The organism is Burkholderia sp. BCC0398, assembly GCF_902833245.1.
In the GTDB taxonomy this organism is placed as follows: Bacteria; Pseudomonadota; Gammaproteobacteria; order Burkholderiales; family Burkholderiaceae; genus Burkholderia; species Burkholderia sola.
On the sequence record NZ_CADFEM010000005.1, the window covers coordinates 512,640 to 561,870 of the forward strand.

The 49,231-nt window shown below is 66.4% G+C and carries 54 protein-coding genes and 1 pseudogene (1 of these 55 running past the window's edge); 30 read left to right on the top strand and 25 right to left on the bottom strand.

All coding sequences use genetic code 11. The features are described 5' to 3' along the window. The 7 genes from HWX76_RS14130 to HWX76_RS14160 all read left to right on the top strand — a co-directional run. Nucleotides 1-63, top strand: the end of a protein-coding gene (locus HWX76_RS14130; protein WP_176015957.1) for an AraC family transcriptional regulator. 369 nt of this gene lie to the left of the window's left edge; 63 of the gene's 432 nt are visible here — the last part of the coding sequence; its start codon lies beyond the left edge, outside the window; its stop codon occupies nt 61-63. A 121-nt stretch (nt 64-184) separates the two neighbouring features. Continuing rightward, nucleotides 185-919 (top strand): cupin domain-containing protein, encoded by a 735-nt coding sequence (locus HWX76_RS14135; protein WP_089490408.1) that lies wholly within the window; start codon nt 185-187, stop codon nt 917-919. 2 nt (nt 920-921) lie between these two features. Further along, the gene (locus tag HWX76_RS14140; protein WP_050016878.1) at nt 922-2,247 is read left to right on the top strand and encodes an FAD-binding oxidoreductase; all 1,326 of its coding nucleotides are present in this window, start codon (nt 922-924) and stop codon (nt 2,245-2,247) included. Nucleotides 2,248-2,380: 133 nt separating this feature from the next. Further along, complete coding sequence (locus HWX76_RS14145; RefSeq protein ID WP_124630184.1) at nt 2,381-3,658, top strand: FAD-binding oxidoreductase; 1,278 nt, start codon at nt 2,381-2,383, stop codon at nt 3,656-3,658. Next, complete coding sequence (locus HWX76_RS14150) at nt 3,655-5,112, top strand: aldehyde dehydrogenase family protein (RefSeq protein ID WP_176015958.1); 1,458 nt, start codon at nt 3,655-3,657, stop codon at nt 5,110-5,112. The genes HWX76_RS14145 and HWX76_RS14150 overlap by 4 nt, the downstream gene beginning before the upstream one ends. 69 nt (nt 5,113-5,181) lie before the next feature. Beyond that, nucleotides 5,182-6,369, top strand: coding sequence for a M20 aminoacylase family protein (locus tag HWX76_RS14155; RefSeq protein ID WP_050016884.1), 1,188 nt, complete (start codon nt 5,182-5,184; stop codon nt 6,367-6,369). 81 nt (nt 6,370-6,450) lie between these two features. Then, a complete protein-coding gene (locus HWX76_RS14160; protein ID WP_235356281.1) occupies nt 6,451-7,335 on the top strand; it encodes a GNAT family N-acetyltransferase in 885 nt (294 codons plus the stop codon). Nucleotides 7,336-7,377: 42 nt separating this feature from the next. Here the strand turns inward: HWX76_RS14160 and HWX76_RS14165 are convergent. Next, nucleotides 7,378-7,530: pseudogene (locus tag HWX76_RS14165) on the bottom strand (cupin domain-containing protein); the annotation flags it as partial. 43 nt (nt 7,531-7,573) lie between these two features. After that, complete coding sequence (locus tag HWX76_RS14170; protein ID WP_176015959.1) at nt 7,574-8,437, bottom strand: NmrA/HSCARG family protein; 864 nt, start codon at nt 8,435-8,437, stop codon at nt 7,574-7,576. Nucleotides 8,438-8,547: 110 nt separating this feature from the next. On the opposite strand from HWX76_RS14170, the gene HWX76_RS14175 reads away from it, so the two are divergent. Continuing rightward, nucleotides 8,548-9,447: a LysR family transcriptional regulator gene (locus HWX76_RS14175; RefSeq protein ID WP_176015960.1), complete on the top strand. Its 900-nt coding sequence runs from the start codon at nt 8,548-8,550 to the stop codon at nt 9,445-9,447. A gap of 110 nt (nt 9,448-9,557) precedes the next feature. On the opposite strand, the gene HWX76_RS14180 is transcribed toward HWX76_RS14175, so the two are convergent. Then, on the bottom strand, nt 9,558-11,066 hold the full coding sequence (locus HWX76_RS14180; RefSeq protein ID WP_176015961.1) for a GGDEF domain-containing protein: 1,509 nt from the start codon (nt 11,064-11,066) through the stop codon (nt 9,558-9,560). A gap of 345 nt (nt 11,067-11,411) precedes the next feature. Here HWX76_RS14180 and HWX76_RS14185 point away from each other — a divergent pair, with 345 nt between their 5' ends. Together HWX76_RS14185 and HWX76_RS14190 are read left to right on the top strand one after the other, a co-directional pair. Then, nucleotides 11,412-12,707: an MFS transporter gene (locus tag HWX76_RS14185; RefSeq protein WP_089490404.1), complete on the top strand. Its 1,296-nt coding sequence runs from the start codon at nt 11,412-11,414 to the stop codon at nt 12,705-12,707. Between the two features lie 55 nt (nt 12,708-12,762). Continuing rightward, nucleotides 12,763-13,545, top strand: coding sequence for a substrate-binding domain-containing protein (locus HWX76_RS14190; protein WP_050016896.1), 783 nt, complete (start codon nt 12,763-12,765; stop codon nt 13,543-13,545). Nucleotides 13,546-13,569: 24 nt separating this feature from the next. Here the strand turns inward: HWX76_RS14190 and dctA are convergent, their stop codons facing one another. The 3 genes from dctA to HWX76_RS14205 are packed head-to-tail and all read right to left on the bottom strand — an operon-like array spanning nt 13,570 to nt 16,101. Next, complete coding sequence (gene dctA, locus HWX76_RS14195; RefSeq protein ID WP_176015962.1) at nt 13,570-14,901, bottom strand: C4-dicarboxylate transporter DctA; 1,332 nt, start codon at nt 14,899-14,901, stop codon at nt 13,570-13,572. Between the two features lie 34 nt (nt 14,902-14,935). Then, nucleotides 14,936-15,856 carry a LysR family transcriptional regulator gene (locus HWX76_RS14200; RefSeq protein WP_050016900.1) on the bottom strand — a complete coding sequence of 307 codons (921 nt, stop codon included), beginning with the start codon at nt 15,854-15,856 and terminating at the stop codon, nt 14,936-14,938. Beyond that, nucleotides 15,835-16,101 (bottom strand): hypothetical protein, encoded by a 267-nt coding sequence (locus HWX76_RS14205; protein WP_176015963.1) that lies wholly within the window; start codon nt 16,099-16,101, stop codon nt 15,835-15,837. Before HWX76_RS14205 ends, HWX76_RS14200 begins: the two co-directional genes overlap by 22 nt. Between HWX76_RS14205 and HWX76_RS14210 the strand changes: the two genes are divergently transcribed. The 5 genes from HWX76_RS14210 to HWX76_RS14230 all read left to right on the top strand — a co-directional run bounded on the left by HWX76_RS14210 (nt 16,100) and on the right by HWX76_RS14230 (nt 21,187). Further along, the gene (locus HWX76_RS14210; RefSeq protein ID WP_089490401.1) at nt 16,100-16,999 is read left to right on the top strand and encodes a LysR substrate-binding domain-containing protein; all 900 of its coding nucleotides are present in this window, start codon (nt 16,100-16,102) and stop codon (nt 16,997-16,999) included. The two genes, HWX76_RS14205 and HWX76_RS14210, sit on opposite strands and share 2 nt — an antisense overlap. Nucleotides 17,000-17,147: 148 nt before the next feature. Then, the gene (locus HWX76_RS14215; RefSeq protein ID WP_050016904.1) at nt 17,148-17,897 is read left to right on the top strand and encodes a glucose 1-dehydrogenase; all 750 of its coding nucleotides are present in this window, start codon (nt 17,148-17,150) and stop codon (nt 17,895-17,897) included. A 74-nt stretch (nt 17,898-17,971) separates the two neighbouring features. Then, nucleotides 17,972-19,297, top strand: a complete 1,326-nt coding sequence (locus HWX76_RS14220) for an MFS transporter (RefSeq protein ID WP_050016906.1) — start codon at nt 17,972-17,974, stop codon at nt 19,295-19,297. A gap of 49 nt (nt 19,298-19,346) precedes the next feature. Continuing rightward, nucleotides 19,347-20,192, top strand: coding sequence for a transketolase (locus tag HWX76_RS14225; RefSeq protein ID WP_176015964.1), 846 nt, complete (start codon nt 19,347-19,349; stop codon nt 20,190-20,192). After that, entirely contained in the window at nt 20,189-21,187 is a 999-nt protein-coding gene (locus tag HWX76_RS14230) for a transketolase family protein (protein WP_089490399.1), read from the top strand. Before HWX76_RS14225 ends, HWX76_RS14230 begins: the two co-directional genes overlap by 4 nt. A 144-nt stretch (nt 21,188-21,331) precedes the next feature. On the opposite strand, the gene HWX76_RS14235 is transcribed toward HWX76_RS14230, so the two are convergent. Together HWX76_RS14235 and HWX76_RS14240 are read right to left on the bottom strand one after the other, a co-directional pair. Beyond that, entirely contained in the window at nt 21,332-21,757 is a 426-nt protein-coding gene (locus HWX76_RS14235; protein ID WP_176015965.1) for an Hsp20/alpha crystallin family protein, read from the bottom strand. 415 nt (nt 21,758-22,172) lie between these two features. Then, nucleotides 22,173-22,472 (bottom strand): H-NS histone family protein, encoded by a 300-nt coding sequence (locus tag HWX76_RS14240; RefSeq protein WP_080334363.1) that lies wholly within the window; start codon nt 22,470-22,472, stop codon nt 22,173-22,175. An 871-nt stretch (nt 22,473-23,343) separates the two neighbouring features. Between HWX76_RS14240 and HWX76_RS14245 the strand changes: the two genes are divergently transcribed. The 4 genes from HWX76_RS14245 to HWX76_RS14260 all read left to right on the top strand — a co-directional run bounded on the left by HWX76_RS14245 (nt 23,344) and on the right by HWX76_RS14260 (nt 26,180). Further along, on the top strand, nt 23,344-23,802 hold the full coding sequence (locus tag HWX76_RS14245) for a hypothetical protein (protein WP_176015966.1): 459 nt from the start codon (nt 23,344-23,346) through the stop codon (nt 23,800-23,802). Between the two features lie 51 nt (nt 23,803-23,853). Then, nucleotides 23,854-24,402 carry a hypothetical protein gene (locus HWX76_RS14250; protein WP_089490398.1) on the top strand — a complete coding sequence of 183 codons (549 nt, stop codon included), beginning with the start codon at nt 23,854-23,856 and terminating at the stop codon, nt 24,400-24,402. Nucleotides 24,403-24,489: 87 nt separating this feature from the next. Beyond that, complete coding sequence (locus HWX76_RS14255; protein ID WP_244137971.1) at nt 24,490-25,773, top strand: DUF6402 family protein; 1,284 nt, start codon at nt 24,490-24,492, stop codon at nt 25,771-25,773. Beyond that, entirely contained in the window at nt 25,749-26,180 is a 432-nt protein-coding gene (locus HWX76_RS14260; protein WP_176015967.1) for a hypothetical protein, read from the top strand. The genes HWX76_RS14255 and HWX76_RS14260 overlap by 25 nt, the downstream gene beginning before the upstream one ends. Nucleotides 26,181-26,195: 15 nt before the next feature. Here the strand turns inward: HWX76_RS14260 and HWX76_RS14265 are convergent, their stop codons facing one another. The 14 genes from HWX76_RS14265 to HWX76_RS14330 all read right to left on the bottom strand — a co-directional run bounded on the left by HWX76_RS14265 (nt 26,196) and on the right by HWX76_RS14330 (nt 37,288). After that, complete coding sequence (locus HWX76_RS14265) at nt 26,196-26,387, bottom strand: hypothetical protein (RefSeq protein ID WP_124592782.1); 192 nt, start codon at nt 26,385-26,387, stop codon at nt 26,196-26,198. 67 nt (nt 26,388-26,454) lie between these two features. Continuing rightward, the gene (locus tag HWX76_RS14270; RefSeq protein ID WP_176015968.1) at nt 26,455-26,880 is read right to left on the bottom strand and encodes an Hsp20/alpha crystallin family protein; all 426 of its coding nucleotides are present in this window, start codon (nt 26,878-26,880) and stop codon (nt 26,455-26,457) included. Nucleotides 26,881-26,916: 36 nt separating this feature from the next. Further along, complete coding sequence (locus HWX76_RS14275; protein WP_176015969.1) at nt 26,917-27,360, bottom strand: Hsp20/alpha crystallin family protein; 444 nt, start codon at nt 27,358-27,360, stop codon at nt 26,917-26,919. Between the two features lie 303 nt (nt 27,361-27,663). Continuing rightward, on the bottom strand, nt 27,664-27,855 hold the full coding sequence (locus HWX76_RS14280) for a hypothetical protein (protein ID WP_124555814.1): 192 nt from the start codon (nt 27,853-27,855) through the stop codon (nt 27,664-27,666). A gap of 169 nt (nt 27,856-28,024) precedes the next feature. Continuing rightward, complete coding sequence (gene rfbB, locus HWX76_RS14285) at nt 28,025-29,041, bottom strand: dTDP-glucose 4,6-dehydratase (RefSeq protein ID WP_124679676.1); 1,017 nt, start codon at nt 29,039-29,041, stop codon at nt 28,025-28,027. Then, nucleotides 29,038-29,922, bottom strand: coding sequence for a dTDP-4-dehydrorhamnose reductase (gene rfbD / locus HWX76_RS14290; protein ID WP_176015970.1), 885 nt, complete (start codon nt 29,920-29,922; stop codon nt 29,038-29,040). The genes rfbB and rfbD overlap by 4 nt, the downstream gene beginning before the upstream one ends. Beyond that, nucleotides 29,919-30,500, bottom strand: coding sequence for a dTDP-4-dehydrorhamnose 3,5-epimerase (rfbC, locus tag HWX76_RS14295; RefSeq protein WP_050016929.1), 582 nt, complete (start codon nt 30,498-30,500; stop codon nt 29,919-29,921). Before rfbC ends, rfbD begins: the two co-directional genes overlap by 4 nt. Further along, nucleotides 30,497-31,393, bottom strand: a complete 897-nt coding sequence (gene rfbA, locus HWX76_RS14300; RefSeq protein ID WP_176015971.1) for a glucose-1-phosphate thymidylyltransferase RfbA — start codon at nt 31,391-31,393, stop codon at nt 30,497-30,499. Before rfbA ends, rfbC begins: the two co-directional genes overlap by 4 nt. A gap of 90 nt (nt 31,394-31,483) precedes the next feature. After that, nucleotides 31,484-32,887, bottom strand: coding sequence for an MFS transporter (locus HWX76_RS14305; RefSeq protein ID WP_176015972.1), 1,404 nt, complete (start codon nt 32,885-32,887; stop codon nt 31,484-31,486). Beyond that, a complete protein-coding gene (locus HWX76_RS14310) occupies nt 32,884-33,603 on the bottom strand; it encodes an ABC transporter ATP-binding protein (protein ID WP_089490394.1) in 720 nt (239 codons plus the stop codon). Before HWX76_RS14310 ends, HWX76_RS14305 begins: the two co-directional genes overlap by 4 nt. Further along, entirely contained in the window at nt 33,600-34,385 is a 786-nt protein-coding gene (locus tag HWX76_RS14315; RefSeq protein ID WP_050016937.1) for an ATP-binding cassette domain-containing protein, read from the bottom strand. Before HWX76_RS14315 ends, HWX76_RS14310 begins: the two co-directional genes overlap by 4 nt. Next, the gene (locus HWX76_RS14320) at nt 34,382-35,269 is read right to left on the bottom strand and encodes a branched-chain amino acid ABC transporter permease (protein WP_080334364.1); all 888 of its coding nucleotides are present in this window, start codon (nt 35,267-35,269) and stop codon (nt 34,382-34,384) included. Before HWX76_RS14320 ends, HWX76_RS14315 begins: the two co-directional genes overlap by 4 nt. Beyond that, on the bottom strand, nt 35,262-36,155 hold the full coding sequence (locus HWX76_RS14325; protein ID WP_050016938.1) for a branched-chain amino acid ABC transporter permease: 894 nt from the start codon (nt 36,153-36,155) through the stop codon (nt 35,262-35,264). The genes HWX76_RS14320 and HWX76_RS14325 overlap by 8 nt, the downstream gene beginning before the upstream one ends. Nucleotides 36,156-36,187: 32 nt before the next feature. Then, on the bottom strand, nt 36,188-37,288 hold the full coding sequence (locus HWX76_RS14330) for an ABC transporter substrate-binding protein (protein WP_089490393.1): 1,101 nt from the start codon (nt 37,286-37,288) through the stop codon (nt 36,188-36,190). A gap of 318 nt (nt 37,289-37,606) precedes the next feature. Here HWX76_RS14330 and HWX76_RS14335 point away from each other — a divergent pair, with 318 nt between their 5' ends. From HWX76_RS14335 to HWX76_RS14380, 10 genes are all read left to right on the top strand, one after another. Further along, nucleotides 37,607-37,957, top strand: a complete 351-nt coding sequence (locus HWX76_RS14335) for a RidA family protein (protein ID WP_176015987.1) — start codon at nt 37,607-37,609, stop codon at nt 37,955-37,957. 18 nt (nt 37,958-37,975) lie between these two features. Further along, nucleotides 37,976-39,220, top strand: coding sequence for a D-amino acid dehydrogenase (locus tag HWX76_RS14340; RefSeq protein ID WP_176015973.1), 1,245 nt, complete (start codon nt 37,976-37,978; stop codon nt 39,218-39,220). Continuing rightward, nucleotides 39,217-40,032 (top strand): aspartate/glutamate racemase family protein, encoded by an 816-nt coding sequence (locus HWX76_RS14345; RefSeq protein ID WP_176015974.1) that lies wholly within the window; start codon nt 39,217-39,219, stop codon nt 40,030-40,032. Before HWX76_RS14340 ends, HWX76_RS14345 begins: the two co-directional genes overlap by 4 nt. Before the next feature lie 91 nt (nt 40,033-40,123). Beyond that, nucleotides 40,124-40,825, top strand: a complete 702-nt coding sequence (locus tag HWX76_RS14350; RefSeq protein WP_050016945.1) for a GntR family transcriptional regulator — start codon at nt 40,124-40,126, stop codon at nt 40,823-40,825. Between the two features lie 154 nt (nt 40,826-40,979). Continuing rightward, complete coding sequence (locus tag HWX76_RS14355; RefSeq protein WP_124714637.1) at nt 40,980-41,864, top strand: glycosyltransferase family 2 protein; 885 nt, start codon at nt 40,980-40,982, stop codon at nt 41,862-41,864. 78 nt (nt 41,865-41,942) lie between these two features. Then, nucleotides 41,943-42,878, top strand: coding sequence for a dihydrodipicolinate synthase family protein (locus HWX76_RS14360; RefSeq protein ID WP_124653404.1), 936 nt, complete (start codon nt 41,943-41,945; stop codon nt 42,876-42,878). 104 nt (nt 42,879-42,982) lie between these two features. Further along, on the top strand, nt 42,983-44,161 hold the full coding sequence (gene rhmD, locus HWX76_RS14365) for an L-rhamnonate dehydratase (protein WP_176015975.1): 1,179 nt from the start codon (nt 42,983-42,985) through the stop codon (nt 44,159-44,161). A 17-nt stretch (nt 44,162-44,178) separates the two neighbouring features. Next, the gene (locus tag HWX76_RS14370; RefSeq protein ID WP_050016952.1) at nt 44,179-44,967 is read left to right on the top strand and encodes an SDR family NAD(P)-dependent oxidoreductase; all 789 of its coding nucleotides are present in this window, start codon (nt 44,179-44,181) and stop codon (nt 44,965-44,967) included. A gap of 17 nt (nt 44,968-44,984) precedes the next feature. Beyond that, nucleotides 44,985-45,299: an L-rhamnose mutarotase gene (gene rhaM / locus HWX76_RS14375; protein ID WP_069620467.1), complete on the top strand. Its 315-nt coding sequence runs from the start codon at nt 44,985-44,987 to the stop codon at nt 45,297-45,299. A gap of 88 nt (nt 45,300-45,387) precedes the next feature. Further along, complete coding sequence (locus tag HWX76_RS14380) at nt 45,388-46,284, top strand: amidohydrolase family protein (protein ID WP_175978721.1); 897 nt, start codon at nt 45,388-45,390, stop codon at nt 46,282-46,284. A gap of 128 nt (nt 46,285-46,412) precedes the next feature. On the opposite strand, the gene HWX76_RS14385 is transcribed toward HWX76_RS14380, so the two are convergent. Beyond that, nucleotides 46,413-47,267: an SDR family oxidoreductase gene (locus tag HWX76_RS14385; RefSeq protein WP_176015988.1), complete on the bottom strand. Its 855-nt coding sequence runs from the start codon at nt 47,265-47,267 to the stop codon at nt 46,413-46,415. 104 nt (nt 47,268-47,371) lie between these two features. Between HWX76_RS14385 and HWX76_RS14390 the strand changes: the two genes are divergently transcribed. Further along, nucleotides 47,372-47,743, top strand: coding sequence for a helix-turn-helix domain-containing protein (locus HWX76_RS14390; RefSeq protein ID WP_244137972.1), 372 nt, complete (start codon nt 47,372-47,374; stop codon nt 47,741-47,743). Nucleotides 47,744-47,934: 191 nt separating this feature from the next. Here HWX76_RS14390 and HWX76_RS14395 read toward each other — a convergent pair whose 3' ends face one another. Together HWX76_RS14395 and HWX76_RS14400 are read right to left on the bottom strand one after the other, a co-directional pair. After that, entirely contained in the window at nt 47,935-48,249 is a 315-nt protein-coding gene (locus tag HWX76_RS14395; protein WP_124555827.1) for a helicase, read from the bottom strand. A gap of 132 nt (nt 48,250-48,381) precedes the next feature. After that, complete coding sequence (locus HWX76_RS14400; protein WP_244137973.1) at nt 48,382-49,029, bottom strand: transketolase C-terminal domain-containing protein; 648 nt, start codon at nt 49,027-49,029, stop codon at nt 48,382-48,384. Nucleotides 49,030-49,231: the final 202 nt, after the last annotated feature.

A 49,231-nucleotide genomic window follows, 5' to 3' on the forward strand; every position in this document is an offset into this window, starting at 1 on the left:
GTGCGAGCGCCATCGGCGCGCATGCGCGCCGAACGCCGCGATGCATCGTGTCACGCGGCGTAAGCACACGTATGGACGACATGCCCCGCTGAGAATTTTCCGGCAGGCGAGCCGGCGAACGACGATTTCCGATATCGCGTGACCGCTTTCGAACGAATCCGTCACGCACTGCACAGGAGCAGAAATGACCGCAGTTTTCGTGTTGCACCGGGCCGACGGCGCACCGTCTTCCACCGCATTCAGCAAGCAGGCGCTCGGCGCGAGCGATCCGTTCGCGTCGCATCGCGAGATCGCGTGGGAAGGCCCCGACGCGATGGCCGCGGGGCGCATCGGCTTCGTGGGCGAACTGGATGTGCCGAGCTTTCCGCACATCGAAACCCTCGTCGTCGTCCAGGGCGAGTTGACGCTCGAAGCGCCCGGGGCCGCACCGCTGGTGGTCGGCCCTGGGCAAGGCGCCGTGATCGGCTGCGGCACCGCGCTGCGTATCGCCGCGGCATCGCCGGTACTGCTGATGTTCTGCGCGGCAACGTGCGAGACACCGACGAAACGCGGCATCTTCGCGCTGCACGCCGACGCGAACTTCAAACCGTCCGCCACGCTGCCGGCCGAGGTGCTGCTCGGCCCCGCGCCGCAATGCCGCAGCGACAACGTGTTCACCGACGACGGCGCCGGGTACTGCGCGGGCACGTGGGATTCGACGCCGTATCACCGGATCGTCCGGCCGCATCGCGCGAACGAGTTCATGTTCCTGCTGGACGGCGGCGTCCGGTTCGCGGCGCCCGACGGCAGCGTGCAGTCGCTGGGCACCGGCGACGCGCTGTTCGTGCCGCGCGGCGCGTCGATCGGGTGGGAAAGCAGCGAACGCGTCGCGAAGTTCTACGTGATGCAGAACGTCAAACCCTCCACCGAACGAGACTGAGCATGTCCCCTCCGCTGCGCCATATCGAAACCTTGTCCACGCCGCCGGCCGCGGCCGACGTCGTCGTGATCGGCGGCGGCATCATCGGCGTCTTCACCGCCTACTATCTGGCCCGCCGCGGCATATCGGTCGCGCTCGTCGAGAAAGGGCGCATCGGCGCCGAACAGTCGAGCCGCAACTGGGGCTGGTGCCGCCAGCAGAACCGCGATGCGCGCGAGTTGCCGATGGCGAGCAAGAGCATCGATCTGTGGGAACGCTTCGCCGCCGAATCCGGAGAAGACACCGGCTTTCATCGCTGCGGGCTGCTGTATCTCAGCAACGACGAGGCCGAGCTGTCGCGCTGGGCCAGCTGGGGCGAATTCGCGAAGACCGCCGGTGTGACCACATACATGCTCGACAGCAAGCAGGCCGCCGAGCGCGGACGGGCGACCGGGCAGCAGTGGAAGGGCGGCGTGTTCTCGCCGACCGACGGCACGGCCGATCCGGGCAAGGCCGCGCCGGCCGTGGCCGCCGCGCTGATCAAGCTGGGCGGCAGTGTCCACCAGCACTGCGCGGCGCGCGGCATCGAGCTCGAAGGCGGCCGTGTCGCGGGCGTCGTCACCGAGGCGGGCGTCATCAAGACGCGAACGGCCGTGATGGCCGGCGGCGCATGGGCGTCGTCGTTCTGCCGCCAGCTCGGCATTCGCTTTCCGCAAGCGTCGATCCGTCAGTCGATCCTGAGCGTGTCGCCCGTCGACACGCCGTTGCCGGATGCGATGTACACGTCCGGCGTGTCCATCACGCGCCGCAGCGACGGACGCTACGCATTGGCGATCAGCGGCCGCGCGCGCGTGGACCTGACGCCGCAGTTCCTGCGCTTCGCGCCGCAATTCGTGCCGATGTTCGCGAAACGCTGGCGCAATCTGCTGCCGGGCGGCCTCGAAGGCGTGCGTGGCGGCCATGAAACGTTGAAGCGCTGGCGCCTCGACGCGCCGACGCCGATGGAAGCCGTACGCATTCTCGATCCGAAGCCCGACATGCCGACGATCACCGAAACGTACCGACGCGCGTCCGAACTGCTGCCCGAACTGCGCGAAGCGAAGATCACGCACGCGTGGGCCGGGTTCGTCGACAGCACGCCGGACGGCGTGCCGGGCATCGGCGAAGTGCCGGGCGTGCCGGGGCTCATCCTCGCGGCGGGGTTTTCGGGTCACGGCTTCGGGATCGGCCCGGGCGCCGGGCACCTGATCGCCGATCTCGCATCCGGTGCGCAACCTTTCGTGGACCCGGCGCCGTACCGGCCCGGCCGGTTCAGCGAGTCCGCATGGGGCAAGGTCGCCGATTTTTGATGCAACGCCGTTACATGGATGAGCGGTCGCCTGAGTACGACGCGCATCGAGCCGGACCGCCCACGAGCGGCCGGATCGGTGCGGCGAACGTTCGCCGGTCCGTCAGTGCGATGCGACAGCTTGGGAGTGCGTGATGCGTTTCAGTTCGTACTGGCTCGATACGTCGGAGCCATTCGTGAGCCACTCGCCGGAATTGCCCGACGGCAGCTGCGACGTGCTGGTGGTGGGCGGCGGGATCACCGGTTCGGCCGCCGCGCTGGCGCTGGCCAAGAAGGGCGCGCGCGTGATCGTCTGCGAGGCGGGCACCGTCGGCCAGGCGGCGTCGGGCCGCAACGGCGGCATGTGCAACAACGGCTTCGCGCAGGATTACGCGTCGCTGTCGCAACGTCTCGGTACGGAACTGGCGAACCGGCTCTATCTGGCGTTCGACGCGGGCGTCGACACGGTCGAGCGGCTCGTGAAAGAAGAGTCGATCGATTGCCATTTCGCCCGCACCGGCAAGCTGAAGCTCGCGGCGAAGCCCGAGCACTACGACAAGCTCGCGCGCAGCCAGGCATTGCTCGCGGCGAGCGTGGACCCCGACACGCGCCTGGTGACGAAGGCCGAGCTGCGCGACGAGATCGGCTCGGATCGTTATCACGGCGGGCTGCTGTTCGGCAAGAGCGCGGGGATGCATGTCGGCCGTTACGTACGCGGCCTGGCGCGCGCTGCGCAGGCGCGCGGCGCGCACATCGTCGAGCAGGCGCCGGTGCTGGAATTGAAGCGGGACACGCGCGGCACCTATGCGGCGCGCACCCCGCTCGGCGAAATCCGTGCGCGCCAGGTGCTGCTCGCGAGCGGCATTTCGCACGTCGGGCCGTTCGGCTGGATTCGCCGCAGGGTCGTGCCCGTGGGCGCCTTCATCATCGTCACCGAGCCGTTGCCGCGCGAGCTGCTCGATCGCCTGCTGCCGACACGCCGGATGGCCACCGACACGAAGAACTTCGTCAACTTCTTCCGGACGACGCCCGACGGCCGTCTGCTGTTCGGCGGCCGCGCGCGGTTCGCGACGTCGAATCCGCGTTCGGACGAAAAGAGCGGCGCGATCCTGCGGCGTCAACTGGCCGCCGTGTTTCCCGGGCTGGCCAGCGTACGCATCGACTACTGCTGGGGCGGGATGGTCGACATGACGGCCAACCGGCTGCCGCGCGCGGGCGAGCGAGACGGCGTTTACTACTCGATGGGCTATAGCGGCCACGGCACGCACATGGCCACGCTGATGGGCACGTTGATGGCCGAGATCATGGACGGACGCGCCGACCTCAACCCGTGGAAAGGGTTCGACTGGCCCGCGATTCCGGGTCACTTCGGCAAACCGTGGTTCCTGCCGTTCGTCGGCGCCTGGTATCGACTCAAGGACTCTTTTCAATGAATTCCCCTGTTGTTCACCTGATGCAAGCCGGCCGGCTCGAGCGTTTCTTCATCGACGGCGACTGGGTGTTGCCCGACGGCAGCGACCGGTTCGCAGTCGTCAGTCCGTCCACCGAGGACACGCTGGGCGAGATCCCGCTCGGCAGCGCGCGCGACGCCGACCGCGCGGTGCAGGCCGCGCGCCGCGCGTTCGAACGCTGGTCCGCGACGTCGCCGCAGGAACGCGCGGCGCTGCTCGACCGCGTGCATGCGCTGATGCTGGAGCGCGCCGAACTGTTCGCCGCCGCGCTCGCGATGGAAATGGGCGCACCGATCGGCTATGCGCGTGCCGCGCACGTGCCGCTCGCGGCCGAACATATCCGCGTCGCACGCGACAACCTCGCGCGCTACCCGTTCATCGAGCGGCGCGGAACGACCGCGGTCGCGCGCGAGCCGATCGGCGTGTGTGCGCTGATCACGCCGTGGAACTGGCCGATCTACCAGATCACCGCGAAGGTCGGGCCGGCGCTCGCGGCCGGCTGCACGGTCGTGCTGAAGCCGAGCGAGCTGTCGCCGCTCAGCGCGCTGCTGTTCGCGGAAGTGCTCGCCGACGCGGGCGTGCCCGCCGGCGTCTTCAACCTCGTGAGCGGCAGCGGCGAAACGGTGGGCGCGGCGCTTTCGTCGCACCCGGAGGTCGACATGGTGTCGATCACCGGCTCGACGCGCGCCGGCGTGCTCGTCGCGCAGGCGGCCGCGCCGACCGTCAAGCGCGTCGCGCAGGAACTGGGCGGCAAGTCGCCGAACATCGTGTTGCCGGACGCGGACCTGTCGCGTGCGGTCCCGCCCGGCGTGGCCGCCGCGTTCCGCAACATGGGGCAGTCGTGCAGCGCGCCGACCCGCATGATCGTGCCGCGCGCCGTGCTCGGCGAGGTCGAGGCACTGGCCGTCGCGGCGATGCAAACGCTCGTCGTCGGCGATCCGTTCGACGAGGCCACGACGCACGGGCCGCTGGCCAATCGCGCACAGTTCGGGCGGGTTGCGCAGATGATCGACGTGGGCATCGACGAACGCGCGAAGCTGATCGCCGGCGGCCCCGGCCGGCCCGCGGGTCTCGAGCGCGGCTTTTATGCGCGGCCGACGATTTTCTCCGAGGTGCGCACCGACATGGCGATCGCGCAGCAGGAGATCTTCGGCCCGGTGCTCGCGATCCTGCCTTACGACACCGTCGACGAAGCGATCGCGATCGCGAACGATACGGTCTACGGGCTCGGCGCGCACGTGCAGGGCACCGACAAGGACCGCGTACGCGCGGTGGCCGCCCGCATCCGCGCGGGGCAGGTGCATCTGAACTACCCGGCATGGGACCCTCAGGCGCCGTTCGGCGGGTACAAGCAGTCGGGCAACGGCCGCGAGTACGGGATCGAAGGGATGGAGGAGTACATGGAGATCAAGTCGATCGTCGGCTTTTACGACTGACGCAGTCGCTGCGCGCGATTCGCGCCGGCAGTACAGTTCGAAGCCCGCTACATTCCGAAGGTGCCGAAATTGGACAACCCCGTGATTCCCGACACATCGCTGCAAACGCATCACGCGCACTGGGCGAAGCTGCGCCGCGATCTGCATGCGCATCCCGAATTGCGATTCGAAGAACACCGGACGGCGGACGTCGTCGCCCGCGAGCTCGAGGCGCTCGGCTATGCGGTGTCGCGCGGGCTCGGCGGCACGGGCGTCGTCGCGAGCCTGCCCGGCGCGGATCCGCGCCGCGGCATCGTGCTGCGCGCCGATCTGGACGCGTTGCCGATCCACGAAGCCAACGACTTCGCGCACGCGTCGTGCACGCACGGGATCATGCATGCGTGCGGCCATGACGGCCATACCGTGATGTTGCTCGGCGCCGCACGCGTGCTGAAGGAACTGCCGCAGTTGCCGGGCACCGTCCATTTCGTGTTTCAGCCGGGCGAAGAGGGCGGCGCGGGCGCGCGCAAGATGATCGACGACGGGCTGTTCGAGCAATACCCGACGGAAGCGGTATTCGGCATGCACAACTGGCCCGGTCTGCCGGCCGGGCATTTCGGGTTGCGCACCGGCCCGATCATGGCCGCGGGCTCGCGCTTCAGGATCACGGTGACGGGCAAGGGCGCGCACGCGGCACAGCCGCATCTGGGCATCGATCCGGTGCCGCTTGCGTGCTCGATGGTGCTGCAGTGCCAAACCATCGCCGCGCGGCACAAGGACCCTGTCGACCCGGCGGTCATTTCCGTCTGCATGTTCCATGCGGGCACGACGGACAACGTGATTCCGGACACCGCCGAGCTGCGCGGCACGATCCGCACGCTGTCGTCGGCGTTGCAGCAGAAGCTGCAGCGCGACGTGCGGCTCGCGTGCGAAGGGCTCGCGGCGGCCTATGGCGCGCAGGTCGACGTGGAGTTTTTTCAGTACTACCCGGCGACGGTCAACACGCCGGCCGAGACGGCGCTGTGCGAAGCGGTGATTCGCGATACGTTCGGCGAGGCGCGCGTCGAGCGCGACGTGCCGCCGAACATGACGTCCGAGGACTTCGGCTTCATGCTGGAGGAACGGCCGGGTGCGTACGTGCTGATCGGCAATGCGAAGGACGGCGCGGCCTCACCGGCGCTGCATCACCCGAAATACGACTTCAACGACGACATCATTCCGGCCGGCGTCCGGTACTGGGTCGCGTTGGCGCAGCATTACTTCGCGCGATCGCGATGATGCGCGAAGCCGGCATTGAAGTCGGGCCGTGGCGCACGACGACACTTTTGTAACGATTGCTTGATGAAACAGGAAAACGAGATGAACGATTCCGACACGATGCCGGCGCTTCGCTACCGGCGCTTCACCGCCGCGGACGTCCCCGCGGCCCACGCGCTCTCGGTGGCGCTTCGCTGGCCGTTCAGGGCGGAAGACTGGCAGTTTTCCGCCGACACGTCGACCGCATTCGCGGCCGAGGAAAACGGCGTGGTGATCGGCACGGCGATGTGCTGGAAGTACGGTGCGGATCGCGCCGCGATCGGGCATGTGATCGTGTCCGACGCGCATCAGGGGCGAGGCATCGGCCGCAAGCTGATGGAGATCCTCATCGACGAACTGGGGCCGCGCATCACGTTTCTGCATGCGACGCCGGCCGGTCGGCCGCTCTATGAAAAGCTCGGCTTCAACGTGTGCGGATCGTTGAGCCAGTATCAGGGGAACGTGGTGCAGCCGGCCGACGTGGTCCTGCCCGAAGGCGTGCGGCTGCGGGCAGGATCGCCGGCCGACTGGCCGCGCCTCGTCGAGCTGGACGCGCGCGCGTCCGGGCTCCAGCGCGATGCGCTGATGGCCGCGCTGTTCCAGCGCGGTGAAAGCGTCGTGCTCGAACGCGATGGCGAGGTGGTCGCGTTTTCGGTGCTGCGGCGCTTCGGTCGCGGCGACGTGATCGGTCCGGTGGCGGCGCCGCGCGCGAGCGACGATGCGTATGCGAAGGCGCTCGTCAGCCATTGGCTGACGCAACGGGAAGGCGAATTCGTCCGCATCGACGTGCCGGACGGGACCGGCTTGCCGGACTGGTTGGCCGAACAGGGTTTGGCGCGGGTCGATACGTGTTCGAAGATGGTGCGCAACGCGCCGGCGTCGGCGCACGAAGGGCCGGCCGACCCCGTCTGCGGACAGTACGCACTCGTCAGTCAGGCGATGCTGTAGTCCTCGGCCGCACGCGCGGGCTTGCCTCGCGCTGCGGTGACGTCAGTGCGTCCGGCCCAGTTGCTCGTCGATCGCGCGGGTCAACGGCGACTGCACGTCTCCGGTGTGCCGCGTCCGCACGGGCTCGATCAGCACGATCCAGCATTCATCGTCGGCGACCGGGTTGTGCCGCGTGCCGCGCGGCACGACGTGCATCCAGTAGACGGGTGTAAGCGCTCGGCATCGCCCGGGACGCCGCTCAACGCGCCAGCGCGGCCACGAAGTCGCGATACGTCCGCAGCGGGCGGCCGAGGATCGCGGTCAGCCGCTCGACGTCGCCGGCCTCCGGCACCATCCCGTCGCTGACGTAGCGCTCGGCCATCAGCCGCATTTCGTACGCCATCCATTTCGGCATGAACGTCGCCAGATTGTCTTCGAACGGCGTGGGATCGTCGCCGCCATACGCAACGGGGCGGCCAAGCGTGTCCGACCAGATCGACGCCAGTTGCGTGCCGGTCAGCGTGTCGGGCCCGACCAGGTTGATGGTGTCGACCGGCAGCTTGCCCGGCGCATCGTTGCGGCGGATCAACTCGATCGCCGCGACTTCCGCGATGTCGCGCACGTCGACCATCGCGACGCCCTTGCCGCCGATCGGCATCGGGTACACGCCGTGCCCGACGATCACGTCCTTCACCATCGATTCGTTGTCCATGAAATACGCGGGCCGCAGGATCGTCGCGCCGAAGCCCATCTGCTCGATCATCCGCTCGGCGCCGAATTTCACCGCGAAGTGCGGCACGTTGACGAAGCGGTCGGCGTGCAGGACCGACAGATAGACGACGCGCTCGATGCCCGCTTCGCGGGCCAGATTCAGCGCGATCAGCGCCTGCGTGAATTCGTCGCCCGCCACGCCGTTGAGCAGGAACAGCGTGCGCACGCCGGAGAAGGCCGCCCGCAGCGCGTCGACGTCGAGCATGTCGCCCTGCGCGACGGTCACCGCCGCCGGAAAATCGGCCTTGGCCGGATCGCGCACCAGCACGCGTACGTCGGCGCCGCGATCGACGAGTTGACGGACGACCTGGCGGCCCACACGGCCGGTGGCGCCGGTAACGAGAATGGTCATGATGTTCACTCCTGAGATAACGATGGGATTGACTGCCCACGTAAGTTATGTGATCCACCTATGATCCGGAAGATGTGATAAATAGACATATCGTCTCACTGGTGGAACACATGGACCTGCTCGCTCTCGCCGATTTCAATCTCGTCGCCCGCCATGGCAGCTTCGGGGAGGCTGCGCGGGTCGCGGATCGCCCGAAGGCGACGCTGTCGCGCCGCGTCGCGGAACTGGAGAACAGCCTGTCGCTGCGTCTGTTCGAGCGCGGCTCGCGCGGCGTGAAGCTCACGCAGGAAGGGCGCGCGCTCTACGAGCGGACGGGCGCGCTGCTCGCGGAGCTGGCCGACAGCGCATCGGCGATCGCAGCGGGGAGCGAGCGGCCGCGCGGCCGGCTGCGCATCAGCGCGCCGATGCTGTTTTCCCAGTTCGCGATGGGCAAGCTGGTGGCGACGTTCGCGCTGAGATACCCGGACGTCCGGCTGGAGGTGACGACCGAAGACCGGCCCGTCGACATGATCGAGGAAGGGTACGACCTCGTGATCCGCGTGAACCCGGACCCCGACGAGAGCCTGATCGGGCGCGTGTTCCTGCGCGACCGGCTGGTCGTCGTCGCGCGGCCCGAACTGCCGCGGCCGGGCAGCGACGCGCCCGCACCGGCCGTGGTGCGCGGCGCGAACGACACGCGCACTGCCTGGGAGGTCGCCGGGCCGGCCGGGACGGCGCGCATCCCGATCGACCCCGTGGCACGACTGTCGTCGCTGAGCATGGTGCGCGATACGGTCCGCCTCGGCCTGGGCGCCGCGTGCCTGCCGGCCTCACTGGTGAGCCGCGACCTGGCCGCCGGCACGCTCGTCAGTTGGGGCGACGTGCCGGGTTCCGATATCGCGCTGTGGGCGCTGTATCCGTCCAGGCGATTATTGAGCACGCGCGTGTCCGCGTTTCTCGATCACCTGAAGGACGCGTTTCCGTCAGGTGAGCCGGAAGAACTGGCCGCGTATATCGAACCCGGACAGTGAAACGGCCATGATTGCGGCAGCGCACGCGCGTCGCCGCGATGTCCTGAGCGGAATGCCGTCGCGATCGGCAGCGCATGTGCCGCCGCCCGTCCCGATCCGAACCGCCGCGTTCACGCCGGCTCGGGCTGCGCGCAACACACGCGGTTCCGGCCTTCGCGCTTCGCGCGGTAGAGCGCCATGTCCGCCTGGTGCGTCAGCGCGAGCATGGAAGCGTGCCGCGCGCGCCGGCCGGTCGCACAGCCGATGCTGACGGTGAAAGGCGGAACGGTTTCCGCAAACCCGTCGAGCCGGTTGCGTTCCACCTCGCGGCGAATCGCTTCGGCGACCCGCGCGGCGCCGTTTTCATCCGTATCGGGCAACACCGCGACGAATTCCTCGCCGCCGTAGCGCGCGGCGAGGTCACCGCGCCGCCGCGTATGCGCGCGGATGCATTCGGCGAGAAAGCGCAGCGCGGTGTCGCCCTGCGCATGCCCGTGCCGGTCGTTGTACTGCTTGAAGTGATCGGCGTCGATGAACAGCACCGACAGGGTGCCGCCGCTGCCGCGCTGCAACCGCTCCCATTCGTCGGCCAGCGCGGTATCGAGCGCGCGACGATTGCGCAATCCGGTCAACGGATCGGTACGCGTGAGATCGGTCAGCAGCGTCTGCTTGCGGAAATTGTCGCGCAACGCGAAGGCCAGCAGCCAGACCACCGCACCGAACAATGCGCAGATCACGGATGCCGACACGCCGACCGTCCACGACAGGCGCCGGATGCCGGCCAGCACGTCGTGTTCGGCCGGCGCGACGACCGCGATCAACGGGGTGCCCGGTATCCGCTGGTAGGTATACAACCGCACGATGCCGTCGATGCTCGAACGCGCGGGATAGAAGCCGGATTCGCTGTTTACCATCCGCTTGAAGGAGGTCGAGCGACGCAGGAGGTTCATCTGGCCTTCGTTCAACGACGGGTTTCTCGCGAGGATCGTGCCGTCCGCGCGCACGATCGCGCTGACCCCGTTCGGCCCGACATCGAGGCGGGACAGCAACTGCTCGAAGTAGGCGAGATCGACGGCGACGACCGCGATCCCGTCGAACGCATGATCCGGCCGCTCGATGCGTCGCGACAGCGCGATGGATTCCTTGCCGCCGCGCGAGCGTGCGCGATAGGGCTGGGAGACGTAGAGCCCGACGTTGTCCGCATCGCGATGGACCTTGAAGTAGTCGCGATCGGCGAAGTCCCACCGGTGGGTCGTGCTGCAGCATCCGTCGATCAGCCGGCCGCGACTGTCGGTCACGCCCATGCCGGTCACGTATAGCGCGGCGGTGCGCTCGAACAGCAGGTCGTGCCGCAACCCGGCGTCCATGCGCTGCACGGCCGGCTTGCCGAGGTCGGCCGCCAGCGCGATCAGCGCGTTGTTCGACGTTTCGACCGTCCTCGCGATCTGGCTCGCGAGCACGGCCGCGACGTTGCGCGACGTCTCGTGCGCATGCTCGACGACTTCGCTGCGCGCGACCCACAGCGTCACCGCGCTGATCGCGAGCGCCGCAAGCGACATCAGCGTGCCCAACGCGCCGACGACGAACGGGTGGCGTCCGGCCCAGTCGGCGATTTTCTCGATCGAAGTGAATGCGGGCATGCTCGCGCTCGTGTTGAGATGCCGGCTGCACTTGCGCCGGCGCGGGTCCAATTCCCGTTAACGGCACGGTTAACAAAAAATCGAGGCCTGCATGGCTGCCCTTCGACAGCCCGTCGACGACCACGGCACGACGCGACGACGCAAACGTGTGCGGCCACGCGGCCATGCGGCGAGACGGCCCGGGCGCGGCCCTGGACCCGTGCAAATCACGTCGATTGATAACCACACTGCATCAATCCTTCCAAAAATCGCACTTATCGTTTGATCGATACCGCGCCAACATGCCGGAAAACGACAATCGACCAGCCCCTCCCGCGTATTCCAGGATTTTCAGGAGACACCCAGATGCACCCCTCGTCCAGCCTTCCGGCCGAACGCTCGAAGGCCGCCGCGATCTTTCGCGTCACGGCCGGCAACTTTCTCGAGCAGTTCGACTTCTTCCTGTTCGGCTTCTACGCCACGCAGATCGCCAACGTCTTCTTCCCCGCGCAAAGCGAGTTCGCATCGTTGATGATGACCTTCGCCGTGTTCGGCGCCGGCTTCCTGATGCGCCCGCTGGGCGCGATCGTGCTGGGCGCGTACATCGACGAGGTCGGCCGCCGCAAGGGGCTGATCGTCACGCTGTCGATCATGGCGAGCGGCACCATCCTGATCGCGTTCGTGCCGGGCTACGCGACGATCGGGCTGCTCGCGCCCGTGCTCGTGCTGATCGGCCGGCTGCTGCAGGGCTTTTCCGCGGGCGCGGAACTGGGCGGCGTGTCGGTCTATCTGGCCGAGCTCGCGACGCCGGGCCGCAAGGGCTTCTTCACGAGCTGGCAATCGGCCAGCCAGCAGGTAGCGATCGTCATCGCGGCGGGCCTCGGCTTCGCGCTCAATCAGTGGCTGAGCGCATCGCAGATCGGCGCCTGGGGATGGCGCGTGCCGTTCTTCGTCGGCTGCATGATCGTGCCGTTCATCTTCATGCTGCGCCGCAACCTGGAGGAAACCCAGGAGTTCAAGGCCCGCAAGCATCGTCCGGGCATGAAGGAAGTGTTCGGTACGCTGGTCCAGAACTGGGGCGTCGTGATCGCCGGCATGATGCTGGTCGCGATGACCACCACGAGCTTCTATCTGATCACCGTCTACGCGCCGACCTTCGGCAAGACCGTGCTGCATCTGAGCACCGCCGACAGCCTGCTCGTGACGCTGTGCGTCGGCGTGTCGAACTTCGTGTGGCTGCCGATCGGCGGGGCGCTGTCCGACCGGATCGGCCGCCGGCCGCTGCTGGTCGGCATGACGATGCTCACCGTCGTGACCGCGTATCCGGCGCTGTCGTTCCTCGCTCACGCGCCGTCGTTCGTCAACATGCTGCTCGTGCTGCTCTGGCTGTCGTTCATGTACGGGATCTACAACGGCGCGATGATCGTCGCGCTCACCGAAGTGATGCCGGTGCAGGTGCGCGTCGCGGGCTTCTCGCTCGCGTACAGCCTCGCGACGGCCGTGTTCGGCGGCTTCACGCCGGCCATCTCGACCGCGCTCATTCACGCGACGGGCGACAAGGCCGCACCGGGCTACTGGATGAGCTTCGCCGCCGTGTGCGCGCTGCTCGCGACGTTCGCGCTGTATCGTCACCGCACGGCGACGTTGACGCCCGCGCATTGATGTCCGGCCGATCCGGAACGTTCATTCCCACCCACGCATCCGCACGACCACGACCATGAGAAACCTGTTCCTGAAATACTGCGCGACCGCGCTCGTCGCCACCGCGGCGGTCGCGGCCAACGTCCAGGCCGCCGAACTGCACGTGATGAGCTCGGGCGGCTTCACCGCCGCGTACAAGGTGCTCGGCCCGCGGTTCGCGTCCACGACGGGCAATACGCTCGCGACCGCGCTCGGCCCGTCGATGGGCAAGTCGCCCGAAGCGATTCCGAACCGGCTCGCGCGCGGCGAGCCGGCCGACGCCGTGATCATGGTCGGCTACGCGCTCGACGATCTGATCAAGCAGGGCAAGGTCATCCCCGACTCGCGCGTCGATCTGGCCGACTCGCGCATCGGCATGGTCGTGCGCGACGGGGCGGCCAAGCCCGACATCAGCACCGCCGACGGCCTCAAGCAGGTGCTGCTGCACGCGAAATCGATCGCCTATTCGGACAGCGCGAGCGGCGTGTATATCGAACGCGAACTGTTCAAGAAGCTCGGGATCGAGGAACAGGTGAAGTCGAAGGCGAAGATGATCCCGCGGATTCCGGTGGCGTCGGTGGTCGCGAACGGCGACTACGAAATCGGCTTCCAGCAGGTCAGCGAGCTGCTGCCCGTCAAGGGCGCGACCTTCGTCGGCAAGATCCCCGAATCGCTGCAGTCCGTCACGCGCTTCGCCGCCGGCATCCCGGTCGGCGCGCAGCACCCCAAGGAAGCGAAGGCGCTGCTCGACTATCTTGCGTCGCCCGACGTGCAGGCCGACGTGAAGTCGACCGGCCTGGATTCCGTTTCCGCGCATTGAACCCGATCGACGGGAAGGCGCGCATCAGATCGTCTTCCCGTCACTCCCGCCGCCGTCTGCCGCGGCACTGTCTTCATCGGCCGCGTCCGGCAACGCCGGCCCGGCCGCCGCGAGCCGCTGCACCAGACGCGCGCGGTCGCACGCACCTTCCCACACCGACACGAAAATCACCGCGCACGCGTTGCTGATCACGCTGGTCAGCGCGCGCGCCTCCGACATGAAGCGGTCGATGCCGACCAGCAGCGCGACCCCGGCGACCGGCAGGTCGGGCATCACGGCGAGCGTCGCGACCAGCGCGACAAGCCCGCTGCCGGACACGCCGGCCGCCCCTTTCGACGTGACCAGCATGATCGCGAGCATCGTCGCGACCTGCGGCGCGGAAAGCGGGACGTCGCAAGCTTGCGCGATGAACAACGCCGCGAGCGTCAGATAGATCGCGGTGCCGTCCAGATTGAACGAATAGCCGGCCGGCAGCACGAGCCCCACGACGCCCTTGTCGCAGCCGAGCGCTTCCAGCTTGACGATCAGGCGCGGCAGGACCGGCTCCGTGGACGAGGTCGCGAGGACGATCAGCAACTCTTCGCGCAGGTAGCGCAGGAGCCGCCACAGCGCGAATCCGTGCAGTCGCGCGAGCGGGGCGAGCACCAGCGCGACGAACAGCGCGCAGGCCACGTAGAAGCACACCATCAGCTTCGCGAGCGAGCCGACCGAGCCGATCCCGAAGCGGCCCACCGTGAACGCCATCGCACCGAATGCGCCGAGCGGCGCGAGCCGCATGATCATCGCGAGCACGCGAAAGACGACCTGCGCGATGCCGTCGATCAGCGCCAGCACGGGCCGGGCGGCGCGCGGATGCGCATTCAGCGAGAAGCCGAACAACAGCGACAGCAGCAGCACCGGCAACACTTCGCCGGTCGCGAATGCGCCGAGCATCGTGTCCGGAATCACGCCGAGCGCGAACGCCACCAGGCTGCGCGGCTCCGCATGCTTCGCATACGGCGCGAGGATGCTCGCATCCAGATGACGGACGTCGATATGCATGCCGGCGCCCGGTTGCAGCACGTAGGCGACGACGAGCCCGAACGCGAGCGCGGCGGCCGTCAACAGATAGAAAAGCGCCAGTGCGCGCACGATCGTGCGGCCGATGGCCCGCCCGTTCGACAGCGACGTGATGCCCGACACGATCGTGCAAAAGACGATCGGCGCGATGGTCATCTTCACGAGCGCGACGAACGCGTCGCTGAGCGGCTTGAGCATCGCGCCCGCCGCCGGCCACACGTGACCGATGCCGATGCCGAGCATCATCGCGAGCAGGACCTGCACGTACAGCGATTTGAACAGCCGGGTCCACCTCACGATGCAGCCTTCCTTCGTTTCCGTTCCGTCGTCGTCATGCCGATGTGCCGCCGCCGGCGTCGCCGCGCTTCGCGTCGACGATCATCCGGTGGAACGCCTCGGCGGCCGGCGTCAGCGAGCGCCCGCGCCGCTTGACGATACCCACGCGCCGCTTCACGGCCGGCTCGACGAGCGGCACGCTCGTGAGGACAGGGTGGTCATGCCCCGGCATCGCCATCGACGGCACCGCGGCGACGCCGAGCCCCGCCTCGATCAGCCCGAGCAGGGTCGTGACGTGGCGCGCCTCGCAGACGCTCGGCTTGCGCGGCGCGACGGCCGCCAATGCCTGGTCGAGCAGCAGGCGATTACCGGACGTCTTGTCCACCGACACGTAATCGTGCTCGTAAAGCTCGTTCCAGGTCACGCGCTTCTTGCGCGCGAGCGGGTGGTCGCGGCGACAGGCGGCGACGAACCGCTCCTGGAGCAGCACCTTGAACTCGACCTCCGCCTCCTGGCTGCCGATGAAGCTCACGCCGAAATCCGCCTCGCCGCTGATGACGGCGCCCAGCACTTCGTTGGCGCTGGCGTCGAGCAGCTTCACCCGGATGCGCGGAAAGCGCTGATGATAGCGGGCGATGATGGGCGGCAGGAAATAGTAGGCGACCGACGGCACGCACGCGATCGTCACATGGCCCAGGCGGCTCGACGACACGTCGCGGATGCCGAGCAGCGCGGCGTCGAGATCGTCGAGCAGTTGTTCGGCGCTCTGCGCGAACACGCGGCCGACGGTGGTGAGCGCGACACGGCGCGTGGTGCGCTCGAAGAGCCGCACGCCGAGCGCGTCTTCGAGCTTGTCGATCCGGCGGCTCAACGCAGGCTGGGACAGGCTGACCGCTTCGGCGGCCTTGCGGAAACTGCCGGTTTCCACGACCGCGCGAAACGCCTGCAAGTCCGTCAAATCGAAATTGATGCCCACCGGTCGAACTCCGCCACTTGGATGCGCAGCATTTTGCATGATTCCGTGGGCGTCAGGCGTGTGGCGTCGTCGATGCGGCCGCGTTGGCGCGGCGCGGTGTGCGGCACGGCCGGCCGGAATCGCGCGGGCCGAGCCGCGAATCGGGCCGCCCGACGCCGCTTCCTGATGTACCGTATCGCTTTTGGGCGGGCAATGCGCCAGCGCTGGCGCAGCGCCGGGCCGCTCTCTTCAACGGATTCCAGCATGCGCATTCCGCCGCTCAAGGCCATCATCGCGTTCGAAAGCGTCGCCCGGACCAAAAGCGTGAACCGCGCGGCGGAAGAGCTCGGCCTGACCGCATCCGCCGTCAGTCATCAGCTCAGCAATCTTGAATCGCAGATCGGGCAGCCGCTGTTTCAGCGTTCGGGGCGCGGCCTCGTCCTCACGCCAACTGGCGAACGCTACCTGGCCGATGTCACCGGCTCGCTGGCCGATCTGAGCCGCGCGACCGAGCGCGCGTCGAGCCGAACCGAGGTCGATATCCTGCGCGTGCATTCGAGCCCGAGCTTCGGGCTGATGTGGCTGCTGCCGCGCCTGTCGTCGTTTCAGGAGGCGAACGGCGATATCCAGCTGAACCTCGCGTGCTCGTACGAAAACGTGTCGTTCTCGAACGGCTTCTACGATATCGACGTCCGGCACGGCTACGGCAACTGGGACAACCTCGAGGTCCGGACCGTGCGCGGCGAGTTCATCGCGCCGCTCGCGTCGCCGCGCTATCTCGAACGGCATCCGGTGAACGCGCCGGAAGACCTGCTCGCGCACCGGCTGATCTATTCCGAAACGCCGCTGGTCCAGTGGAAGCAGTGGTTCGGCCGGACCGGCGTGCCGTTGGCGGCGCAGAAGACCTTCGATTTTTCGTTCGACCGTTCGTACATGTCGCTCGAGACCGCCGCGCTCGGCCTCGGCATCGCGCTCGAAAGCCTGATGCTCGCGTCGGTGAGGATCCGCGAAGGGCTGCTGGTGCCGGTGTTCGGCGACGCCCATGCGGTCGAAGTCGGCGCGCATCATCTCGTTTACCCGCGGCAGAACGCGGAACTGCCGCGCGTGAAGCGCTTTCTGGCGTGGATCGAGCGGGAGGTCGCGGCGCACGGCGGGGCGGGCTGAGCGGCGCATCCGTGATTTTGCGTTGCAGCATCGGCGGGCCGCGCGCCGTCATCTGAATTTTTCTCAACTATGGCTGAGCGTTTCCGCGTTGATGCGGGTGTCCGGTGAGCCGACACTCCGGACAACACATCAACACAGGAGACAAGCGATGTTGCTCGACAACCGGACCATCATCGTCACCGGCGCCGCGTCGCCGCGCGGGATCGGCAAGGCCACGGCCCGCGCGCTGGCCGCGCAGGGCGCACGCGTGGCGATCCTCGACCTTCGCCGCGAGGATGCGGAAACGGCCGCCGCCGAACTCGGCGCCCGCCATCTCGGCCTCGCGTGCGACGTGACCGACCGCGACGCGTGCGCGGCGGCCGCTCGCGCGACGCTGGAGCACTTCGGCCGCATCGACGGTCTCGTCAACAACGCCGGCATCACGCAGCCCGTGCGCACGCTCGATATCTCGGCGCGTGATTTCGATGCGATCGTCGACGTGAACCTGCGCGGCACGCTGTACATGTCGCAAGCCGTGCTGCCCGCGATGCAGACGCAGCGCGGCGGCAGCATCGTCTGCATGTCGTCGGTGTCCGCGCAACGCGGCGGCGGCATCTTCGGCGGCCCGCACTACAGCGCCGCCAAGGCCGGCGTGCTCGGCCTCGCGAAGGCGATGGCGCGCGAATTCGGCGCCGACCGCATCCGCGTCAATTCGATCACGCCCGGCCTGATCCAGACCGACATCACCGGCGACAAGCTGACGCCCGACATGCGCGAGGACATCGTCAAGGGCATTCCGCTCGGCCGGCTCGGCGATGCCGCCGACGTCGCCCATGCGTGCCTGTTCCTGCTGAGCGACCTGTCGAGCTACCTGACGGGCATCACGCTCGACGTCAACGGCGGGATGCTGATTCACTGAGAACGGCGCCGCCCGATGCGCGGCGCCGACCATCATGCACCCGGGACAACCCGGGGCCATGGCAGGAGACAAGGATGAGAGCAAAGTACCCCGCATCGCCGGTCCAGGGCGAGCCTCTGCAACGGAACGACGCGCAGACGTTCGAAGCGGCGACCTACGCGAAGGTCGCGCGCCGGCTGATCCCGTTTCTGATGTTGTGCTACCTCGGCGCGTATCTCGACCGCGTCAACGTCGGCTTCGCGAAACTGCAGATGCTCAACGACCTGCGCTTCAGCGAGACGGTCTACGGGATGGGCGCAGGCATCTTCTTCCTCGGCTATTTCCTGTTCGAGGTGCCGAGCAATCTGATCCTGCATCGCGTCGGCGCGCGCCGCTGGCTCGCGCGCATCATGCTGACCTGGGCCGTGATTTCGGCGAGCTTCGTGTTCGTCAAATCGCCCGCTGCGTTCTACGCGCTGCGGTTCCTGCTCGGCGTCGCCGAAGCCGGCTTCGCGCCGGGCGTGATCCTGTACCTCACGTACTGGTTCCCGTCGGCGCGGCGCGCGAAGGCGCTGTCGCTGTTCTTCATGGCGATTCCGCTCGCCGGGATCATCGGCGGGCCGCTGTCGGGCGCGATCATGCACTCGCTGCACGGCGCGATGTCGATGGCCGGCTGGAAGTGGCTGTTCCTGCTCGAGGCGCTGCCTTCGTTCGTGCTGGGCTTCGCGATCCTGCTGTATCTCGACGACGGCATCGCCGGCGCGAAGTGGCTGACCGACGCGGAAAAAGCCTTGCTCGCGCGCAACGTGTCGGCCGACGCCGCGCACACCACCGCCCATGTGTCGATTCGAACGTTCGTCGCGGATCGCCGCTTGTGGGTGATGGCCGCGATTTACTTCTGCGTGGTGCTCGGGCAGTACGGCCTCACGTTCTGGCTGCCGACGATCATTCGCAAGGCCGGCGTCGCCGATCCGCTGTGGGTCGGCCTGTTCACCGCGATTCCGTATGCCTGTGCAATCGTCGCGCTGCCGCTGATCGGCATCAGCGCGGATCGTCGCCGCGAGCGCCGCTTCCATCTCGCGGTGCCGATGCTGGTCGCGGCGGCGGGCTTCGCCACGTTGCCGATGCTCGGCAGCGTCGGCGCGTCGATCGTGTGCCTGAGCATCGCGTCGGCCGGCATCCTCGCGTCGTCGTCGCAGTTCTGGTCGCTGCCGACCGCGTTGCTGGGCGGGATGTCGGCGGCGGCGGGCATCGCTGCGGTCAACTGCTTCGCAAATCTAGCGGGCTTCTTCTCGCCGGCGATCGTCGGCTGGCTGAACGACCTGACCGGCAAGTCCACCGCGGGGCTCGTGTTCATCTCGGTCGCGATCGCGGCCGGTGCGCTGCTGGTGTTCGTCGTGCCCCGGTCCGTGAACCGCTGACAACCGCCGATTCATTTGCATTCCTTCCGACCTGATACTGGAGTAATCGATGGCTACCGAAACCATCCATGACGCGGTCCCGCTCGCCGAGCGCGCGTACCGCATCCGACGAAACGCCGTGCTGATGGGCGAAGTGCAGGGGCAGGGCTATGTCGGCCAGGCGCTCGACATCGCCGACGTGCTGGCCGTCGCGTATTTCGGCGCGATGCGCTATCGCGCCGACGATCCCGACTGGGAAGGGCGCGACCGCTTCCTGCTGTCGAACGGGCACTATGCGATCGCGCTGTACGCGGCGCTGTTCGAAGCCGGCATCCTGCCGGCCGCGGAACTCGACACCTATGGCAGCGACGACAGCCGCTTGCCGATGTCCGGCATGGCGAGCTACACGCCCGGCATGGAAATGTCCGGCGGCTCGCTCGGGCAGGGCCTGACGATCGCGGTCGGCCGGTGTCTGGGGCTGAAGCGCAAGGGCTCGGATGCGTTCGTCTACACGCTGTTTTCCGACGGCGAACTCGACGAAGGCGCGGTCTGGGAAGGGCTGATGTCGGCCGCGCACTGGAAGCTCGACAACCTGATCGCAATCGTCGACGTGAACAACCAGCAGGCCGACGGCCCGTCGACGCAGATCATGGCGTTCGAGCCGCTGGTCGACAAGCTCGAGGCCTTTGGCTGGTACGTGCAACGCGTGGACGGCAACGACATCGACGCGGTGAAACGCGCGTTCGACCACGCGCGCCAGCATGATGCACCGCAGCCACGCATCATCGTCTGCGACACGAAGATGGGGTGCGGCGTGCCGTTCCTCGAAGCACGCGAGAAAAGCCATTTCATCCGGGTCGATGCGCACGAATGGCAACTCGCGCTCGACGCACTCGAAGCAGGGAGACACGCATGAGCACCGTCGACAACAAGCCGCGCCTGAAGACGTCGGCGATGATCGCCTCCATCGCGGCCGAAGGGCAGGCGACCCGCTCCGCGCCGTTCGGCCATGCGCTGACCGAACTCGCCCGCACGAACGGCAACGTGATCGGCATGACGGCCGATCTCGGCAAATACACCGACCTGCACCTCTTCGCGAAGGCCTTCCCCGAGCGGTACTACCAGATGGGCATGGCCGAGCAGTTGCTGATGGGGGCCGCCGCCGGGTTCGCGCACGAAGGCGCGCAGCCGTTCGTCACGACCTATGCGGTGTTTGCGACGCGCCGCGCGTACGACTTCATTCATCAGGCGATCGCCGAAGACGATCTCGACGTGAAGCTGATCTGCGCGTTGCCGGGGCTCACGACCGGCTACGGGCCGAGCCACCAGGCCGCCGAGGATCTGGCGCTGATGCGCGCGATGCCGAACATGACCGTGATCGATCCGTGCGACGCGCTGGACATCGAACAGATGGTGCCGGCCATCGCCGCGCACAAGGGGCCGGTGTATGCGCGCCTGCTGCGCGGCAACGTGCCGGCCGTGCTCGACGAATACGATTACCGCTTCGAACTCGGCAAGGCCAAGCTGCTGCGCGACGGCAACGACGTGCTGCTGATCTCGTCCGGGATCATGACGATGCGTGCGCTCGAGGTGGCGAAGGCGCTCGAAGCCGATCGCGTCGACGTCGCCGTGCTGCACGTGCCGACGATCAAGCCGCTCGACACGGCGACCATCGTCCGCGAGGCTGCGCGAAAAGGGCGCATGGTCATCGTCGCGGAGAACCATACGACGATCGGCGGGCTCGGCGAAGCGGTCGCGACCGCGTTGCTTGCGGCGGGCGTGGCGGTGCCGTTCCGGCAGATCGCGCTGCCGGATGCGTATCTCGCCGCGGGCGCGCTGCCGACGTTGCATGAGCGCTACGGAATCTCGGCTGGCGCGATGCGCGTGAATATCCGGTCGTGGCTCGGGTGATCGGTCGATCGTTCGACACTCGCGGGGCGACGCGCGACGCTCAGGCTGTCTGCGCGGACGCGGGACGCTCGCTCGCATTCTGCGCATGAAGCGGCGCAAGCCTCGGGTTTGCGCCGCCTCATGCAACGCTTGCGGCGTATTCGCTTACCCCGCCGTCACCGGGATCCGCCGCGGCTTCGCTTCTTCGCGCCGCGGGATGCTCAGTTTCAGCACGCCGTCGCGCAGTTGCGCGTCGATGCGCGACACGTCGAAATCCGGGCTGAGCGTGAATGCGCGGGAGAAGTGCGGATGCTGCACTTCGCCGTGCTGCAGACGAAGCCCCGGTGGCGTTGGAACGACGGCTTCCGCTTCGATGGCCAGGCTGCCGTCGTGCACGCGGACGTCGAGCTTGTCGCGCGGCACGCCCGGCAGGTCCGCGTACAGCGTGATGCCGTGCGCATCCTCGACGATGTCGACGGCGGGCGCAATCCGCGTGCGCGGCGTGTCGCGCCGAGCCGCTTCACGGTTCGTCACGGCCGTTCGCGTATCGGCCGGACGAGTCGTCAGTTCAGTGGTGTTGGTGTCACTCATGATGGGGTCCCCTGGATTTCGGTGCAGTTTACCGGTGTAGGCCGATCTAGCTGCGACAAGGCTCTCCGGTCCGCCCTTTAAATAAGGTACTTATTAATCAAAGAGTTGCTGATTGACTTTGACGCCGTCTGCGCAGCGTCGCGAAATGGAGTTCCGCCTTGCTGGCGAAGCGCCAGTCGCCGTCATCGCCGCGCAATCGTACCCACCCGCCGTATATCTGAACGACGACGTCTTCGCCCCACGTCGCGCGCAAACGGTGCAACCATGTCCGTTGCCGGCTATCGAGCCAGAACGAGTTCGCCTGCTGCGGCAACTGTCCTCCCCGGTGTCGTGACGAGATCCGAGCTCGAAGCCGTCACGTCCGGACCCAGTCTGTCTACCCGATCACCGCAACTCCGTTAGGCAAACTTTCGAGTTATTCGGCTTCCTGAATCAGAAAGCGGGCACGATTCTTCCCTGCAATCCATCGCGGCGCCTTACCGCGGCCACCCCAGGTCGCACCCGTTTTCGGATCACGATACTTAGGTGCCAGCGGCGCGCGCGCTACTGCCGCTACGGCACGTCGGCGACCAAACAGCTGCTCTGCCGTGATGCCGTACTCAGCGATCTGCTCGCGCATCGTTGCAATGACGTTGTCCAGCTCAGCGAGACGTGCTTCTTCTGCTTGCTGTGCCAATGCATCAGCCTGCGCTTTCAATTCAAGATAAGTTGCCATGGAGATAGAGGATAATCAGTTAAACAGCGAATGAGTAGCCTAGTCGGCAAACTCGGTCTCGTCGACACGGTTCCGGCATAACCACAAATACGGTCGGTTTCCGTTTTTCGCGGCACAGGTTCGAAGACGGGTATGCGACGTCCATGTGCAAATGTTGCATTTCATACGTCTCTAGATTTTGATTTCAATGTAAAGCTACGCCCGCACGAGGCACACATATACCCGGTCAGTCGGTTGAGAGCGACTTGAAAATGGGACAAGCGATGAGCGCAACTACCACCTCACTCGAAGCCGTCGTGGACAACATTTCCTCGAAGCTGCGCGACGAGATCAAGCTGCTCGTCGACGCAAAATACGAAGTCGACGAGCTCGCATGCCGCAGTGCGGCCGGTCGGCGTCTCATTGAACCGTTCCACGACGGTGCCTACGGCCCACGGATCGGAGCATCTTTTTTCAGAACCGTCTTTCCGTTCAGCAATCTCGAACCGTGCGGCGATTCGTTTAGCGCGCTTGCGCCTGTTTCGCAGAGGATCGGCGCGAGCTGGCGATGGACTACCTCCTCTGTTCCTGAGAACGAGCGACCGGCTCTGCTGGCCAGGTTGCAAGACCCGGCTCGCGCGACGGCAGAAGGCTACGATCGAGCCGAGTTCATCTGGATCAAACCGCTCGGTCTATTTCTGGCGCACGAGGGCAAGAATCGCGTGGGATTCTTCCGCGATATGGGTGCGCAATGGATCCCGGCGCACGTTGCGCCGTACGATTACCCGGCCGCCGATCGCCTCGCGATCTACGCGGCGATGCACGCCCATCAGACCATGTATTGGGTCGTGCTAGACGGCCAACTGCTAGAACCGATCAACCATCCTGCTGGGTGCTGTCGATCCTGCGGGCCTACGGTGTGGCGGAACATCATCGGTGGCCGCACGAGTTCCCTGCGGTTGACGTGGTCACTGCAGCGCTTACCGAACGCCTGGTCAATCCGGTCTCCAGTCGGCCGGCACCGCTCGACTTGGAGTTGGTCCGTGAGAAAGAGGAATACGAATCGGAAGAGATTCCGTGCTCGATCCTCGACATCGACGCGCTCTCAGCACCATGGTTCTTTCTGAAGGTAATGTTCGGCGTCAGCATCATCGCGATCATGTTGATTTGCATCATGCCAGCAGACTGGTCGAATCTGCGCATAGCGGCCGGAGTCGTCGCCGGCTTGGGCTTTGGCGGCTTGCTAACACCTGGCGTCAAGCTGCTTCGTGCGCCGCGACGGCTCGTCGATCCCTACGCGTCGCTACGCAAATTCTCGCCGCTCGAGCGTAAGGCAGCGGGGATCCGGTGACGTACAACCAAGCCGGCATGGCCGGCCACTTTTCTAACACAGTGTCGAGCTATGCCGATCAAATTGACGCATGAAACAGCGCCGTACATTGCGCGCGACATCGTAGAATCCGGCTCGTTTATCGGCGGCCCGATCCTCGGTGACGCAGGCATGAACGCCTACATTGATGGTGGCCTCTACAACCGCGACCAGGCCGAGCGAACCGGCGCTACCCTGGAATTCGAATGGACTGGACCGGTTTCCGCTGCGCCGGCGAGAGGTGTGCATGAGCCGGACGTGCTGTATGACGAGCGGCCACACCGCGCGTTCATCTTCGTTTGCACACGCAAGCATCTTCGAGTCACTGGCGTGCGGTTCCATTCGGGCCTCTCGTGGCGTGACGCGGTTTACGTGCCATCGAGGCCGACCGCGGCCGCCAGCCTGTCGCCAGCGGCCTGGCTCGCGTGGGCCCGAGCGTGGCAGCCAGGGTGGTTGGACAACCAGGCGGCCGAACTCGAAAGCGCAATGTTGGCTCGGCTGGCGACCAAGCCTTCCGTGTCGATCGTGCCACCGGCGGATTGCCCCTACCTTTTCATCCTGCGCGATCGCGGCTTGATCTGACAGTTGTTTTCATTATTGCCGTTCGATTTTCAGATGCATCGATTAATCTGATGCCTGTCCGTTTGAAAAGTCGATATCCAAGGCCCTATGCCAGACGTCAAGAAAGTGCCGTATTATGAAATTAAGTCGTCGTCCATTCCATTTTCACTGCCGAAGTGGAAGGAATACGCCGGGGCCGATGGATGCGTTCCTTTGAATACAACGCAAGGCATCTGCATGGATCGGCTTGCTCCTGGCGAACCCAAGCCGTTCAAGCTTCCGGAGCCCATGCCGACGAAGCCCGAGACGACGAAAGCGTCGGAGCCGGCAAAGGCGCCACCCGCCAAGCAGGTTCCACCTCCCAAGCCGACAGAGCCAGCCGACGCGGAGGATTGCGAGAATCCCCCACCCTTCGATTTACTGGACGTTCCCACTGCGATGGAGCGGATGAAATGGCCTGTTGCAGCCAAGCTTGCCAGGCGATGGTTCAGCGGCCCGAAACACGTTTGGGATAACAGTTTCAAAACGGACCAACCCTTTTATAACACGATCGTGACGCTTGAATGGGCGCTAAAGTTCGGGAAGGTCCGCGAGCGTTATGACGAGCTTATCTCGAAAAGCATCTACAACGAGAATGCCAGAGTGCTGTTGAGAGATTTGCTGCGGGATGTGGTGAAGGAAAAATTCGGCTCGTCGGTGGATTTTGATTTCCAGACGGTTGGCGACAAGGGCAATCTCGTCGAGTTTTGCAGGAAGTGGCAATTCCAGTGGGTGAAAGTGTCCAGCTTTGACACGACGGGCGGCCTTCCTTATGCGCCGACCGATTTGACCGCTGCCCTGGCCAACTTCAACATCTATGCTGCGATCGGGCGCGTCGAGTTTTCCGGAGACAGATATTACAAATACAACAACCAGGAGAAGACGAAATCGTACTGCGCTGACCTGACTGCATCCATAACCCATATCTACGCCTACATAAAAGACAGCTACTCCTTCAATGACGGGAAGCCGGGATCGAGCAGTCAGTATTTGGGACACTGGAATAAAAGCGGCATGGTGATCACGAATGGTGGGAGAATTCGGGAGCTTCTGTACCGGAGCGGCGTGAACTCGAACCTCGGAAATTCGCCCGACGTCGAGTCCAAGATCAAATGGAAGTATCTGATTGATGACTTTCTAGATAAACCGATCGATACCCGTAAAGGCATCGTCAAAAAATTTAGAGCGTGCGACGTGCACTATCCTGTTTTCAACCGAACGTACAACGATTGGAGAAACAAGCATAATCGCGGAGAGGATTTCGTGATATATTCAAATCTGCAATATCTCAAGCTGACCAATCCCATTAAGATCAATCTCGGCGAAATATGCAGATCACCAGAAAACATGTAATCGCGATCGCGCTTGTCTTGGTACTAGCGATTCCGTCTCTTGCGTTACGGAAGTCATACGAAGGTTGCGAGAGCTATACGCAGGATCTTAACGGGGGAACGAAAGAGTTCGGTGGCAAGAAGTACAAGATCGAGCTATGTGGGGCGCCCCGCTCTTTTGCCGATGGTGACGAAATTCGACTCCGGGTGATGGGTTCGGCAGGAGACGTGCTGGCGGAGCGTTATTTTGCGGTGCGCACGCTCAACGATGCAGCACCCACGGAACTGCGGTACAGCGACGACAACATTTTCTACTACGACCAGTCGAAGTCGTCTCCGTTGCGCTTCATTGCCATGCCGCCGTCCCGAACGGACTGGTGGACGGCACGCATACCGTTGCTGCAACGACTGCTCGCGTTCTTTTCATAAGATCGGGAGACGCACTCAGACGTCGCGTGTTAGCCGGGCATGGTACTTCGCCGCCTCGCGGCGCATCCGCGCCTCTTCCGGCGACACGTAGATCGACGTGGTGCCGAGCGACATCCGGTCGTGGCTCGGATGATCGGTCGGCCGTTCGACAGCCGCGTGTCGACGCGCAACGCCCGGGCCGCCTGCGCCGACGCGGGACGCTCGCATTCTGCGCATGAAGCGGCGCAAGCCTCGCGGCTTGCGCCGCTTCATGTAGCGCTTGCGGCGAACCTCCTCACCCCGCCGTCACCTGGATTCGCCGCGGCTTCGCTTCTTCGCGCCGCGGGATGCTCAGTTTCAGCACGCCGTCGCGCAGTTGCGCGTCGATGCGCGACACGTCGAAATCCGGGCTGAGCGTGAACGCGCGCGAGAAGTGCGGATGCTGCACTTCGCCGTGCTGCAGACGCAATCCCGCCGGCGTCGGGACGACGGCTTCCGCTTCGATGGCCAGGCTGCCGTCGTGCACGCGGACGTCGAGCTTGTCGCGCGGCACGCCCGGCAGGTCCGCGTACAGCGTGATGCCGTGCGCATCCTCGACGATGTCGACGGCGGGCGCAATCCGCGTGCGCGGCGTGTCGCGCCGAGCCGCTTCACGGTTCGTCACGGCCGTTCGCGTATCGGCCGGACGAGTCGTCAGTTCAGTGGTGTTCGTGTCACTCATGATGTCCTCCGTCATGCGTTCGTGACGTCGTGCTGTTTACTGGACGGCAATCGCCCGCGGCTTCGAGGCTTCCGACTTGCCGACGCTGATCGTCAGGCAGCCGTTCGCATAGCGCGCGTCGATCTTGTCGGGGTCCGCGTGCTGCGGCAGTTCGACCACGCGGCGGAACGCGCCCATGAACCGCTCGTTCGCGTAGACGCGTCGCTCGTCGTCGGTCGTGCCATCGTCCGGGGGCGTACGCTCGCCGCTGATCGTCAGCAGCCCGCGATCGACGGAGATGTCGATCTTGGCGGGGTCGAGACCCGGCGCGAACGCGACGATCTCGATCGTGTCGTCGGTGCTGCCGATATTGACCGGTGGAAATGCGCCGGGCCGCGGCGCGCGCAGACTGGCCGGAAAGCCCGTGAACACGCTGGCCATCTGCCGTTGCAGGCGGTCGAATTCCGCCAGCAGATCGGTGGGGAAGAAGATATCGCTCATGATTGGCTCCTGTTGGCCCCCTGCGAAGGGACGAACCGGACCACGCGCTCCAGTTCGTCCATCCGCGACAGGGTCGCTGACTAACAAATCGAAACACGCAGCGCGAAAACCGCGACTGCCTTGAGCGATACCTAAAATAGGATACGGCGCGTGAATTTCAAGGGGGGCGAGACGTCGAGATGGCCGGGTCCGACATGTCGGACGTTGCGCGGAGCGGGGCACGGCGATAGAGGGCGGAATTTGCAACGACACGCTGGAAAAGACGCGGCGGCGCGCGTGCGCCGTCGCGTCGCATCCTTCCGTTCAGCGCGACGGCCCGGACGGCGGCTTCTCTTCGGACAGGTCGTCCTCGCGAACCTCGGCCTGACGCACCGTGGTGCCGTCCTCGCCGGTTTCCGAAATATCGGTTTCGAAGGTCTGCTGCCCATCGTCGCGTTTCTCCGCGGGCTTCTCGTTACCTGTCTGCTTGTCTGCCTGTGGCTGTTGACGTGTCATCTTGCTCTCCTGGTCGCAACCTGGGATGTTGCGCACGTTGCAGGCGAGCAAGGCGCGGGCCGCGCAAAGCTTTCAAATAGAAAGGTTTGATGCCATCGGCAACCACGGCTTGGCGACTGATCTCGACCCTCGGCGCGGCGTGACATCGACGTGCCGAGCGCCACCGCCTCTATACATACCAATCCAGCGTCTTCACGATCCCCGTTTCGAAGCTCTCCGCCGGCCGCCATTGCAATTCGCGGGCGAGCTTCCCCGCATCGATCGCATAGCGCCGGTCGTGACCGGCGCGATCGGTGACGAACCGGACGAGGCGCGCATGCGGTGCGTGTTCGGGCCGTCGCGCGTCGAGCAGCGTACAGATCAGCGCGACGATGTCGACGTTGCGCCATTCGTTGCAGCCGCCGACGGTGTACGTCTCGCCGACCGTCCCGCGCCGGATGACCGCGTCGATCGCACGGCAATGGTCGTCGACGTACAGCCAGTCGCGCACGTTCGCGCCGTCGCCGTACACGGGGATGTCGGTGCCTTCGAGGCAATGACGGATCACGGTCGGAATGAACTTCTCGCCGTGCTGGCGCGGCCCGTAATTGTTCGAGCAGTTCGTCGTGGTGACGGGCAATCCGTACGTATGGAAATAGGCGCGGACGAGATGGTCCGAGCTTGCCTTGGTGGCGGAGTACGGGGAGTTCGGCGCATACGGTGTCGTTTCGGAAAAAGGCGGGTCGTCGGGACCCAGCGAGCCGTACACCTCGTCGGTGCCGATATGGTGAAAGCGGCGGCGCGCGAGGGCGTCGGCCCGGCCGAGCTTTTGCTCGTTCAACCAAAGCTGGCGGCACGCGTCGAGCAGCGTCCACGTGCCGAGCACGTTCGTGCGAACGAATTCGCCGGGGCCGTCGATCGAGCGGTCGACGTGGCTTTCGGCCGCGAAGTGGACGACGGTGTCGATCGCATGGTCGCGTAGCAGCGACTCGACGAGCGGTCGGTCGCAGATGTCGCCGAGGACGAAGCGATGACGATCGGCGCCCGGCAGGTCGTCGCCGAGATTGTCGAGGCTGCCCGCATAGGTCAGCAGATCCAGCGTGACGACGCTGACCTGCGGATCGCTTTCGAGCAGATGCCGGACAAAATTGGCGCCGATGAAACCGGCGCCGCCCGTCACGAGAACATGTTTCGGTCGATAGCTCATGAGGTTCGCTTCCAGGTGGCAAACACGTCGGTGAGACCCGCGATCCACGAAGGCGATTCGACCCCGAAGTGTTCTCGCAGGAGGCCGCAGTCGAGCGCGGAATTCGCCGGTCTCGGCGCAGGCAACGGATAGGCGTCGGTCCGGATCGGCCGGACCAGCGGTACGCGGTCGATGAGGCCGGCGCGCCGCGCCTCGGTGAAGATCGTTTCGGCGAAGCCGTGCCATGTCGTCACGGGCGTGCCGCACAGGTGATAGGTGCCCCAGCGCAGCGCTTCACCGGCCCGGTATCGCGCCGCGATCGTCAGCAGCGCGTCGGCGATCGCACCGGCATGCGTCGGGCCGCCGTACTGATCGGCGACGACGCCGACGACCTCGCGCTCGCGCGCCAGCCGCAGCATGGTGCGCACGAAATTGCCGCCGTGCGCGCCGAACACCCAGGCGACGCGCAGAATCAGGTGACGGTCGGGCAGTCGCTCGCGCACCGCTTCCTCGCCCGCGAGCTTGCTCCGGCCGTACACGCCGAGCGGCGCGACGGCGGCGGTTTCCGCGTACGGGCCGGGCATGCGGCCGTCGAACACGTAGTCGGTCGACAGATGAATCAACGGAATCCCGAGCGCGGCGCACGCGTTGGCCAGCACGGCCGGCCCGTCGCGGTTCGCCCGCCACGCGGCATCGGGCTCGGCCTCCGCGCGGTCGACGGCGGTCCATCCGGCGGCATTGATCACGAGCGCGGCCCGGTGTTCGTCGAACGCACGGCGCACCGAGCCTGCATCGGCGATGTCGAGCGCGGCGCGCGACAGCCCGACGAGCGGCTGCCCGCCCGCGCGCAACACCAGTTCGCGGCCGACCTGGCCGAGCGCGCCGGTCACGACGATCGTCATCGCGCACTCCCGTATGCGGGCAGCAGCGCCGGCGCGCCGGCTGCCAGTTCGGCGAGCGGAGGCTGCCGCCGATCCTTGTCCGACAACTGATACGGCGCGCCGGCGTCCGGCCAGTCGATGCCGATATCCGGATCGTCCCAACGCACGCCGGCGTCCGAATCGGGATCGTAGTACTGCGTGCACTTGTACGCGAAGTCGGCCTCGTCGGACAACACGCAAAAGCCGTGCGCGAAGCCGGGCGGAATCCACAGCATCCGGTGCGATACGTCGTCGAGCTGCGCCCCGAACCAGCAGCCGAAGCACGGCGAGCCGCGCCGGATGTCGACGGCGACGTCGTAGACCGCGCCGCGCGCCGCGTGCACCAATTTGCCTTGCGGATTCACGCGCTGGTAGTGCAGCCCGCGCAGCACGCCGCGCCGCGAGCGCGACTGGTTGTCCTGGACGAAGGTCGCGTCGACGCCGGCGTCGCGCAGCCAGCTTGCCCGGAAGCTTTCGACGAAAAAGCCGCGCGCATCGCCGAACACGCCGGGCTCGATCAACAGCACGCCGGGCAACGGCGTCTCGATCACCCGTGTCATGCCGCGACCTCCTTGCTCAGCAGATCGAGCAGATAGCGGCCGTAACCGCTTTTCGCGAGTTTGTGGGCCAGCGTTTCGAGCTGCTCCGCATCGATCCAGCCGAGCCGGTACGCAATTTCCTCGGGACACGCGATTTGCAGGCCCTGCCGCGCCTGCATCACCTGGATGAAATTGGCCGCGTCGAGCAGCGATTCGTGCGTGCCGGTGTCGAGCCATGCGTAGCCGCGTCCAAGTATCTCGACGTTCAGCGCGCCGCGCGCGAGATACGCGAGATTCAGGTCGGTGATCTCCAGTTCGCCGCGCGCCGACGGGCGCACGGCCTTCGCCAGTTCGACGACGTCGTTGTCGTAGAAATAGAGGCCGGTGACCGCGTAATTCGACTTCGGCTCGCGCGGTTTCTCCTCGAGGTCGATCGCGCGGTCGTCCGCGTCGAACGACACGACGCCGTAGCGCTCCGGATCGCGCACGTAGTAGCCGAACACGGTCGCGCCGGCGGTCCGTGCGGCGGCCTGCTGCAGCAGCGACGACAGCGCGGGCCCGTGATAGATGTTGTCGCCGAGCACGAGCGTCGCCGCGTCGCGACCGATGAACGGCGCGCCGATCACGAACGCCTGCGCAAGACCGTCGGGGCTTGGCTGCGTCGCATACGAAAAGCTCATGCCCCACTGGCTGCCGTCGCCGAGCAGTTGCTGGAACGCGTCGAGATCGCGCGGCGTCGAGATGATCAGCACGTCGCGGATGCCGGACAGCATGATCGTGCTGAGCGGGTAATAGATCATCGGCTTGTCGTACACCGGCATCAATTGCTTCGATACCGAATGCGTGAGCGGGTGGAGCCGGGTGCCCGAGCCGCCCGCCAGAATCAGTCCTTTACGGCCAATCGCTGTTTGCATGAGGTCCCTCGCTGCAAGAGGAAAAGTGCGTGCGTGATACGCGGAATACACCGAATGCGTCGACGAACGTCGATACCCGTGCGCGCCTCGCTACGGCTGCTCGGCACCGCCAACGTGAATCGCGCGAAATACGATCGCGAAGCCGAGCGCGTACAGCGCGGCGATCACCGCGAAGCCGACGGCCGTCGCGCGGTCCGGATCGTCGATCACGTGCAGGATCACCGATGCGATCGCGATGCCGACCAGCGAACCGATCTGCCGGCTCGCGTTCAGCGACGCGGCGGCGAGGTTCGCGTCCGCCGCATCGGCCGACTGCATCACGACGAGATTCATCGCCGGAATGGCCTGGCCGGCGCCGAAGTTGGCCAAGCCGATCGCGACGGCCAGCACCGGATACGGCATCGCCGCGACGCCGACGAGCGCCACGCTGCCGAGCGCGGCGAGCGCGAGCCCCGAGAGCAGCGTGCGGCGCGGGCCGAACCGGGCGCTGACTTTCGCGGACGCGAGATTGCCGATGCCGAACATCGCCATCAGCGGAAACAATTCGAACCCGGCCACGAGCGCGCTCGCGCCGCGGACGTTCTGCAAATAGAGGCTCAACAGAAAGATCTCGGCGAGAATGCCGAAGTTGATCGCGAGACCCAGCGTGCTGCCCGCGACGAAACGCCGATTCGCGAGCAGCGCCGGCGACAGGATGCGCGAGTGCGCGTAGCGCTCGCGTAACGCAAATGCCGCGGTGGCGGCCAACGTCGTGGCGACGCCGGCGAGGATCGACGGCGAGCGCCAGCCGGCGCCGGGCCCTTCGATCAGCGTGAAGCTCAGCGCGGCGAGCGCGAGCGCGCCGAACAGATGGCCGAGCGCATTCAACGGGCCGGGATGACGCGGCGCCCGCGCGATATGCCGGTACGTGAGCCACAGGCCGGCCGCACCGACCGGCAAATTCACCCAGAAGATGCCGCGCCAGCCGATCGCGTCGACCAGCACGCCGCCGACGCAGGGCCCGAGCGCCATCGCGGCCGACACCAGCGCGCCCCAGATGCCGATCATCCGCGTGCGCATCGGCCCTGGCGGGAACGCGAGCGTGAGCAGGCTCAGCGAACTCGGCATGAACAGCGCCGCGCCGACACCTTGTGCAAGGCGCGCCGCGACCAGTGCGCCGCTGGACTGCGCGGCCGCGCACAGCACCGACGCGCCGACGAACAGCGCGAGCCCGGCGACGTAGATGGCTTTCGACCCGTAGCGGTTCGCGAGCGCGCCGCCGAGCAGCAGCAGCGCGGCGAAGCTGAGCGTGTACGCATCGACGACCCACACCAGCACGGTCAGCGACATCGACAGACTGGTTTCCATCGCCTTCAGCGCGACGTTGACGATCGTCACGTCGAGCATGGCCATCACGAAACCGCACGCGAGCGCGACCATCACGAGCACGGGACGCGCGGCCGCGGCGGCGGCGGCGGACGCGCCGGCGACCGGCGTGGCGCGTCCGCCGTTCATGCGGCCCTCCCGCCGAGGTACAGGCGTCGCATCTCGTCGCTGTCGAGCAGCTCGGCCGCGGCGCCTTCGAGCGCGACGCGCCCCATCGTCAGCACGATGCCGCGATCCGCGATGCGCAGCGCCTCGATCGCATTCTGCTCGACCATCAGCACGCCGATATGCTCGGTGTCGCGCATCCGGACGATCGCGTCGAACACCTCGTCGACCATCTTCGGCGACAGGCCGGCCGACGGCTCGTCGAGCAGCAGCAACACCGGGCGCGGCATCAGTGCGCGTGCGAGCGACACGATTTGCCGCTCGCCGCCGGACAATGCGCCCGCCAGCGACCGGTAGCGACGCCGCAGCACCGGATACTGCTCGCACAGCTCGTCGATCCGCGCCTCGCGCGGAAACGCCGACATCGACTGGCCGCCGAGCATCAGGTTTTCGCGCACGGTCAGCGACGCGAACACGTTGTCGGTCTGCGGCACGAAGCCGATCCCGTACTCGCGGATCTTTCGGTGGACCGGCACGCGCGCCACGTCCGTGCCCTGGATCGTCACGCTGCCCGCACGAGGCAGCACGAAACCTGCGATCGACTTCAGCAGCGTCGATTTTCCGCAGCCGTTCGGGCCGAGGATCGTCACGATGTCGATGGCCCCGACCGTGAGCGACACGCCATGCAGGATGTCGACTTCGGGCGTGTAGCCGGCGACGAGTTCGCGCACGTCGATCATGACGCCTCCAGCGGACGAGGGGCGGCATGGGCGCGCCCGAGATACGCGTCGAGTACGCGACGGTTGCGCTCCAGCTCGGCCGGCCGGCAGTTCGCGATCGTCACGCCGCGGTCCAGCACGACGCAGCGGTCGCACAGCTCGCGGATGAAATGCATGTCGTGCTCGATGACGACCAGCGTGACGCCTTGCTTGCGAATCCGTCGCAGTTCGTCGATCAGCTCGCCGCGCAGGTTCGGGTGCACGCCGGCGGTCGGCTCGTCGAGCAGCAGCAGCTTGGGCGCGGTCATCATCGCGCACGCGATGCCCAGCAGCTTCTTCTGGCCGCCGGAAATCGACGCGGCGGACAGGTGCGCGACGCCGGACAGTTTCAGCTCGTCCAGCAGCGCGGCGGCGCGTGCACGCGTATCGGCATCGAGCGCGCGCGTCGCACGGCCGGGCCAGAGGGCGGCGGCGATGCCGTGGCGCGCGGACGAAGCCGCCATCGCGAGTTCGAGCACCGACATGCGTGCGGGCATCGACGGCAACTGGAACGTGCGGCGCACGCCCAGCCGCGCAATCTTGTGCGGCAACAGCGCGTCGATCCGCCGACCGTCGAAGCGGATCGCGCCCGCCGCGAGCGGCGCGAAGCCGGTGATCGCGTTGAGCGCGGTGCTCTTGCCGGAGCCGTTCGGGCCGAGCAGTCCGACGATTTCGCCGCCGTCGACCGACAGCGTGACCCCGGACAAGACGACGTTCTCGCCGTAGCGGATCGTCACGCCGTCGAGATCGAGCAGCGTGCTCATGGCCGCACCTCCAGGCGCTCGGGTACGAGCCCGTGCGGACGCCAGAGCACGCACGCGAGCAGCATCAGGCCGACCAGGCCCAGCCGCACCGCGCCGGTCAGGTCGCTGCCGACATCGAGCCAGTCCTTGAGAAACGGCGCCAGCGCGTAGACGGCCTGCACGATCAGCGTGCCGACCAGCACACCCAGGTGGCTGCCGAGGCCGCCGACCATCACGACGGTCCACAGCGCGAAGGTCTCGGACGCGATCATCGCGTCCGGCCCGACATAGCCGATGTACCACGCGGCGAGTGCCCCGGCGAGCGCGGCGGGCAGCGCGCCCGCGATGCATGCGCGCGTTTTCAGCGCGAGCGGATCGTAGCCGAAGCAGACCGCGAGCGCGGGTTCTTCGCGCATCACCTTCAGCGCCCGGCCGAAGCGGCTCGCGGTCAGGCGCCGGTACGTCGCGTAGGTGAGCGCGAGGCAGCCGGCCGTGACCGCGAGGAACGCGAGTTCGGCCCACGGCGCGCGCAGCCCGGGGAATAGCGGCGCGATGCCGCCGATGCCTTGCGCGCCACCGGTCAACCCGCTTTCGTTGAGCGCGATCGTGCGCAGGATCTCGGCGATCGCGAGCGTCGCGATCCCCCAGTAGTCGGCGGAGAGCTGCCGCCCGAGCCGCGCGACGACGATCGCCAGCGCACCCGCGGCGGCCAGCGCGAGCGCGAGCGCCGAAGGCAATGGCCAGCCGAGCCGAGACGCGATGCCGGCCGCGTACGCGCCGAGCCCGCTGAACGCAATGAAGCCGAAATTGACGAGTCCCGCATAGCCGGCCTGCAGGTTCAACCCGAGCGCCATCGTCGCGTACAGGCAGCCGACGGTCAGCAGATGGATGACGAAGCTAGACACGCCGTACCTCCCGATCGAAGATGCCGTAAGGCCGGAAGATCAGTGCGACGAGCAGGATCGCGAACGACACCGCGCCGACGTACTCGACCGGAAAGAATTGCATCGGCCGATCGACGAGCCCGCCGAAATCGACGTTCAGCGCGACGGTCTCGGCCACCGCGATCAGCAGCGCACCGGCCGCGGCGCCGAGCGGATTGCCGAGGCCGCCCAGGATCGCCGCGGAAAACACCGGGATCAGCAGTCCATAGCCGAGATTCACATGCACGCTCTCGGTGGCGCCGAGCATCGTGCCGCCGAGCGCCGCCAGCACGCCGCTCGCGAACGTGATCACGTTGGTCACGCGCGTCGCGTCGATGCCGGTCGCGAGCGCCAGCGCGCGATTCGACGCGAGCGCACGCATCGCCCGCCCGAGGCCGGTGCGGTACAGCAGCGCCGCGAATATCGCGAGCGCGCCGGCGCCGCATGCGATCGAGCCCAGTTGCGGCACGGACAGCGCGACGCCGGCGATCACCATCGGCGGATGCACGTCCTGCGCATACTGCTGCGGCCGCGAGCCGGCGACGCCGAGCACCAGCGCGACCGCGAGCATCGAGATCGCAAGCGAGCCGATCATCGCCACCGCGCTGCCGGAGCGCAGCAGTCTCGCGAACACGAACAGGTTCAGCAGCGTCGCGGCGGTGCCGACCAGCGCGCAGGACACGGCCGTCGCGAGCGCGAACGGCAGCCCCGCGCGTTCCAGCCAGAGCGTCGCGAATGCGCCGAGCATCGCGTACTGGACATGCGCGATGTTGGGAAAGCGGATCAGCGAATAGAGCGTCGACAGGCCGACCGACACCAGCAGCAGATCGGCGGTGCGGATCAATACGTCGACAATGAATGACAGCATGGCGAGATCCTCTGGTTCATCCGGGCGGGCGCTTACTGCTGCGCGACGACCGATTGGCGGTAGACCACCTTCTCGTACGGCTGGACTTCCCGCTGACCGTCGGCATCGAACGCGATCGCGCCGGTCACGCCGGTATACGACTTGCCCAATGCCGCGAGCGCGGTGCGAATCTTCGCCGGGTCGATGGATTGCGCGCGGCCGATCGCCGCGGCGGACAACAGCGTCGCGTCATACGCATAGCTGCCGAACGCCGAGCGCGGGGCCTCGTTGTACGCGGCCTGATAGGCGCTCGCATACGCTTTCGCGCCCGCGCCGAGCGCGGCGACTTCGAGGCCGATCTGGCCTTGCGCGATCTGCGCGGGCGTGTCGCTCGTGCACATCGTCAGGTAGATGCCGTACCACGGATGCTGGTTGAGCCGCATCTCGAATGCCTGCCGGTTCAGCGTCGCGGCTTCCTGGCCATAGGCGCTGTAGACATACGCGTCGGGCTGCGCGCGCGATGCCTGCTCCAGTTCGCGGCGATAGGTCGATTGTCCTTCCGTATAGAGCACCGTCGACACCACCGTGCCGCCGAGCGCCTCGAAACGCTTCCTGAATTCGCCGGCAATCCCCTGGCCGTAGCCGTTGTTCGGCGCGATCAGCGCGATGCGACGCAGCTTGCGGGCGTACACGTCCTGCGCGGCGAAGCGCGCGGACAGGTCGTCCAGCCCGATCACGCTGAACGAGCCCGCGCCGATCTTGCGCACCTGCTGGCTCGACGAGCCGATGTTGATGTGCACGTCGCCCTGGCGCACCAGGAACTGTCCGACCGGTATCGTGACCGACGACGAGAATTCGCCGAGCACGACCGGCACGTGTTCGACGGTCGCGAGCTTGCGCGCGGCGTCGAGCGCGGTATTGGCCGAGCCGCCCGAATCCTCGATGCGCACGGCGAGCTTCTGGCCCAGCACGCCGCCTTTCGCATTGATCTGCGCGACGGCCAGCTCGATGCCGCGGCGCTGGTCTTCGCCGATCGACGCACTCGCGCCGGTCAGCGGCAGCACCGCGCCCACGCTGACGTCGGCGTGCGCAGCGCCCGACGCAAGCGCCCCGAGCGCGATCCAGACACCGACACTCCACTGACTTGCCTTCATCTTCGTTCTCCCGTCGCATGGTCGGCCGCACGGTTGGCGGCATGGTTTGATATACAGAAGTGTCGACAGAATCACAGAACAAAAATCGTTTGCAAATAAATTTTCGAGCCGCTGAGACGAATAGCGAAAGTCTTGTTTGAGATAGAAAATTTTCCCTTTTTTCATGCATTTATGCACGCGGATAAAGCGCGTGGATAGCCATGGTGCATGGGCGCGCCAATCCGGCGCAGTCGAGAATATTTCTGAAAAAAGTGTATACAGAGGTGAATTGCAGTGCTTAAATCTGCCCAACTCGACACGACCTCGGAGGGCAGTCAGATGGTGGAGATCAAGCGATACGGCGTAAGTGAACGGATGAGCCAACTGGTGGTCGCGGGCGGGCTGGCCTTCGTCGCGGGGCAGGTGGCGGACGACACGTCGCTCGACGTGGCGGGGCAGACCCGGCAGATTCTCGACAAGATCGACCGGCTGCTCGAAGACGCGGGGCTCGACAAGCGCCGGATCGTGTCCGCGAGCATCTGGCTGGCCGACTATCGCAGCTTCGCCGAGATGAACAGCGTATGGGACGCGTGGGTGCCGCAGGGCGAGTCACCGGCACGCGCGTGCGTCGAATCGAAGCTCGCGTTTCCGCAGTACACGGTCGAGATCGCGGCGATCGCCGCGAGCTAGCGCAGGGAGAACCAGACGATGAAGACGATCGTGCTCGGCGGCGGCATCGTCGGCGTGACCACTGCGTATTTTCTCGCGAAGGCCGGCGACGAGGTGACGGTGATCGAACGTCGCGACGGCGTCGCGCTCGAAACGAGCTTCGCGAATGCGGGGTTGATCGCGCCCGGCCATTCGTATACCTGGGCATCGCCGCGCGCGCCGAAGATTCTGTTCAAGTCGCTGTTTGCCGACGGCCAGGCGCTGCGGCTCAAATGGACGCCCGACTGGCGGATGTGGGCCTGGTGTGCGCTGTTCCTGCAGAACTGCACGGCCGAGCGCTCGCGCCGCAACACGTCGATCAAGGTGAGGCTGTGTCGTTACGCGCAGCAGCGGCTTCAGCAGGCGACGAATGATGAACTGCTCGAGTACGACCGGACGAGCGGAGGATTGTTGTACCTGTATCGCGACCCTGCATCGTTCGAGCGCGGCGTCGCGAACATGCGGATTCTGACCGACAACGGCCTGCCGCTCGACATCCTCGATGCGCGGGCCACCGTCGAACGCGAGCCGGCGCTGCGCCACGCGGTGGCCGGGATCGCGGGCGCGATCCATTGCCCGAGCGACGAGAGCGGCGACGCGCATCTGTTCACGCGCGCGCTGGCCGAGCGCTGCCGCGCGCTCGGCGTCGAATTCCGCTTCGGCACGTCGATCGACGGCGTGCGCGCGAGCGCCGATGCGATCGACTACGTCGAGACGTCGCAGGGCCGCGTGACCGGCGATCGATACGTGCTCGCACTCGGCGCGTACTCGCCGTTCGTCGCTCGATCGCTCGGCTACCGGCTGCCGATCTATCCGGTCAAGGGGTACTCGGTCACGCTGCCGATCGACGACACGCACGAGCCGCCCGCGCTCGGCGGCGTCGAGGAGAACCAGCTCGTCGCATGGGCGCGCTTCGGCAACCGGCTGCGGCTGACCGCGACCGCCGAGTTCAGCGGCTACGACACCACGCATTCGCCGGGCGATTTCGCGCACATGCTCGCGACCGCGCAGGCGCTGTTCCCGAACGGCGCCGACTACGCGAAGCCGTCGTACTGGGCCGGGCTGCGGCCGATGACGCCGGAGGGCACGCCGATCATCGGCGCATCCCGGCACCGCAACCTGTTTTTCAACACCGGCCACGGCCATATGGGCTGGACCATGTCGTGCGGCACCGCGAAGATCGTCGCGGATCTGATCCACGGCAAGCGGCCCGACATCGACATCACCGGGATGACCCTGCAATGAGCGAACTTCTTTCCACCTCCGAGGCGTCCGATCCGGTTGTCGGCGCCGGCCCGGCGCGCGACGCGTACGCGCGCTTCGATTTCTCGCTCGACGCCGGCATCGCGCGGCGCGCGGCGATCGGCCTCGTCGTGCTGGCGACCGATCATACGATCGAATACGAGTGGCGACGTCTGCTCGCGATCGATGGCGTCGCGTTCTACGAAAGCCGGATCGCGAATTCCGCCGAGATCACCGCCGAGACGCTCGCGCGAATGGACGGCGGGATCTGCGCCGCGGTCGAATTGATCCGGCCGGGCGAGCGCCTCGACGTCGTCGCGTTCGGCTGCACGTCGGCGTCGATGGTGCTCGGCGAGGAGCGCGTGTTCGAGCGCATCCGCGAGGCGCGGCCCGGCGTCGCATGCACCACGCCGATTACCGCGGCGCGCGTCGCGCTGACGGCGCTCGGCGCGCGCGGGGTCGCGCTGCTGACGCCGTACGAGCGCACGATCAACGATGCGATGGCCGCGTACCTGCGCGCGCGCGGCGTCGATATCGTGCGGGTCGGCTCGTTCGAGCACCGCGACGACAACGAGGTCGCCCGCATCGAGCGCGCGTCGATCGAGCACGCGGTGCTGACGCTCGCCGCCGATCCGGCCGTCGATGCCGTATTCGTGTCGTGCACGAGCCTGCGCATCGTCGATGCGCTGGCCGATATCGAAGCGCGCGCGGGCAAACCCGTACTGTCGAGCAATCACGCGCTCGCCTGGCACGCGCTGCGGCTCGCGGGCATCGACGATCCCGTGCCGGGCTTCGGCAGCTTGCTGATGCGCTGACGCATGGCTCGTGCATGTAAAAAGAACGCGCGCGGGCAGATTGCCGATGGATAATGACGCGCGGTGACAACAGGTGGAACCAGGAGACGAGATGTCGACTTCCGTTATGGCTGGCCGGGAGACCGCGGCGCCGACGCGCACGGGCCTCACGGTCAACGAGATTTACGAGCAGTTGAAACAGATGGCCGTGCTGTACGAGATCCGGCCGGGCGAACGGTTCAACGAGCTGGAGCTTGCCGAGCGCTTCAACGTGAGTCGCACGCCGATTCGCGAGGCGCTGAATCGGCTCGTTGCCGAAAACCTGCTGGTGTTCGTGCCGAACCGCGGTTTCTTCATTCGGGAACTGGAGGGGAAGGATGTGTTCGATCTGTTCGAATTGCGTCGCTCGATCGAAACGACCGCGGTGATGCTCGCATGCGAGCGCGGGTCGGACAACGACATCAAGGCGTTGCGTCGCTTCTGGAAGCAGGTGATGAAGAATGCGGCGCGGATGTCGTCGGCCGAGCTGGTCGTCAAGGACGAGCAGTTTCACCTGGAGCTGGCCGCGTTGTCGGGCAATGCCGAGATCGGCCGGGTGCTGCAAGGGATCAACGCGCGTATTCACTACGTGCGCTGGGTCGACGTCGATCAGCGACGCAACGAGGCGTTTACCGAGCATCTCGAGATTCTCGACGCGCTTGCCGAACGCGATGCGGAACGTTGCGCGACGCTGACCGACACGCATATCCGCTGGCGGATGGAAGAGATCACGCGCGTCGTCCAGGCGAGCGTCGTCAAGCTGTACGCAAGATAAAGCAAGACCGGCCGCGGCGCCTGCGACGATCGCGTACAGCACGCGAACGGGCAGGGCAGGCTGGTCGACGAGACAAGCAGTCGTGCAAAGGAGGACGGGCCGCCCGGATCGACCGGCGCGGTGCATCGCTACTTGATCGTCACGAGGTGCCGTCATGACACACGGTACGTTGGTCACGCTGTATAAACCCTCCGCGGCGCAGATCGAGCATTTGCTGACCTTGCCCGCGAAAAGCCCCGTCGTCGTCGCGGTCGACAATTCGCCCGTCGCCGATCGTGCGCTGTACGCACGGCTCGCCGCAGGCGGCGTCGACGTGATCGCGAATCACAATCGCGGCGGCATCGCCGGTGCGTTCAACGCCGGCGTCGAATTCCTGATCGGCCGCGGCTGCGACGTCTTCTTCATCTTCGATCAGGATTCGCACGTTCCGGACGACTATTTCGATCGCATGCTGGCCGGCTGCGCGCGGGTGGGCGACAGCCGCTTCCTGGTCGGCCCGCGGATCTTCAACCGCAATTTCCAGCGCGACCTGCCGTTGTTCACGGTGCGCCGCTGGTCCGCGCAGATCACGCCGATCCACGGCGGCGCGCAGGGCCTGCTGTCGTGCTCGGTCATCATCTCGTCGGGCACCGCAATCTCGCTCGACGCGTATCGCGCGCTCGGCCGCTTCCGCGAGGACTTCTTCATCGACCACGTCGACGCGGAATACTGCATGCGCGCGCAGGCGCACGGCGTGCCGGTGCGCGTCAACGCCGACGTGTCGCTGCCCCATGAACTCGGCAGCCCGTCCGCGCAGCAGCACTGGCCGCGCGTCGAGATATTCGATCAGAGCGCGCTGCGCCACTACTATGCGGCGCGCAACTGTATCCTCGTCGCGCGCGACTACTGGCGGCGCTATCCGGCGATGCTGCTGATCAATCTCATCACGCTCAAGCACGTCGCGTTCGTGCTGCTGCATGCGCGCAACAAGCGCCTGAAGCTGAAGGCGATCTATTGCGGCGTGACGGACGGGTTGCGAGGGCGGTACGGGCGTGTATGACGCGTGATTTATCGCGGTATGGGCGCACGACAAACGCGCCATACAATTCGGATCACTGATTATAAGAGAGGGTTTCAGATGAGCTTGTCTACGCCGATTCACCGCCGCTATACGGGCGCGTTTTCCGTCGCGCCGACGATCTTCACCGAGTCGGGCGAGATCGATATGCCGGGCCAGAAGCGCTGTGTCGACTTCATCATCGACGCGGGAGCGGACGGCCTGTGCATCCTCGCGAACTACTCGGAACAGTTTTCGTTGACCGACGACGAGCGCGAGCGGCTCATCGCGGCGATCCTCGAACACGTGGCGGGACGCGTGCCGGTGATCGTGACGACCACGCATTTCAATCCGACGATCTGCGCGGCGCGCAGCCGCGCCGCGCAGGCGGCCGGTGCGGCGATGGTGATGGTGATGCCGCCGTACCACGGCGCGACGATTCGTTGCGGCGAGGCCGCGATCGAGCAGTTCTATGCGGCGCTTTCCGACGCGATCGAGATCCCGATCATGTACCAGGACGCGCCGATGAGCGGCACGCAGGTATCGGCCGCGTTTCTGGCGCGCCTCGCGCACACGATTCCGAATCTGCGCTATTTCAAGATCGAGGTGCCGCAGTCGGCCGCGAAGCTGCGCGAACTGATCGCGCTTGGCGGCGACGCGATCGAAGGGCCGTTCGACGGCGAGGAGGCGATCACGCTGCTTGCCGATCTCGATGCGGGCGCGACCGGCAGCATCCTCGGCGGCGGCTATCCGGACGGGCTGCGGCCGATTCTCGCCGCGTATCTCGCCGGGCAGCGCGACGAGGCGGTCGCCCAGTACGAGCAATGGCTACCGTTGATCAATTACGAGAACCGTCAGGCCGGCCTGCTGGCGGCGAAGGCGCTGATGAAGGAGGGCGGCGTGATCGCATCGGACGCGCCGCGCCGTCCGCTGGCGCCGCTGCATCCGGCGACGCGCGCGGGCCTGATCGAAATTGCGCGACGGCTCGACGCGCTGGTGCTGCGCTGGGCACGCTGACGCGACCGCCTGGCAGCACGACGTTGCGAATTCCGCCGCCATCCGTGCGCCCGACGCGTACGGGCGGCTTCCGCACTCGATGACCCAACCAAGGAACCCGAAGAATGAGCATGCCGACGATACGCGCGGTCCGCGCGCTGACGGTGCGTGGTGGCGGTGCCGATTACCACGATCAGGATGCCGGTCACTGGATCGACGACCACATTGCGACGCCGATGTCGCGCTACCCCGAATACCGGCAGAGCCGCCAGTCGTTCGGCATCAACGTGCTCGGCACGCTCGTGATCGAAGTCGAGGCCAGCGATGGAACGGTCGGCTTTGCGGTGACGACCGGCGGCGAGATCGGCGCGTTCATCGTCGAGCGGCATCTCGCGCGTTTCATCGAAGGGCAGCGCGTGACCGACATCGAGAAGATGTGGGATCAGATGTTCCATGCAACGCTGTACTACGGGCGCAAGGGTGTCGTGCTCAATGCGATTTCCGGCGTCGATCTCGCGCTGTGGGACCTGCTCGCGAAGGTCAGGCGGGAGCCCGTGCACCAGTTGCTCGGCGGCAAGGTGCGCGACGAGCTGGAGTTCTACGCGACCGGTGCGCGACCCGATCTCGCGAAGGAGATGGGTTTCATCGGCGGCAAGCTGCCGTTGCATCACGGCCCGGCCGAGGGCGAGGTCGGCCTGCGTCGCAATCTCGATGCGCTCGCCGAGATGCGTTCGCGCGTCGGCGCCGATTTCTGGCTGATGCTCGACTGCTGGATGAGTCTCGACGTGCCGTATGCGACGCGGCTCGCGCACGAAGCGCATGCGCTCGGCCTGAAATGGATCGAGGAATGCCTGCCGCCCGACGACTATTGGGGCTATGCGAAGCTGCGCCGCGACGTGCCGCGCGGCATGCTCGTCACGACCGGCGAGCACGAGGCGACCCGCTGGGGCTTTCGCATGCTGCTGGAGATGGAGTGCTGCGACATCATTCAGCCGGACGTAGGCTGGTGCGGCGGGCTCACCGAGTTGACGCGGATCTCGGCGCTCGCCGATGCGCGTGGCGTGCTGGTGATTCCGCACGGCTCGTCGGTCTACAGCTATCACTTCGTCGCGACGCGGCACAACAGCCCGTTCGCCGAATTCCTGATGATGGCGCCGCAGGCCGATCGTGTCGTGCCGATGTTCGATCCGCTGCTGCTCGACGAGCCGGTGCCGGTCGGCGGGCGGATGAAGGTGCCCGACACGCCCGGTTTCGGCGTGCGCCTGAATCCGGACGTGCGCATGCAGCGCCCGTATGAACACTGAGCGTACGGAGGGGCGCAATGACGAAATTGCTTGAAGACAGGATCGTCGTCGTGACGGGCGGATCGCGCGGGATCGGCCGCGCGATCGCGCTGGCGTGTGCGCGGCATGGCGCCGACGTCGTCGTCAACTACTGGACGAACCCGCTGCTGCCCACGCAGGCCGATCACGAGATCGACGCGCTCGTCGACGCGATCCGCGCGACGGGGCGCGACGCGCTGGCCGTGCCGGGCGACGTCGCGCAGCCGGACACGGCCCGCGCGCTCGTCGCGGCCGCGGTCGAACGATTCGGCCGGATCGACGTACTGGCGAGCAATGCCGGAATTTGCCCGTTCCACGGCTTCCTGGACTTGCCGCCCGAGCTGCTGCAACGGACGATGGAAGTGAACCTGCACGGTGCGTTCTACATGACCCAGGCCGTCGCCCGGCAAATGGCCGCGCAAGGGCACGGCGGCGCGATCGTCGCGACCAGCTCGATCAGCGCGCTGGTCGGCGGCGGCATGCAGACGCACTACACGCCGACCAAGGCCGGCGTCCATGCGCTGATGCAGTCGTGCGCGGTCGCGCTCGCGCCGCATCGGATTCGCTGCAATTCGGTGCTGCCGGGCACGATCCGCACCGAAATCAACGACGACGATCTCGCCGCGCCCGGCAAGACCGAGTACTTCGAGCGCCGGATTCCGCTCGGCCGCCTCGGCGAGCCGGACGACGTCGCCGACTGCGTCGTGTTTCTCGCGTCCGACATGGCGCGCTACGTGAACGGCGCCGCGCTGCTCGTCGACGGCGGCATGTACGTGAACCTGCAATGAAACCGCGAGGCATGACCATGGAAACGATCGCCTTCAGGATGCGCCTGCACCCCGGCAAGCGGGACGAATACCGGCGCCGGCACGATGCGATCTGGCCGGAACTCGCCGACGCGCTTCGTGCAGCGGGCATCTCGGACTACTGGATCTTTCTCGACGACGACACCCATCACCTGTTCGCCGTGCTCAAACGGCCGGCCGATCACCGGATCGCGCAACTCGCCGAAACGGACGTGATGCGTCGCTGGTGGGCGTACATGGCCGACCTGATGGCGACCGGGCCGGACGGACGTCCGGTCGAGAAATCGCTGGAGCCGATGTTTCATCTGGAATGACGCCGGCCCGTTCAACGGATCGGCAGCGCTCGACGTGTGCCGAACCATTGCAGCGGATCATCGTGTCGCATGAACTCACGGAGCCCACATGCAGGTTGTCGATCCCCATGTCCATTTCTGGGACGCCGACGCGTTGAGCTACAGCTGGCTCGATCGCGCTCAGCCGGCGTTCTCGGGCGCGGTGGCGGACTTGCCGCGCCGCTACCTGCCCGCGGACCTGCGCGCGGACGCCGGCGCGGATATCGACGTGCTGAAGGTCGTGCATGTCGAGGCGATCCACGATGCGTGGACGACGCCGAGCGAAGTCGACTGGCTGCAGGCGCTGGCCGATGCGCCGGCGAGCGGCGGGATGCCGGACGGCATCGTCGCGGGCGTCGACCTGTTCGCGCCGGACGCACGCATCCGGCTCGCCGGCGCGGCGGCGCATCCGAACGTGCGCGGTATCCGGCAGGTGTTGAACCGGCATCCGGACCCCTGGTACAACTACGTCGACGTGGAGTATCTGGCCGAACCGCGCTGGCGAGAGAACTTCGGGATGCTGAGCGAGTTCGGTTTGTCGTTCGACCTGCAGTTGTACCCGGCCCAGGTCGGCGCCGCGCTCGCCGTCCTCGATGCGCATCCCGACACGTCCGTGATCGTCAATCACACGGGCATGTTCGTCGACCGGACCAGCGTGCACGGCTGGCGCGAGTGGCGCGACGGATTGCGCGGGCTCGCGCGGCGGGCGAACGTGACGATGAAGCTGTCCGGGCTCGCGATGTTCGACCATCGCTGGACGGTCGAAAGTTTCCGCCCGTACGTGCTGGAGGCGATCGACGCGTTCGGCGCGGCGCGCTGCATGTTCGCGTCGAACTTCCCGGTCGATCGGCTCCATGCCGGCTATCAGGCGCTCTGGCACGCTTATGCGGCGATCGTCGCGGGCGCCCGCGACGATGAGCGCGAGGCGCTGTTCGTCCACAATGCGCTGCGAACTTACCGACTGTGAGCCACGTGCCCGCCATCGGGTGGCGAGCGTTGTCACCGAAGCACGTGCCGGGCGCGCGCCCCGGCAGCATCAGCCGAACCCGCACGCTGCAGCGGCGCTGGCTGATGCTTCATCGGGACTTGTTCGCCCTAATCGCGCAACGCGGTCGCGACGACGCTCGCCAACGGCGTCGTGGGCCGACCGATCAGTCGCGCGAGGACGCCGCCGTCGTCGAACAGCGCACCGCGCGACGCGGCCACGTCGGCATCCGCGAGGACGCTGGCAAACTCGGGCGGCAACCCGGCGCTCGTCAGCACGTCGGCATAAGCGTCCTCGGCGAGATCGTTGTAGACGACGGTCTTGCCGGACTGCCGCGAGACCTCCGCGGCTAGCTGCGCCAGCGTGTACGCATCGTCTGCCGCCAGTTCATAGGTTTTTCCTGCGTGGCCGTCCGTCGTCAATACCGCGGCCGCGGCCGCCGCATAGTCCTTCCGCGCGGCGGCAGAGAAGCGCCCGTCTTTCGCGGCCCCGATGAACGCGCCATGCTCGAGCGCAGCGGGAAGGGTCATCAAATGGTTCTCGGTGTACCAGCCATTGCGCAGGATGACGGTGGGGAGGCCGGAGGCCGCGATGACTTGTTCCGTCTGCCGGTGCTCGATCGCGAGTCGGACGGGCGACGTGTCGGCGTGCAGCATGCTCGTATAGGCGAGCAACGAGACTTCAGCGCGCCGGGCCGCGTCGATCACCGCGCGGTGCAATGGCAGGCGGCCGGCGACTTCGGTCGACGAGATCAGCAGGAGTTTGTCGACACCGAGGAACGCGGTGGCGAGCGTTTCAGGCCGCTTGTAGTCGGCCTCGCGCACCACCACGCCGCGCGCTTCAAGGTCGCGCGCCTTCGCCGGATTCCTGACCGCCGCGATAATCCGGTTGGCCGGCACGGTTTCAAGCAATGCGTCGATCACAAGGCGCCCGAGCTGCCCGGATGCTCCCGTTATTGCATACATGTTCATGCTCTCCGTGTATCGATAGGTGAGGCTCCAAGTGTAGGGATGAAGGTTTCCATTGGAAACCACCTATCCATCGGTTACCATCATTTTCAAGTAACCAAATGGAAACCATTCACGGTGCGACGATGGGTTTGAGAATGCGAAAGAAGGTGGAGCCGCTTCCCGGCTGCCCGATGTCGAAATGCATGGCGTTGATCGGCGGTCTGTGGACGCCCGAACTGATCTGGTGCCTGAGCAATGGCCCGCGTCGGTTTTCGGAGTTGCGGCGCGACAACCCGACCATCACCGCGAAGGTGCTGACCGGCAGGCTGCGTGATCTGGAGGAGCGGGGCGTGATCCGGCGCAGCGTGTTGCCGACGTCGCCGCCGTCCGTGGAGTACGAGCTGACGTCGCTCGGTCAGGAACTGCTGCCGGCGATTACGTCGATCGTGGAGGTCGGGTCGCGCCTGCTGCTGCGTGACCGGCCGCGCTAGCGATTAGCGACCGCGCGGGCTATCGCGCTGCCGTCGAACGCCGGCGCTTCGTATTCGGCAACGGCTGGTGATGCATCGGCCCTGTGATGAGGTCGCTCGTCGCGTCGCGGATCCAGCGGTGGGCCGGCTCGTGATGAAAGCGCGAATGCCGAAACAGATCACCGGGTACGACACCCCGCCGGCGCAACGCTTTACGCGTCTTTCAGCCAGGGCATTTCCACGGGCGACACGACCAGTTGGCGGAATTCGCGCTTCAGATCGAAGATGAACCCGACCAGGATCATCGAGTCGGCGTAAGGAATCGGAAAGACCTGCGGATTTTCCGGGGTACGCAGCGGGCGCTCCTGCGTGTCCGCCGTCGCCGCGGCGTTTTCGCGAACGCTTTCCAGGTCGTCTGCCATGGCCGGGCCGCCGGCTTTCAGCACACGGCTACGCAGCTCGCTGAAAGGTTCGATGCGCGCGGCGTCTTCGTGGTATTCGGGCACTTCATAAACGAACCAGGACATTGTCGTCTCCCATGAGAAGGGGCGCTATTCTAACGCTACGCGCGAATCCACCGAAAATCGAGGCCGCCCACTTCTCAAAGCACATCCACGAGTCCTGCAAGGTCATCGCATCCGAGGCGGATTGCAGCAATGTCACACTTCGGATAACACCTGATGCGCCGCGCGAACCACCGCATCTACCGTGATGCCAAACTTGTCGTACACGTCCTTGATTTTCCCGGACTCGCCGAAGCTGTGCATGCCGACGAACCGGCCTTCCGGTCCGATGTACCGTTCCCATCCCAGTTCGACCGCCGCCTCGACCGCGACCCTCGCGGGAGAAACGCCCAGCACGGCCCGCCGGTAATCGCGCGGCTGCTCCTCGAAGAGCAGGCGGCACGGCATCGATACGACGGCCGTCGGCACGCCTTCCTGTTGCAGGATGTCGCGTGCCTGGACGGCGAGGTCGACCTCCGAGCCTGTCGCGATCAGCGTGAGTTGGCGCGGCCCGCCATCGGCCTCCCGCAAAATATAGGCGCCCCGCGCCGACTTGTTTTCGTTTCCAGGCTCGTTGCGCAGGAGCGGGACCGGCTGGCGTGACAATGCGAGGAGTGCGGCCCTGCGCGGCTGTTCGAGAATCAGTTCCCAGCACTCCGCCGTTTCGACTGGATCGGCCGGCCGATAGACGGCGAGTTGCGGAATGGCGCGAAGAGCGGCGAGGTGCTCGACGGGTTGATGAGTCGGCCCGCCGCCGCGTTCGGCTCGAAGCCCTTGTCGCACGGTTAAGACTGAGGTCGCCATGAACGCTCTACTGCAGGGTGCAATCCAGTTGCTCGAGGCGCATCCTGCGGTCGAGTCGGTAAAGGTCAAAGAAACTTCTGGCCATGGTGCAAACGTCTATGCGACGTATCTCTGACCTTGCCCCTGTTTCACGAATCCCATAACCGAGGCAATCAGGCCGCTTGCCCTTGCTGAGCGGCGGCCCAGTTCTTCTCGAACGTCA

What these genes read in the sequence shown, in the direction of transcription:
- HWX76_RS14190 (WP_050016896.1), top strand. Translation starts at nt 12,763, where the DNA reads ATGAGAAACCTGTTCCTGAAATACTGCGCGACCGCGCTCGTCGCCACC.
- rfbB (WP_124679676.1), bottom strand. Translation starts at nt 29,041, where the DNA reads ATGAGCTATCGACCGAAACATGTTCTCGTGACGGGCGGCGCCGGTTTC.
- HWX76_RS14370 (WP_050016952.1), top strand. Translation starts at nt 44,179, where the DNA reads ATGACGAAATTGCTTGAAGACAGGATCGTCGTCGTGACGGGCGGATCG.
- HWX76_RS14340 (WP_176015973.1), top strand. Translation starts at nt 37,976, where the DNA reads ATGAAGACGATCGTGCTCGGCGGCGGCATCGTCGGCGTGACCACTGCG.
- HWX76_RS14215 (WP_050016904.1), top strand. Translation starts at nt 17,148, where the DNA reads ATGTTGCTCGACAACCGGACCATCATCGTCACCGGCGCCGCGTCGCCG.
- rhaM (WP_069620467.1), top strand. Translation starts at nt 44,985, where the DNA reads ATGGAAACGATCGCCTTCAGGATGCGCCTGCACCCCGGCAAGCGGGAC.
- HWX76_RS14325 (WP_050016938.1), bottom strand. Translation starts at nt 36,155, where the DNA reads ATGCTGTCATTCATTGTCGACGTATTGATCCGCACCGCCGATCTGCTG.
- HWX76_RS14150 (WP_176015958.1), top strand. Translation starts at nt 3,655, where the DNA reads ATGAATTCCCCTGTTGTTCACCTGATGCAAGCCGGCCGGCTCGAGCGT.
- HWX76_RS14255 (WP_244137971.1), top strand. Translation starts at nt 24,490, where the DNA reads ATGCCAGACGTCAAGAAAGTGCCGTATTATGAAATTAAGTCGTCGTCC.
- HWX76_RS14400 (WP_244137973.1), bottom strand. Translation starts at nt 49,029, where the DNA reads ATGGCGACCTCAGTCTTAACCGTGCGACAAGGGCTTCGAGCCGAACGC.
- rhmD (WP_176015975.1), top strand. Translation starts at nt 42,983, where the DNA reads ATGAGCATGCCGACGATACGCGCGGTCCGCGCGCTGACGGTGCGTGGT.
- HWX76_RS14140 (WP_050016878.1), top strand. Translation starts at nt 922, where the DNA reads ATGTCCCCTCCGCTGCGCCATATCGAAACCTTGTCCACGCCGCCGGCC.
- HWX76_RS14220 (WP_050016906.1), top strand. Translation starts at nt 17,972, where the DNA reads ATGAGAGCAAAGTACCCCGCATCGCCGGTCCAGGGCGAGCCTCTGCAA.
- HWX76_RS14135 (WP_089490408.1), top strand. Translation starts at nt 185, where the DNA reads ATGACCGCAGTTTTCGTGTTGCACCGGGCCGACGGCGCACCGTCTTCC.
- HWX76_RS14390 (WP_244137972.1), top strand. Translation starts at nt 47,372, where the DNA reads ATGGAAACCATTCACGGTGCGACGATGGGTTTGAGAATGCGAAAGAAG.
- HWX76_RS14330 (WP_089490393.1), bottom strand. Translation starts at nt 37,288, where the DNA reads ATGAAGGCAAGTCAGTGGAGTGTCGGTGTCTGGATCGCGCTCGGGGCG.
- HWX76_RS14305 (WP_176015972.1), bottom strand. Translation starts at nt 32,887, where the DNA reads ATGAACGGCGGACGCGCCACGCCGGTCGCCGGCGCGTCCGCCGCCGCC.
- HWX76_RS14175 (WP_176015960.1), top strand. Translation starts at nt 8,548, where the DNA reads ATGGACCTGCTCGCTCTCGCCGATTTCAATCTCGTCGCCCGCCATGGC.
- HWX76_RS14235 (WP_176015965.1), bottom strand. Translation starts at nt 21,757, where the DNA reads ATGAGTGACACCAACACCACTGAACTGACGACTCGTCCGGCCGATACG.
- rfbA (WP_176015971.1), bottom strand. Translation starts at nt 31,393, where the DNA reads ATGCAAACAGCGATTGGCCGTAAAGGACTGATTCTGGCGGGCGGCTCG.
- HWX76_RS14335 (WP_176015987.1), top strand. Translation starts at nt 37,607, where the DNA reads ATGGTGGAGATCAAGCGATACGGCGTAAGTGAACGGATGAGCCAACTG.
- HWX76_RS14360 (WP_124653404.1), top strand. Translation starts at nt 41,943, where the DNA reads ATGAGCTTGTCTACGCCGATTCACCGCCGCTATACGGGCGCGTTTTCC.
- HWX76_RS14225 (WP_176015964.1), top strand. Translation starts at nt 19,347, where the DNA reads ATGGCTACCGAAACCATCCATGACGCGGTCCCGCTCGCCGAGCGCGCG.
- HWX76_RS14280 (WP_124555814.1), bottom strand. Translation starts at nt 27,855, where the DNA reads ATGACACGTCAACAGCCACAGGCAGACAAGCAGACAGGTAACGAGAAG.
- HWX76_RS14345 (WP_176015974.1), top strand. Translation starts at nt 39,217, where the DNA reads ATGAGCGAACTTCTTTCCACCTCCGAGGCGTCCGATCCGGTTGTCGGC.
- HWX76_RS14315 (WP_050016937.1), bottom strand. Translation starts at nt 34,385, where the DNA reads ATGAGCACGCTGCTCGATCTCGACGGCGTGACGATCCGCTACGGCGAG.
- HWX76_RS14275 (WP_176015969.1), bottom strand. Translation starts at nt 27,360, where the DNA reads ATGAGCGATATCTTCTTCCCCACCGATCTGCTGGCGGAATTCGACCGC.
- HWX76_RS14185 (WP_089490404.1), top strand. Translation starts at nt 11,412, where the DNA reads ATGCACCCCTCGTCCAGCCTTCCGGCCGAACGCTCGAAGGCCGCCGCG.
- HWX76_RS14350 (WP_050016945.1), top strand. Translation starts at nt 40,124, where the DNA reads ATGTCGACTTCCGTTATGGCTGGCCGGGAGACCGCGGCGCCGACGCGC.
- HWX76_RS14240 (WP_080334363.1), bottom strand. Translation starts at nt 22,472, where the DNA reads ATGGCAACTTATCTTGAATTGAAAGCGCAGGCTGATGCATTGGCACAG.
- HWX76_RS14265 (WP_124592782.1), bottom strand. Translation starts at nt 26,387, where the DNA reads ATGCGAGCGTCCCGCGTCGGCGCAGGCGGCCCGGGCGTTGCGCGTCGA.
- HWX76_RS14210 (WP_089490401.1), top strand. Translation starts at nt 16,100, where the DNA reads ATGCGCATTCCGCCGCTCAAGGCCATCATCGCGTTCGAAAGCGTCGCC.
- HWX76_RS14160 (WP_235356281.1), top strand. Translation starts at nt 6,451, where the DNA reads ATGAACGATTCCGACACGATGCCGGCGCTTCGCTACCGGCGCTTCACC.
- HWX76_RS14270 (WP_176015968.1), bottom strand. Translation starts at nt 26,880, where the DNA reads ATGAGTGACACGAACACCACTGAACTGACGACTCGTCCGGCCGATACG.
- HWX76_RS14145 (WP_124630184.1), top strand. Translation starts at nt 2,381, where the DNA reads ATGCGTTTCAGTTCGTACTGGCTCGATACGTCGGAGCCATTCGTGAGC.
- rfbC (WP_050016929.1), bottom strand. Translation starts at nt 30,500, where the DNA reads ATGACACGGGTGATCGAGACGCCGTTGCCCGGCGTGCTGTTGATCGAG.
- rfbD (WP_176015970.1), bottom strand. Translation starts at nt 29,922, where the DNA reads ATGACGATCGTCGTGACCGGCGCGCTCGGCCAGGTCGGCCGCGAACTG.
- HWX76_RS14180 (WP_176015961.1), bottom strand. Translation starts at nt 11,066, where the DNA reads ATGCCCGCATTCACTTCGATCGAGAAAATCGCCGACTGGGCCGGACGC.
- HWX76_RS14310 (WP_089490394.1), bottom strand. Translation starts at nt 33,603, where the DNA reads ATGATCGACGTGCGCGAACTCGTCGCCGGCTACACGCCCGAAGTCGAC.
- HWX76_RS14260 (WP_176015967.1), top strand. Translation starts at nt 25,749, where the DNA reads ATGCAGATCACCAGAAAACATGTAATCGCGATCGCGCTTGTCTTGGTA.
- HWX76_RS14230 (WP_089490399.1), top strand. Translation starts at nt 20,189, where the DNA reads ATGAGCACCGTCGACAACAAGCCGCGCCTGAAGACGTCGGCGATGATC.
- HWX76_RS14205 (WP_176015963.1), bottom strand. Translation starts at nt 16,101, where the DNA reads ATGCTGGAATCCGTTGAAGAGAGCGGCCCGGCGCTGCGCCAGCGCTGG.
- HWX76_RS14380 (WP_175978721.1), top strand. Translation starts at nt 45,388, where the DNA reads ATGCAGGTTGTCGATCCCCATGTCCATTTCTGGGACGCCGACGCGTTG.
- HWX76_RS14355 (WP_124714637.1), top strand. Translation starts at nt 40,980, where the DNA reads ATGACACACGGTACGTTGGTCACGCTGTATAAACCCTCCGCGGCGCAG.
- HWX76_RS14250 (WP_089490398.1), top strand. Translation starts at nt 23,854, where the DNA reads ATGCCGATCAAATTGACGCATGAAACAGCGCCGTACATTGCGCGCGAC.
- HWX76_RS14170 (WP_176015959.1), bottom strand. Translation starts at nt 8,437, where the DNA reads ATGACCATTCTCGTTACCGGCGCCACCGGCCGTGTGGGCCGCCAGGTC.
- HWX76_RS14385 (WP_176015988.1), bottom strand. Translation starts at nt 47,267, where the DNA reads ATGTATGCAATAACGGGAGCATCCGGGCAGCTCGGGCGCCTTGTGATC.
- HWX76_RS14395 (WP_124555827.1), bottom strand. Translation starts at nt 48,249, where the DNA reads ATGTCCTGGTTCGTTTATGAAGTGCCCGAATACCACGAAGACGCCGCG.